50 protein-coding genes and 1 tRNA gene are annotated in these 48,756 nt (G+C 70.3%); 30 read left to right on the top strand and 21 right to left on the bottom strand.

What is annotated here, in order from left to right; translation table 11 throughout:
* Nucleotides 1-150 precede the first annotated feature (150 nt).
* Nucleotides 151-1,302: a hypothetical protein gene (locus QMK28_RS21875; RefSeq protein ID WP_326440585.1), complete on the bottom strand. Its 1,152-nt coding sequence runs from the start codon at nucleotides 1,300-1,302 to the stop codon at nucleotides 151-153.
* A gap of 126 nt (nucleotides 1,303-1,428) precedes the next feature.
* Here QMK28_RS21875 and QMK28_RS21870 point away from each other — a divergent pair, with 126 nt between their 5' ends.
* Nucleotides 1,429-2,091, top strand: coding sequence for an NAD(P)H-binding protein (locus tag QMK28_RS21870; RefSeq protein ID WP_326440583.1), 663 nt, complete (start codon nucleotides 1,429-1,431; stop codon nucleotides 2,089-2,091).
* Nucleotides 2,092-2,377: 286 nt separating this feature from the next.
* Here the strand turns inward: QMK28_RS21870 and QMK28_RS21865 are convergent, their stop codons facing one another.
* Both QMK28_RS21865 and QMK28_RS21860 read right to left on the bottom strand, forming a co-directional pair.
* The gene (locus QMK28_RS21865; RefSeq protein ID WP_326440581.1) at nucleotides 2,378-3,142 is read right to left on the bottom strand and encodes a GntR family transcriptional regulator; all 765 of its coding nucleotides are present in this window, start codon (nucleotides 3,140-3,142) and stop codon (nucleotides 2,378-2,380) included.
* Nucleotides 3,143-3,889: 747 nt separating this feature from the next.
* Nucleotides 3,890-4,693, bottom strand: coding sequence for a class I SAM-dependent methyltransferase (locus QMK28_RS21860; RefSeq protein WP_326440578.1), 804 nt, complete (start codon nucleotides 4,691-4,693; stop codon nucleotides 3,890-3,892).
* Between the two features lie 56 nt (nucleotides 4,694-4,749).
* Here QMK28_RS21860 and QMK28_RS21855 point away from each other — a divergent pair, with 56 nt between their 5' ends.
* The 17 genes from QMK28_RS21855 (at nucleotide 4,750) to QMK28_RS21775 (ending at nucleotide 16,806) form a co-directional block, all read left to right on the top strand.
* Nucleotides 4,750-5,466, top strand: a complete 717-nt coding sequence (locus QMK28_RS21855) for a GntR family transcriptional regulator (RefSeq protein WP_326440576.1) — start codon at nucleotides 4,750-4,752, stop codon at nucleotides 5,464-5,466.
* Between the two features lie 516 nt (nucleotides 5,467-5,982).
* On the top strand, nucleotides 5,983-6,243 hold the full coding sequence (locus QMK28_RS21850; protein ID WP_326440574.1) for a DUF6284 family protein: 261 nt from the start codon (nucleotides 5,983-5,985) through the stop codon (nucleotides 6,241-6,243).
* Nucleotides 6,240-6,443: a hypothetical protein gene (locus QMK28_RS21845; RefSeq protein ID WP_326440572.1), complete on the top strand. Its 204-nt coding sequence runs from the start codon at nucleotides 6,240-6,242 to the stop codon at nucleotides 6,441-6,443. The genes QMK28_RS21850 and QMK28_RS21845 overlap by 4 nt, the downstream gene beginning before the upstream one ends.
* Entirely contained in the window at nucleotides 6,440-7,306 is an 867-nt protein-coding gene (locus QMK28_RS21840) for a DUF2637 domain-containing protein (protein WP_326440570.1), read from the top strand. The genes QMK28_RS21845 and QMK28_RS21840 overlap by 4 nt, the downstream gene beginning before the upstream one ends.
* A complete protein-coding gene (locus tag QMK28_RS21835; RefSeq protein ID WP_326440568.1) occupies nucleotides 7,306-7,689 on the top strand; it encodes an RRQRL motif-containing zinc-binding protein in 384 nt (127 codons plus the stop codon). The genes QMK28_RS21840 and QMK28_RS21835 overlap by 1 nt, the downstream gene beginning before the upstream one ends.
* 38 nt (nucleotides 7,690-7,727) lie before the next feature.
* Entirely contained in the window at nucleotides 7,728-8,093 is a 366-nt protein-coding gene (locus QMK28_RS21830) for a DUF6251 family protein (protein WP_326440566.1), read from the top strand.
* 101 nt (nucleotides 8,094-8,194) lie between these two features.
* A complete protein-coding gene (locus QMK28_RS21825) occupies nucleotides 8,195-8,470 on the top strand; it encodes a hypothetical protein (RefSeq protein WP_326440564.1) in 276 nt (91 codons plus the stop codon).
* 1 nt (nucleotide 8,471) lies between these two features.
* Nucleotides 8,472-8,669 (top strand): hypothetical protein, encoded by a 198-nt coding sequence (locus QMK28_RS21820; protein WP_326440562.1) that lies wholly within the window; start codon nucleotides 8,472-8,474, stop codon nucleotides 8,667-8,669.
* 65 nt (nucleotides 8,670-8,734) lie between these two features.
* Nucleotides 8,735-9,046, top strand: coding sequence for a hypothetical protein (locus tag QMK28_RS21815; RefSeq protein ID WP_326440560.1), 312 nt, complete (start codon nucleotides 8,735-8,737; stop codon nucleotides 9,044-9,046).
* Nucleotides 9,047-9,133: 87 nt separating this feature from the next.
* Nucleotides 9,134-11,335: an FtsK/SpoIIIE domain-containing protein gene (locus QMK28_RS21810; RefSeq protein WP_326440558.1), complete on the top strand. Its 2,202-nt coding sequence runs from the start codon at nucleotides 9,134-9,136 to the stop codon at nucleotides 11,333-11,335.
* 213 nt (nucleotides 11,336-11,548) lie between these two features.
* On the top strand, nucleotides 11,549-11,878 hold the full coding sequence (locus QMK28_RS21805) for a ParB/RepB/Spo0J family partition protein (protein ID WP_326440556.1): 330 nt from the start codon (nucleotides 11,549-11,551) through the stop codon (nucleotides 11,876-11,878).
* A gap of 129 nt (nucleotides 11,879-12,007) precedes the next feature.
* The gene (locus tag QMK28_RS21800; RefSeq protein WP_326440554.1) at nucleotides 12,008-12,487 is read left to right on the top strand and encodes a hypothetical protein; all 480 of its coding nucleotides are present in this window, start codon (nucleotides 12,008-12,010) and stop codon (nucleotides 12,485-12,487) included.
* An 87-nt stretch (nucleotides 12,488-12,574) separates the two neighbouring features.
* A complete protein-coding gene (locus tag QMK28_RS21795) occupies nucleotides 12,575-13,486 on the top strand; it encodes a bifunctional DNA primase/polymerase (protein WP_326440552.1) in 912 nt (303 codons plus the stop codon).
* Nucleotides 13,483-13,836 (top strand): hypothetical protein, encoded by a 354-nt coding sequence (locus QMK28_RS21790; RefSeq protein ID WP_326440550.1) that lies wholly within the window; start codon nucleotides 13,483-13,485, stop codon nucleotides 13,834-13,836. Before QMK28_RS21795 ends, QMK28_RS21790 begins: the two co-directional genes overlap by 4 nt.
* Nucleotides 13,833-14,993 carry a DUF3631 domain-containing protein gene (locus QMK28_RS21785; RefSeq protein ID WP_326440548.1) on the top strand — a complete coding sequence of 387 codons (1,161 nt, stop codon included), beginning with the start codon at nucleotides 13,833-13,835 and terminating at the stop codon, nucleotides 14,991-14,993. The genes QMK28_RS21790 and QMK28_RS21785 overlap by 4 nt, the downstream gene beginning before the upstream one ends.
* A gap of 186 nt (nucleotides 14,994-15,179) precedes the next feature.
* Nucleotides 15,180-15,371 (top strand): helix-turn-helix transcriptional regulator, encoded by a 192-nt coding sequence (locus QMK28_RS21780; protein WP_283470627.1) that lies wholly within the window; start codon nucleotides 15,180-15,182, stop codon nucleotides 15,369-15,371.
* 61 nt (nucleotides 15,372-15,432) lie between these two features.
* Entirely contained in the window at nucleotides 15,433-16,806 is a 1,374-nt protein-coding gene (locus QMK28_RS21775) for a tyrosine-type recombinase/integrase (RefSeq protein WP_326440543.1), read from the top strand.
* Between the two features lie 170 nt (nucleotides 16,807-16,976).
* Here the strand turns inward: QMK28_RS21775 and QMK28_RS21770 are convergent.
* Nucleotides 16,977-17,058: transfer RNA gene (locus QMK28_RS21770), tRNA-Tyr, on the bottom strand.
* Nucleotides 17,059-17,246: 188 nt separating this feature from the next.
* Between QMK28_RS21770 and QMK28_RS21765 the strand changes: the two genes are divergently transcribed.
* On the top strand, nucleotides 17,247-17,735 hold the full coding sequence (locus QMK28_RS21765) for a YajQ family cyclic di-GMP-binding protein (RefSeq protein WP_326440541.1): 489 nt from the start codon (nucleotides 17,247-17,249) through the stop codon (nucleotides 17,733-17,735).
* 250 nt (nucleotides 17,736-17,985) lie between these two features.
* On the opposite strand, the gene QMK28_RS21760 is transcribed toward QMK28_RS21765, so the two are convergent.
* The 12 genes from QMK28_RS21760 to QMK28_RS21705 all read right to left on the bottom strand — a co-directional run bounded on the left by QMK28_RS21760 (nucleotide 17,986) and on the right by QMK28_RS21705 (nucleotide 30,540).
* Nucleotides 17,986-18,378, bottom strand: a complete 393-nt coding sequence (locus tag QMK28_RS21760; RefSeq protein WP_326440538.1) for a YccF domain-containing protein — start codon at nucleotides 18,376-18,378, stop codon at nucleotides 17,986-17,988.
* Nucleotides 18,379-18,380: 2 nt separating this feature from the next.
* Nucleotides 18,381-19,238, bottom strand: coding sequence for a zinc metalloprotease HtpX (gene htpX / locus QMK28_RS21755; protein ID WP_326440536.1), 858 nt, complete (start codon nucleotides 19,236-19,238; stop codon nucleotides 18,381-18,383).
* A 196-nt stretch (nucleotides 19,239-19,434) separates the two neighbouring features.
* Nucleotides 19,435-21,165 carry an NADH-quinone oxidoreductase subunit N gene (locus QMK28_RS21750; RefSeq protein WP_326440534.1) on the bottom strand — a complete coding sequence of 577 codons (1,731 nt, stop codon included), beginning with the start codon at nucleotides 21,163-21,165 and terminating at the stop codon, nucleotides 19,435-19,437.
* Nucleotides 21,165-22,958, bottom strand: coding sequence for a complex I subunit 4 family protein (locus tag QMK28_RS21745; protein WP_326440593.1), 1,794 nt, complete (start codon nucleotides 22,956-22,958; stop codon nucleotides 21,165-21,167). The genes QMK28_RS21750 and QMK28_RS21745 overlap by 1 nt, the downstream gene beginning before the upstream one ends.
* Nucleotides 22,959-23,254: 296 nt before the next feature.
* A complete protein-coding gene (locus QMK28_RS21740; RefSeq protein WP_326440532.1) occupies nucleotides 23,255-25,261 on the bottom strand; it encodes an NADH-quinone oxidoreductase subunit 5 family protein in 2,007 nt (668 codons plus the stop codon).
* Nucleotides 25,258-25,650, bottom strand: a complete 393-nt coding sequence (gene nuoK, locus QMK28_RS21735) for an NADH-quinone oxidoreductase subunit NuoK (RefSeq protein WP_326440530.1) — start codon at nucleotides 25,648-25,650, stop codon at nucleotides 25,258-25,260. The genes QMK28_RS21740 and nuoK overlap by 4 nt, the downstream gene beginning before the upstream one ends.
* A complete protein-coding gene (locus QMK28_RS21730; protein ID WP_326440528.1) occupies nucleotides 25,650-26,255 on the bottom strand; it encodes an NADH-quinone oxidoreductase subunit J family protein in 606 nt (201 codons plus the stop codon). The genes nuoK and QMK28_RS21730 overlap by 1 nt, the downstream gene beginning before the upstream one ends.
* On the bottom strand, nucleotides 26,252-26,866 hold the full coding sequence (locus QMK28_RS21725; protein WP_326440527.1) for a NuoI/complex I 23 kDa subunit family protein: 615 nt from the start codon (nucleotides 26,864-26,866) through the stop codon (nucleotides 26,252-26,254). The genes QMK28_RS21730 and QMK28_RS21725 overlap by 4 nt, the downstream gene beginning before the upstream one ends.
* Nucleotides 26,866-27,831, bottom strand: a complete 966-nt coding sequence (locus QMK28_RS21720) for a complex I subunit 1/NuoH family protein (protein ID WP_326440525.1) — start codon at nucleotides 27,829-27,831, stop codon at nucleotides 26,866-26,868. The genes QMK28_RS21725 and QMK28_RS21720 overlap by 1 nt, the downstream gene beginning before the upstream one ends.
* Entirely contained in the window at nucleotides 27,828-29,330 is a 1,503-nt protein-coding gene (locus QMK28_RS21715) for an NADH-quinone oxidoreductase subunit C (RefSeq protein WP_443050789.1), read from the bottom strand. Before QMK28_RS21715 ends, QMK28_RS21720 begins: the two co-directional genes overlap by 4 nt.
* Nucleotides 29,327-30,139 (bottom strand): NADH-quinone oxidoreductase subunit B, encoded by an 813-nt coding sequence (nuoB, locus tag QMK28_RS21710; protein WP_326440523.1) that lies wholly within the window; start codon nucleotides 30,137-30,139, stop codon nucleotides 29,327-29,329. The genes QMK28_RS21715 and nuoB overlap by 4 nt, the downstream gene beginning before the upstream one ends.
* Nucleotides 30,130-30,540, bottom strand: a complete 411-nt coding sequence (locus tag QMK28_RS21705; RefSeq protein ID WP_326440521.1) for an NADH-quinone oxidoreductase subunit A — start codon at nucleotides 30,538-30,540, stop codon at nucleotides 30,130-30,132. The genes nuoB and QMK28_RS21705 overlap by 10 nt, the downstream gene beginning before the upstream one ends.
* Nucleotides 30,541-30,936: 396 nt before the next feature.
* Between QMK28_RS21705 and QMK28_RS21700 the strand changes: the two genes are divergently transcribed.
* The 9 genes from QMK28_RS21700 (at nucleotide 30,937) to QMK28_RS21660 (ending at nucleotide 42,595) form a co-directional block, all read left to right on the top strand.
* The gene (locus QMK28_RS21700; protein WP_326440519.1) at nucleotides 30,937-32,151 is read left to right on the top strand and encodes a sensor histidine kinase; all 1,215 of its coding nucleotides are present in this window, start codon (nucleotides 30,937-30,939) and stop codon (nucleotides 32,149-32,151) included.
* 403 nt (nucleotides 32,152-32,554) lie between these two features.
* Nucleotides 32,555-33,865 (top strand): sensor histidine kinase, encoded by a 1,311-nt coding sequence (locus QMK28_RS21695; protein ID WP_326440517.1) that lies wholly within the window; start codon nucleotides 32,555-32,557, stop codon nucleotides 33,863-33,865.
* A 207-nt stretch (nucleotides 33,866-34,072) separates the two neighbouring features.
* Entirely contained in the window at nucleotides 34,073-34,732 is a 660-nt protein-coding gene (locus QMK28_RS21690) for a response regulator transcription factor (RefSeq protein ID WP_326440515.1), read from the top strand.
* Between the two features lie 274 nt (nucleotides 34,733-35,006).
* Complete coding sequence (locus tag QMK28_RS21685) at nucleotides 35,007-36,977, top strand: 2-oxoacid:acceptor oxidoreductase subunit alpha (protein ID WP_326440513.1); 1,971 nt, start codon at nucleotides 35,007-35,009, stop codon at nucleotides 36,975-36,977.
* The gene (locus QMK28_RS21680) at nucleotides 36,970-38,061 is read left to right on the top strand and encodes a 2-oxoacid:ferredoxin oxidoreductase subunit beta (RefSeq protein WP_326440511.1); all 1,092 of its coding nucleotides are present in this window, start codon (nucleotides 36,970-36,972) and stop codon (nucleotides 38,059-38,061) included. The genes QMK28_RS21685 and QMK28_RS21680 overlap by 8 nt, the downstream gene beginning before the upstream one ends.
* A gap of 277 nt (nucleotides 38,062-38,338) precedes the next feature.
* Entirely contained in the window at nucleotides 38,339-39,388 is a 1,050-nt protein-coding gene (gene rarD / locus QMK28_RS21675) for an EamA family transporter RarD (protein WP_326440509.1), read from the top strand.
* A gap of 103 nt (nucleotides 39,389-39,491) precedes the next feature.
* Nucleotides 39,492-39,941: a VOC family protein gene (locus tag QMK28_RS21670; protein ID WP_326440507.1), complete on the top strand. Its 450-nt coding sequence runs from the start codon at nucleotides 39,492-39,494 to the stop codon at nucleotides 39,939-39,941.
* A 147-nt stretch (nucleotides 39,942-40,088) separates the two neighbouring features.
* Nucleotides 40,089-40,694 (top strand): HAD family hydrolase, encoded by a 606-nt coding sequence (locus QMK28_RS21665; RefSeq protein WP_326440505.1) that lies wholly within the window; start codon nucleotides 40,089-40,091, stop codon nucleotides 40,692-40,694.
* 524 nt (nucleotides 40,695-41,218) lie between these two features.
* Nucleotides 41,219-42,595 carry a M28 family peptidase gene (locus tag QMK28_RS21660; protein WP_326440589.1) on the top strand — a complete coding sequence of 459 codons (1,377 nt, stop codon included), beginning with the start codon at nucleotides 41,219-41,221 and terminating at the stop codon, nucleotides 42,593-42,595.
* Between the two features lie 109 nt (nucleotides 42,596-42,704).
* Here QMK28_RS21660 and QMK28_RS21655 read toward each other — a convergent pair whose 3' ends face one another.
* Entirely contained in the window at nucleotides 42,705-43,526 is an 822-nt protein-coding gene (locus QMK28_RS21655) for a DUF6415 family natural product biosynthesis protein (RefSeq protein ID WP_326440503.1), read from the bottom strand.
* Nucleotides 43,527-43,854: 328 nt separating this feature from the next.
* On the opposite strand from QMK28_RS21655, the gene QMK28_RS21650 reads away from it, so the two are divergent.
* Nucleotides 43,855-44,745 (top strand): helix-turn-helix domain-containing protein, encoded by an 891-nt coding sequence (locus QMK28_RS21650; RefSeq protein ID WP_326440501.1) that lies wholly within the window; start codon nucleotides 43,855-43,857, stop codon nucleotides 44,743-44,745.
* A 6-nt stretch (nucleotides 44,746-44,751) separates the two neighbouring features.
* Nucleotides 44,752-44,997 carry a DUF397 domain-containing protein gene (locus tag QMK28_RS21645; RefSeq protein ID WP_326440587.1) on the top strand — a complete coding sequence of 82 codons (246 nt, stop codon included), beginning with the start codon at nucleotides 44,752-44,754 and terminating at the stop codon, nucleotides 44,995-44,997.
* Between the two features lie 280 nt (nucleotides 44,998-45,277).
* Here the strand turns inward: QMK28_RS21645 and QMK28_RS21640 are convergent, their stop codons facing one another.
* From QMK28_RS21640 to QMK28_RS21625, 4 genes are all read right to left on the bottom strand, one after another.
* Nucleotides 45,278-45,997, bottom strand: a complete 720-nt coding sequence (locus QMK28_RS21640; RefSeq protein WP_326440499.1) for a cupredoxin domain-containing protein — start codon at nucleotides 45,995-45,997, stop codon at nucleotides 45,278-45,280.
* Between the two features lie 58 nt (nucleotides 45,998-46,055).
* The gene (gene efeU, locus QMK28_RS21635) at nucleotides 46,056-46,901 is read right to left on the bottom strand and encodes an iron uptake transporter permease EfeU (RefSeq protein WP_326440497.1); all 846 of its coding nucleotides are present in this window, start codon (nucleotides 46,899-46,901) and stop codon (nucleotides 46,056-46,058) included.
* Nucleotides 46,902-47,102: 201 nt separating this feature from the next.
* A complete protein-coding gene (locus tag QMK28_RS21630) occupies nucleotides 47,103-48,134 on the bottom strand; it encodes an ABC transporter permease (protein WP_443050790.1) in 1,032 nt (343 codons plus the stop codon).
* A gap of 1 nt (nucleotide 48,135) precedes the next feature.
* The coding region (locus QMK28_RS21625; protein ID WP_326440493.1) for an ABC transporter ATP-binding protein at nucleotides 48,136-48,756 on the bottom strand (621 nt) is incomplete at its 5' end.

Here is a 48,756-nt window from a genome sequence, read left to right as displayed (position 1 = left end):
GGCCCGGAGGCGCGGGCCCCTGGGGCGGGGAGGGGGCAGGGGGGAGGGGATGGGACGGGGGCAAAGGTCAGCCCGTTCCTCATCAGGCCGCCCGGCCCCACCCACCGGCGTCACCCCCACCGGCCCCACCCCAACGTCACTCCCCCGGCGTCACTGCCCGAGGGACGACTCCTCGAAGGACGACTTTCCGGACGACTCCCCGAACGAAGCGTCACCCGCGGTGTCGTCCCCCATGCCTTGGCCCATCATGCCGCCCAGCATCATCGACCCCACGCCCTTCAGCAGTTCCTCGGCGGTGACCTCGGTGGCGCCGGCCGGGGCCGACACCGGCTTCGCGTCGCCGAACTCCAGGCCGAGCAGGACGTTCTTGGTCGCCGGGTCGTCGTCGAGCCGGGCGAGGTCGGTGGAGGCTCCGGCCAGCTTGCCGTCCTTGAGCGCGAAGTCGACCGCGATCTTCTTGTCGGGCGCGTCGGCGAGGTCCTTGGCCTTGGGCAGCTCGGTGCCGGGCGGGAACTCGGCGGCGATCGGGCGCAGCGCGTCGACGACCGAGGTGAGCAGGGTGCGGAAGCGCGCCGTCGCGACGAGGTGGTCGGCGCCGTCGCGGCTGCCGCCGTCCTTGACGGTGACCTCGTCGGCGACCACGCCCTTGATCGCCTCGACGACCCGCTGCTGCGTCTTGGCGCTGAGCGAGGGCTGCGGGGCGGGCTTCGACGCCTTCGCACCCGGGCCGCCGCCCATACCGGGACCGCCGCCCGCACCCGGCGCGCCGAGGCCGGAGGTGAGCTTGCCCATCTCCTTTGTGTCGATCTTGATCCACTCGCCGGCGAGGACCTTCTCCAGGAACTCGGCCCCCTTGGGCGCGTCCCCCTTCATCTCACCGGCTGTCGGGACGGGCACGCCGGACAGCTTTCCGAACCGCTGGAGGTCGGCCCGGTAGTACGCGTCGTCGCCGATGAGGCGGTACTCGGCGAGGTCGCCGTCCTTGGTGCCGATCCGGAACCGGGTACCGGTGACATCCTTCGCGGCCGAGTCCTTCAGCGGCTTCCTCGACTGCACCGAGAGGCTGATCCGGGCCTGCGACAGCAGCTTCGCCGCCTCGGCGGGCATCGGCTCCGACTCGTCCTCGGTCAGCGCGATGAGCTGCTTGGGGGTCGCGTCAAGGCCCAGCTCGACCGAGAGCGACTTGCGCTCGCTCAGTTCCCCGGAGGCGTCGGAGAGCTTCTTGCCCGCCGAGAGCTGCTCCACGGTCCCGCAGCCGGCCGCTCCCGTGACGAGTGCGGCGGTGCAGCCGACGGCTATCAAGGTCTTCCGTATGGCGGTGATGACGAGCTCCCCCTATGCGAACGGGGCGGTGTCCCCGCCCTCGCTGTGATCAGGCAAGAAGACTCTTAAGTGGCGCGCAGGGTTGCACGGCGTACGGTCGGGATCATGCGCATTGTCATCGCTGGTGGACATGGTCAGATCGCGTTGCGACTCGAACGGCTCCTCGCGGAGCGCGGAGACGAGGTCGCGGGCGTCATCCGCAAACCGGAACAGGCGGGCGACTTGGTCGCGGCGGGCGCCGAACCGATCGTCTGCGACCTGGAGTCGGCCTCGGCAACCGACCTCGCGACGCATTTGGCGGGCGCCGACGCGGTGGTCTTCGCGGCCGGCGCGGGCCCGGGCAGCGGGCAGGACCGCAAGCAGTCGGTGGACCACGCGGCGGCCGTCCTCTTCGCGGACGCGGCCGAGCAAGCCGGGGTGCGGCGGTACGTCATCGTGTCCTCCATGGGCGCGGACACCGAGCCCCCCGAGGGCACCGACCCGACCTTCGCCGCCTACCTCCGCGCGAAGGCCGCCGCCGACGCGGACGTACGCGCCCGCTCCGGCCTCGACTGGACGGTCCTGCGCCCCGGCCGCCTCACCGACGACCCGCCCACCGGCCGCGTCCGCCTCGCCGCCCGCACGGGCCGCGGCGCGATCACCCGCCAGGACGTCGCGGCCACCCTGCTGGAACTGCTCGACACCCCGTCGACGGCCGGCCTCACCCTCGAACTGATCAAGGGCGAGAAGCCGGTCCCGGTCGCGGTGCGGGACGTCGCGGGCAACTGACCGCAGACGCGAAGGGCCCTGCCTCGCGGGCCCCGGCCCCGGAATACAAAGGCCCCGGAATACAAATAGCCCCTGAACTGCGTTTCCGCAGTTCAGGGGCTATTTACCGTGGCGGCGCCAGGGTTCGAACCTGGGTAGGCTGAGCCGGCAGATTTACAGACCGCGCGGTCGATTATCGCTGACCAGCCACGATGTCAGGCAGAAGTGCCGCCGCCCCACGCCCGCCCCGCAGCCAGCGTGAGTCAATCTGCGGAAGCGCTCACGACGGCAACGCCGAAGGCGAGCCCTAGTTGGCCACTCGCGCCACAGGTCCTGCGCCTGACGATGTCGGAATGGTCATGCGGTAGTGGAACTCATACCTGTCAGCCGGGAAAACGATGTCGACCGTGGCCACCGGACGATCGCCTGCACGCCACGTCTGACGTATAGCGACAACAGGCACTCCGCCAGTGATCGAGAGACTTCGAATCTCCCCCTGGCTGGGCATGCGGCAGTCCAAAATCTCCTCCACTTCATCCACCTGGTAGCCGATGATGTCGAACCGGTCGATGAGCCCCTTGCCTGCGTGCGGGCCTTCTGCCGGATGGACGATGTCGGTCCCACCCGTCAGTGCCATGGGCTCCCATGTGACTGACATCGAGACGATCTCTCTGTCCATGCTGACAGTCATGCTCGTTCTGGTCACTGGGTCACCCGGGTCGATGCCCAACCGCTCCGCAATGCCTGCTGAAGCTGATTCTTCGGTAGTAACGCGGGGGGCGGCAACGGAACGGCGCGCGCGCTCAGCCTCCAGAACATAAGTCGGTTTGTGCTGCTCACGGAAGTAACGCTGAGGCGCGATGCGAACCAACGGCACCTTGTGGCGCACGAAGGTCCCTTTCCCGCGCGCGCTCTCGACGAGCCCCTCGTTCCTGAGCGCAGAAACTGCAGCACGGGCGGTGATGCTGGAAACCTCCCACTGCTCGCAGATCTGGCGCTCCGAAGGGATCTTTTCACCGGGTCCAAGCTCTCCGTCCTGGATCCTCCGGCGCAGTTCGTCGGCAATCTTCACGTACACAGGTGCGTATGACGGGGACTCCACGGTGCCACCTCATTCAGACGGGTATGGGCCGCTTATGGGGGATCCGAGCTTGCTATTGACAGCCCTAGACCTACTTCGTATGTTCACATACTAAGTTACTCCGAGCTGGCGCCCTGGCAAGCCCTTCCGAGGACTATCAGCCAACTCGCAGCGACAGTGACCTAAAGGATCGCCGACGGCACAACCGCCTGGCGACTCGATCAGGAGGAGCCGGTGAGCCGAGAGGCAGAGCCCCCAGACCCACCACCTACTCGCACAAGTCGTCGGAGGTGGAGCATCTTCGTTGGGGCCCTATTAGCAGCCGTAGCAGCGGTGGCCCTGATGATCACAGGTCACCCCAGTGAAGGCGCCGTCATCACAGCCGCACTCATCGGCGCTGCTGGAACTACGTCTGGGGGGAAACCCTCGGCCGGCACATGAAGGCGTGGGTCGCGGCGGTCGACACCAGCCACCGCCGGTCATGCTGGGACTGCCCCGGACCACGCCGGACCCGGGGCGCGCTGGCACTCGCACCGCTCACCGGCACCTGTGCACCGTCGGCTGATGGTTAGTCACCCAGCTTCTACTCCTTGCGGCTCGCGAGGCAACTAAGGGCCGCAATGCCGAGGACCGGGAAGCCGAGCACCCGAAGACCCTCAGCCCGCGCCGTGATCTAGCTCTGAGCAGGCGTTCGTCGCCCCTGGTGCCGCGCCCCCACTCACCCCACCACGCGCCAACTCACCGCTTGCCGAACGCCAGTAGGTGGGAGCTGGCAGCGAGGAGTTCCGGGTATTTCTCTGCCATGCGCGCTGCCGCCATGGCAGAGGCGATCAGGTCGTCCGTGGGCCCCTCGCCCGGCTGTTGCTCGGCTGCCTTAACAAGCGACCACGCGGGTCCCTCGATGCCGAAGACCTGAACGTCCGTCAGCCCGGAGGCAGCCAACTCAGCCGCCAACTCTTCTGCGCGGTGGAAGTAGGCCAGGGCGAACCCTCGCGCCCCGTCGTAGACGGCCGTCTCCAGAATCCTGGAGACGGAGTCATGCATCCGCTCGGTATGCAGGTGGGCGTACGTGACGTGCTCAAAAAGTGATGCGTAGCGGTTGATGGCCGCTGCGGCTACCAGGCCGCCCGGCTTCACCACGCGGACGGCTTCCGCCAATGCCTTACTGCGATCGCCGGGGTCCGGCAGGTGGTAGAGCGGTCCAAGCAGCTGCACGACGTCGAAGCTGCTGTCCGGCTCCCGCAGATCGCGTGCGTCCCCCAGGAACGCCGGGCACACAGCCGACGCGCTCTCGACATGGCGGGGCACTGGATCTACCAGAGTGACGTCGTAGCCGTCCTTCACCAGCCATTCGGCATGAATCCCTGTCCCCCCGCCCACGTCGAGCACGCGCGCTGGAGCTGGGGGCATGAAGCGTCGGAGGAGTTCCTGAGTCCGGACCAGCTCCATACGTCCGTCTGCCGAGCCACGCAGGCGGCTGTCCTCGTTCGCTGTCTCGCCGTAGTACTGCATCACGGAGGGAGCCAATTCGAGATTCGACATGGTCGCAGTATCGTGTGTACCGGTGGACCAGTCCAGTGCGCGTAGAAGGGAAACCCATGGCCGTTCTGAAGTACGAAGAGATCGCTGAGTCTCTGCGCGCCCGCATCGCCGCTGGTGAGTTCGCTCCTGGGGACAGAATCCCATCCGGCCGCGAACTGGCCGACCAGTGGGACGTATCACGGGCCACCGCCATCAAGGCTGTGGATGTGCTGCGCAATGACGGGGTGGTCGTCGCCAAACAGGGCACCGGCTTCGTCGTCACAGAGACACCCGTGGCACGCCCCGCCGGCGCCCGCCGGGCAGGGTCCGCGCGCATCATGGGCGGGATGCCGTTCGTGCGCGTCGGCACACCCGACTGGGCGGAGCCTCCCCCTCGTGTCGCCGTTGTGCTCGGACTCTCCCCCGGGGTGCAAGCGCTCCGGCGCATCCGCATCCTCCAGCTTCCGGACGGATCTCCGAATAGCTGCGTAGAGGCGTGGTTCCCTCCGGAGATCGCGGAAGCGGCGCCACGCCTCGCAGACACAGCCCCCATCGCCGAAGGCACCACACGCTACGTCCGTCGGCAGACTGGACGGTTGCCGGTCGAGGGAGTGGACGTCACGACGGTGCGCCTCGCTACGGACGCGGAGGCGGACCGCTTGGGGGTAGCCGCATCCGCCCCGGTCGCCGTACTCCTGCATACGGCGTATGACAAGGAGGGTCACCCACTGGTCTGCGAGGAGGGTGTCACGCCCTCCTCACTTTTCGAGCAGGTGGACACCTACGCCATGTAGGTAAGCCGTCGAAGGAAGCTGGACCGGTCCGCCGGTCCAGCTTTTTTGATGCTTCGTCAGGCCGTGTGACCTGCGAATCCTTTCCGCGATGCCTCCCAACTCCAAATTCAGTACTTGACTGGACCGGTCCACCGGTCCAGTCTATTGATGTGGCCACAAGCACCGCCCGGAACCTCGGGTTGGAGCTACTGAGCCACGCCAGGAGCCCCGCGTTGGTCGGGGGGAGGTGCCGGACAGTCGCCACCGGAAGGTGGCGATCCCTTGTCAGTCCGGACGGTTTGTCTCACCTGAGACGGGACCTAGCGACTTGTTCCGTGAAACGGCAGGCGCGTCCCGAACGAGACATCTGCACTACCCAACTCCGCAGCTCGTGCTGCGGCCGGTTGCCTCCGCTGCTCGTCTCGTACGAGCAGCGCTGAGGGGAGCCGGATCGACCGACTTCAACGGCGCGCGGCCCCGGTGCTCGAACACCGGGGCCGCTGTTTTGGGCCGTTCAACCTGGAAGGACCACGACCCATGAGGTACATCGGCACTGTTCAGGCGGCTGTTACCGCCACAGACGTTGAGCGTGAGCCGACGGACGCTGAGCTTGCGGGCATCGAGGTTGAGATGCCCGTGATCCTGGCGGAAGTCGAGTTGCTGGACGCACAGATCACGGTGCTTGACCGGCCCGTGTCCGAGCTGGACGCGCGGCGCATCCGGCGGGCCCGCCGCAAGGTGCTCGCTGCCCGCCGCGACCTGGCCAACCGCGACGCCGCTGCGGGGGAAGCGGCATGACGCGCTCGCGCACTTCCCTGAGTGGCTGGTGGGCGCGGTACGGCGGGCTGCTGATGCTGGCGCTGGTGGCGCTCTCCTGGCTGCCGGCCGTCCCGGCCTGGGCCCGCGTCGCGGTGGCCCTGGCCTCGTTCCTGGCTTGCCTGCACATCAACGCCCTGCGCCGCCGACCGGCTGACGGTCGGGACGGGGGCGCACGGTGAACCGGCCCGCGAAGACGCTCCTCGTCCTGGCCCTGGTGGGTGTGGTCGGCATGGCGTTCCGGGTCTCCTGGAACGCGCTGCGGGATGTGGCCCGCACGGTCGGCGCGGACGCTACGGCGTCCCTGCTCTACCCGTTCGTGGTCGATGGGCTGATGGCCCTGGCGCTGGTGGCGACCCTGGTTCTCACCGGGGAGAAGGACCGGCGGCGCGCGCTGCGGGTGCTCGCCGGATACACCCTCGCGTCGCTGGTCCTCAACTACGTGCACGGGCTCGTACCCGCCATGCACGGCGGCGGGCAGCGCATGCAGCTCGCCGACTGGGACCCGGCGAACTGGCTGCTCGTACTGCTGGCCACCTCGCTGCCGGTCGGGTCGATTTTCTTCGGCTCCGACCTGGTCGCGAAGGTGCTGCACCACCACCCAGCAAACCAGGATGAAAACCCAGACACCATCGTAAATCAGTCGATGGCTGACCTGCGGGAATCGACCCCCGCGACCATGCCCCTGGTGCTCGCCGGATCGGCCGACCCATCGGCCGATCCGGTGCCACTCACGGTGCTCGATCCGGTGCCGGTCCGATCGGCTCCGGTCGCGGTGCTCGCCGCCGCGACGCAGGCACCGCGCCGGGCGACCGGTCGGGTCCCGCAAGCCGCCCGCACCGCCCGACCGAGGCGCACGGCGGACGACCTGCTCACCGAGGCGCGCACGGCTACGGCCGACTGGTCGGATGCCGAGTTGACCGCGGAAGCGATCCGCAAGGTGGTCCGCACCGCACCGGCCAAGGCCCGCGCCCTGCGCGACACGCTGAAGGCTGAACGCGCCGCCGCCGTTGTCGGCGACGGGGACGCGTCCGAGACGGCCTGATGTCCGCCCGGATGCGCTTCTACGATCCGGACGGCACCCGCTACGGCATTCCCACCTTCCCGTTCCGGCTGGCTCCGGACGGGTTGGCGACGCGTCGCCAACTGCGGGCCGAGGGACTGCGGCCGGGCGGGCAGGACATCGCCGCACAGGTGCTCTGGTCCTCCCGCCGCTACGGCCGCACGGTCCGCGCCGCCTACCTCTACCGCACCGACCTCGCCAAGCCGGTCCGCCCGATGACCGAGGCCAAATGGGCCGCTCTCGCCAAAGCGATGACCGCCCGCCGCACCTGCCCCGACTGCCGCACCGACGCCGGGTACTGCATCCCGGTCTCGCTCGGCAGGTGCGTGGCCTGCGCCTACCCCGAAGACCAGCGCGCCGCCTGACCGCGCGCTGCCCGCATCCGCTCTCGAAGGGACAACCGATGGAATCCCTGCCCGCTCCCGCCCGCGTCGTGCAGCTCCCGGACGGCACCTACGTCTACGCCGATGCTTCCCAGCTCCCCGCACAGCAGACCGCTCCTCAGGTCGTGCACCAGCACATCCACCAGGCCGCGCCGGACCGCACGGTGCAGCGCATCGCGCTCGGGTCCGGGATGGGTGCCGGGGCCGTCGCGGCCGGCGTGTACTTCGGGCCGCTGCTCGTCGGTGTGCTGACCGCCATTGCCGCGAACCTCGCGATCCTCGCGTTCCTCGCTGCGGTCATGGCCTGGGGAGTCGTGGCCGTCGTCCGGTCGATCGGCGGGAGCAGCGGGGGCGCAGCCGCGAAACGGCTCGGCCGCAGGGGCTGACGGCCCTTCCGTGCCGACCGGCCTGCGTGGTGCGCCAGACACGCAGACCGGCGGGCGCGGTGGGGCCGGACCGACCGGCCGCCAACCGAAGGAGAACCGCCGTGAAGCACATCGTCGCCCGGCGCGCGGTGACCGCTGCCGTGTCTCTGCTCGCCGTCGTCCTGCTCGCCGGATGCACCGACTTCAAGGCCGGTCCCGCCGGTCTGGTGGTCGACAAGGACCGCACGTACCAGCCGTCGACCAAGACCCAGCGCTATGACCTGACCGTCCGCACCAAGGACGGCAGCGTCCACGCGTTCCGCGTCAGCAGCGGCGACTACGACCACTGCCAGCGCGGTTCCGCCTACCCGAGCTGCACCAACCGGAAGAAGCACTGACATGAGCACCCTCCCCCGCGTCCGCCTGCTGGTGCAGGCCGCTGCTGCCGCCGTCGACAGCCTTGTCACCGCGACCAACGCGCACGGCCTCGGCTCCCGCCAGTGCGCCGACGCTGCCCGACGCGCCAACGACGCCGTCAGGCGGGCGCACGCCGCCGGAGTCACCGACAAAGAGATCGCTGCCGCCCGGCGGCGCTGACCTACCACCCGCCTTCAGCGCCTGGCCCTGCAACTCCACTGACCCCGCCCGATGAAAGGCCCGTCATGACGACATTGCCCGACCGCTCGTACACCCGCAGCGAGAAGGTCCTGCGCGCCCGGCTGCTGATGCAGGGCGCACGCCAGGCCGCCGCCGACGCCGACACCAGCAGCTACGACCGGCGCATCGAGGCCATCGACGCGCGGGCCGAGGCCCGCGCCCAGCTGGTGCGGGCCGAGCGCGAGACGTTCCTGCGCGAGCAGGCGACGGCCAAGGCCCGGCAGAAGTTCGACGAGCAGCGCATCCGCGACGCCGCGAAGAAGCAGGCGCGGGACGACAAGGTCCGCGCCAAGGCCGCCAAGAAGTACGGCCGATAGCGACCCCGGGACGGCCGCCAGAGCTGGCAGGCGAGACGGCCGCCCCGGGTTCCCTGCACCCACCTACGAGCAACAGGAGATCCCAGCATGACGGACGCATTCGTACCCGCGACAGATCCCCCGCCCCGGACACCCGAGGGCGGCATCCGCTGGTTGAAGGCCGTACCCGACACACCCCCCGAGGCCGCCCCCGCACCGACGACCACCCCCGCCCCCGTCCCCGTGCCGGTGTGGACCCGCACCGGCCGGGCCGTGCGCGTCGCGGTCACTCATGAGCGGACCCGCAGCGGCGGGCGTCTGGTGGCCCGCCACGGCATGTATGTCGTGGGTGGGACGAGGATCGTGACCCGCCGGGCGTGGGACGGCCGGTCTGCGGCCCGGTACGAGCGGATGATCCGGACCGCTGAGGCCGCCGGGCAGCCCGATGTCGCCGCTGAGTGGGAGGAGCGGGGGCGGGCGTTTCGTGCCGCGCGTCACCAGCGCCGGATGGACCTGCTCACCGCACCGGGCCGCATCGCCAAGGGCGCGGCCATCGGAGCCGGGCTCACCGGGGGCACTCTGCTGAGTCTGGGGATCGCGATGGCGGTGGCGTCCGGTGACGTCGCCGACGTCGGCGTCCCGGTGATGGGGTTCATCGGCCTGGTCAACTGGGCGATCGTCGTCGCCACCCTCGTGTGGGGTCCGCTGGTCACGGTCGGTCCGTGGCTCGCTCTGCTCGCCCTGTGGGGCGTGGGCCGTCAGCGTCAGGCCGCGCCGCAGTGGGCGCTTCCCGCCGCGCAGCGCGCCACCGACGGCGCTCCGATCACCCCGTCGATCGTCGTGACCGCGATGCGCGACCTCGGTATCGCCGCGCTGCGTACCGCGATCCGCGACATGGGCGACGCCGGGGCCTCGATGCTCGGACCGATCCGGATCGCCGGATGCGGCGTCGAGGCCGACGTGACGCTGCCCTCCGGGGTCTCCACCGAGGAGATCCAGGGCCGCCGGCGCAAGCTCGCGGAGAACCTCAACCGGCACGAGCACGAGGTGTTCATCGCGATCCCGCCGAGCCCGCGCACCGTGCGGCTGTGGATCGCCGACTCGGGCGCGCTCGATGAGCCGATCGGCCCCTCGCCGCTGGTCACCGACCCCGACGTGAGCGCCGACCTCTACCACGGCCGCGCCCCGTGGGGCCAGGACTTGCGCGGGGATGCCGCGCTGATCAGCCTCAAGCAACGGATGATGCTGATCACGGGCCTGTCCAACCAGGGCAAGACCGCGAGCCTGCGGGCGCTCGCCCTGTGGCTCGCGTTCGATGCGACCGTCGAATTCCGGATGGCCGACCTCAAGGGCGTCGGCGACTGGCGGATGTTCGACGGGATCGCCACCACCTTGATCCAGGGACCCACCGACGAGCACGTCATGAACGCCACGCAGATGCTCGAAGGCGGCGTCGAGGAGATGGCGCGTCGCATCGAGCTGGTGGAACAGTCCGGTTCAAACGAGGGCGTCACCCGCGACATGGCCCGCACCGACCGGCGCTTTAGGCCGATCGTGTTCATCGTGGACGAGGCGCAGGTCGCGTACGGGTCCAGCGCCGTCGGGAAGGACAAGCGCCCGTACGGCGGCAGCAAGGCCACCTCCCGCTACTTCCAGGCGGTGAAGAAGATCCACGACCAGGGCCGCGCGGTCAACGTCACCCTCTGGGAAGGCACCCAGGACCCGACGAACGAGAACCTGCCCAAGCGGAGCAGGGAAGGCAACCACATCCGGGCGTCGCTGGTACTGGGCACCGAGTCACAGGCGTACATGGCCCTGGGCGAGCAGGCCGTCAACGGCGGCGCCGCCCCGCACAAGCTCCGCCAGGGCCTCGACAAGGGAACCCTCGTCGTCGCGGGCGACGGCCTCCAACTCGCCCCCGGACAAGCGTCGGTGACCGTGCGCACGCACTTCATCGACGGCAAGGAAGCCGCGCAGATCGCGGACCGCGCCAAGGCCCAGCGCGCCCGCGTCACCACCGCCGGCACTGCGGCCGGGGACGACGGCGAGCGGCTGGACCCGCTCGCCGACATCGCCGCCGTCCTCGCCGACGAGTCCCGGATGCGGACACAGGAGGTGCTGCAACTCCTCGCCGAGCGGAACCCGGGTGAGTACCGCTCGTGGAAGTTCGGCGACCTGGCCACCGTGCTCGACGGCGCGGGCGCGGGCGCTCATAAGTCCGGTGGCGTCATGGTCGTTGGCCGTGATCGCGTCCTGGCCGCGCTCGCCGCACGGCCCGCCGAGGACGCCGGCCAGGCCGACGGCGCGTAGGGGAGGCGGCGGTGAGGGAGGGAGTTCTCCCTCACCGCCTCCCTACCCCCCAAAACCGCCTGTGATCTGCACAAACGCCCCTGGTGAGGGAGGCAGGGAGGCACCCTGCGCACCTCCCTCACACCCCCTCAGGACCGGGTACGCAGACCAGCGCCCTACCTCCCTCCCTCATCCCGGACCACCGGAAGGAACCCAGTGAAGTACTGCGGACAGATGGACACGTCGTTCCTCAACGACCGGCAGATCCGGCCGACCGAGTACCGCAAGTGGGCCGACGCCGTACGCCGCTTCGAGCACCGTGACAAGGACCGGGCGAAGGTCGAAGAGCTGACCCAGTCCATCCGCAAACGCGGACTGCGCGAGCCCATCATCCTCGGCGTCTCCGACCGCCACCCGGACGTGTACGTCGCCGACGGCCACCACCGGGCCGTCGCACTCCTGCAACTGGGGATCGCCTCGTTCCCCTTCCACTGGTACTGGATCAGGGCATTCGGCGTCCACATAGAGCACGAGCCCTTCCCGCACCACCTCCTGAGCCGCTGACCACCCACACCGCCTTCCACTACCGGCAGCCCGGGCCCGGCCTCAGACGCGCCGCCAACTCCGCGCCGCCGGACTACGTCCCGCATCTCACCCGACGCCGCATCGACACGAACCGAGAGGAAATCCACGATGCCGAATCCCAGCCCGAGGGACTTGGCGGATACAGCCGCTGAGACAATCCGCAGCCTCAACCACGCCACCCGGAGCACCAAGGGCGAACTGAGCTACCCCGGCGACGCGTACGAGGTGGTTGCGTCCCTCAAGGTTCTCACCCAGCGTCTGCCACAGAGCTTCGACCAGCTCTCCAACTTCCTGGCAGTGCTCGCCAAGACCGGCGCTGTCACGGCGGACTACGGCGCACCGGATGAGCACCTTGCCGAGGCCCGCTCAGCCCTCGCTTCCGCCGCGCTCATCGCTCAGACCCTCACCGACCACCTGGATCGCGCGCACAGCGCGCTCGCCCCACTCGGCTACGAAGTCGCCACCGACGAAGAGCCGTGCGGTGAGGGCATGTGCATCTGCTACTGCATCGGCGTCCCGCACCCGTGCGGGTGTGACTGCCCGCACGACGAGGACTGCGACTGCCCCGACTGCATGACCGAAGCCTGAATGCGCCCGGGGCGACCGCCCGCTCTCGCCAAAGATGCGCGGTCGCCCCGGTCCCCAACCCGTTCGTGAGAACAGGAGACATCCAGCATGACTCATCAACCCCAGTCCGCGCTGCTCTGCGCAGCGCTGGACGCCGCAGAACGCGGCTGGGCGGTCTTCCCGCTCCGCTCCGCCGACAAGCGCCCGGCCCTGCACGGTGAGGCGTACTGCCCCGGCCTCGGGGACTGCGCGGGCGGTCACCGCAAGTGGGAGCAGCGCGCCACCACCGACCCGGACCGCATCCGCCGGGCGTGGGCCGACATCCCGTTCAACGTCGGAGTGGCCACGGGCCCGTCCGGGCTGGTCGTGATCGACCTCGACATGCCCAAGAGCAAGACCAGGACGAAGAGCAGTGCGGACACGCCTTCCGGCGTGACGACCTTCCAAGCGCTCTGCGAGCGCGCCGGGCAGGCCGTCCCCACCACCTACCGGGTGCGGACTGCGAGCGGCGGGGAGCACCTGTACTTCACCGCCCCGACTGGTGTCCGGCTCGCCAACAGCGCGGGCAAGCTCGGGAAGCTCATCGACACCCGCGCGTGGGGCGGGTACGTCGTCGCGGCCGGCAGCGCCACACCCGCCGGGCCATACACGGTCAACGATCCGGCACCTGTCGCACCCCTGCCGGATTGGCTGTGCGCACTCCTGACGGTCCGTCAAGCATCGCGGGCACTAACGGCCCTCCCGTCGCTTTCCAAGGGCTCTGCGTATGCCACAGCGGCCCTCAGGGCCGAGATCGCGGAAGTGGCGAGCGCCCCGGAGGGGAAGCGCAACTGGACGCTCCTGCGGGCTGCCCGCGCCCTGGGACGGTTCGTCGCATCCGGCGACCTGGACCGTGACGAGGTCCAGGATTCTCTTAATGGAGCAGGTCAGGCCGCTGGCCTGCGGGAGCGCGAGTGCACGCCGGTCATCGCCAGCGCACTGAACTGGTCGATCACCCACAACCCCGGCAAGGCGTCATGACCACGCCCCGCCATCTCTCGATTAAGAGGAATCCCCGCACCACGACCAGCCCGGAAGCCGCCCAACCCGCCGCACCGCTGACGGCCGTGGGCGATCCGAAGGTCGTCGCCGAAGGCGTCCCCACTGCTGTTGGTCCTGACCCGCAGCGTCGTGACGGGCCGTACCCGATCGCGTGGCTGCACGTCGTCATGCCGCGCGACGCGACCTCCACCGCCACCTCGAAGTGCGCCTGCGGTCGCGACCGCAGCGCCATCGGCCAACGGCGCGTTCTCGCGCTGATCGACGACCACACCGCCCACCGGGACCTGTGCCCGCTCCGCACGCATCAGGAAGGCAGGAACGTCGCATGACTGACACGACTGAGCCGCGCATCGACGGAGCGGCACTGCTCAACGAGGTGGAAGCCTTCCACCGGCGCTTCAACATCTTCCCCAGCCAAGCCGCCTACGTGGCGGTGACCTTGTGGGACGCGCACGCGCACTTGCTGGACTGCTTCGACTCCACACCCCGTCTCGCGTTTCTGTCCCCGGAACCGGGGTCGGGGAAGTCACGGGCGCTGGAGATCGTGGAAACTCTGGTGCCGCGTTCCATGGTCGCCGTAAACGCGTCGGCAGCGGCCCTGTTCCGGGCGGTGTCCGGTTCGGACGGGCGGCCCACGATCCTGTTCGACGAGATCGACACCGTGTTTGGTCCTAAGGCGGGCGACAACGAGGAGCTGCGCGGGTTCCTCAACGCCGGTCACCGGCGGACCGGGGTCACCTACCGGTGCGTTGGCGACAGCCAGACCGTCACCGCGTTCCCGTCCTACACCGCCGTCGCGGTCGCCGGGCTGGGCTCGTTGCCGGACACGATCCTGACCCGCTCGGTCATCATCCGCATGCGCCGGCGGGCCAGGAACGAGACCATCGAGCCCTTCCGCGCCCGTCTCCACGAACAAGAGGGTCACGCCCTGCGGGACCGCCTCGCCGACTGGGCCGAGCAGGCGCGCGGCTGGGTGATGGGGGCCTGGCCCGAGATGCCCGAGGGGATCAGTGACCGGCCCGCCGACGTGTGGGAAGGGCTGCTTGCCGTCGCGGACGCCGCCGGGGGCGACTGGCCCGAACGGGCCCGCGACGCCTGCGTGACCCTCGTCAAAGCCTCCCAGGCCAACGACAAAGGCAGCCTCGGTATTCGCCTGCTCACCGATCTGCGAGACCACGTCCTGATCGGCATTGACCGCCTGCCCACCATCGCCATTCTCGACCGGCTCAACGCCCTCGACGACGCCCCCTGGGCGGACCTCAACGGCAAGCCGCTCGACAACCGGCGACTGTCGAAAATGCTCGGCGAGTACATGACCGCCGACAACGACCCCATCGCCTCCCGCAACATCCGCACCAGCGGCGGCGTCCTCAAAGGCTTCTTCGCCAAAGACCTCGACGACGCCTGGACCCGCTACTGCTCTCCCCCCACGGCCGCTACATCCGCTACGCCGCTACAACCCAGGTCAGAGCCCCTAAATCTGTAGCGGCAACAACCGATGTAGCGGCTACGCCCCCGCACCGCCGAACGGGCGTAGCCGCTACATCGGACCCGTCCGCTACAAAAATCATGCCGCTGACCTGCAATGTAGCGGCGTAGCGGATGTAGCGGACCTGAGAGAGAAGGGGAGGGCAACCGCCCGCTCCCGCCGCTTCGCGAAGGAGTCACAGCCATGGCACGCCCCCAGATGCTCAAGCTCCCCGAAGTCCTCGCTGAGATCGACATGAGCCGCGCCGCCTTCTACCGCATGCGCGCCCGTGGGCAGGCACCCCGCCTGCAGAAACTGCCGAATGGCCACCTGCGGGTGAGCCGTGCCGACTTGGACGCGTGGTGGGAGCGCTGCGGACAGCGCGCCGCCGCCTGACCTGCCCAACCAACCACACGGGGCCCGCCGATCCGGCGGGCCCCACTTTCTTGGGAGCTCCATGCCCACGTACGACGTACGGATCTGGTCCGTCCGGCAGCGCAAGGATCGTGGTCAGGCTTCGGCGGAACTCCGCTGGAAGACCGGCCAGACACCACACTCACAGACGTTCCGAACCAAGACCCTGGCCGACGGCCGCCGGGCGGAGCTGCTGAGGGCGATGCACAGCGGTGAACCGTTCGATGAGACGACCGGTGTGCCGGTCACGGAGCTGCGGGAGAGCAAGGAGGTGAGCTGGTACCAGCACGCTCGCGACTACATCGAGATGAAGTGGGAGCACTCCCCCGGCTCCACCCGTAGGACCCTCGCCGAAGCGATGGCGACCATCGCCCCCGCCCTGGTCACGGACACCAAGGGAATGGCCGACGCCAACACCGTGCGCGTCGCGCTCTATAGCTGGGCCTTCAACATGACGCGGCGAACCGAGGAGCCCCCGGCCGACGTCGCCAAAGTGCTCGATTGGTTCGAGCGGAAGTCCCTACTCACGTCGGCCCTGGCCGACCGGATGCACGTTCGGTCGGCGCTGGACGCGCTGACCAGGAAGCTGGACGGCACGACCGCCGCAGCGTCAACGATCCGCAGGAAGCGGGCCATTTTCCACAACGCGCTCGGCTACGCGGTCGATGCCGGGCGCCTGTCGATGAACCCTCTCCCCCAGGTCCAGTGGAAAGCCCCTGAGCAGGTGGCCGAGGAGTTGGACCCGGCTACGGTGCCGGACCCAAGGCAGGCTCTCGCCCTGCTCAATGCGGTACAGACGCAGAGCGCGCGGGGCCGCCGCCTGGTCGCGTTCTTCGGGTGCATGTATTACGCGGCAGCACGTCCGGCAGAAGTGATCGGGCTGCGCATCCAGGACTGCGGCCTTCCCCGTCGCGGGTGGGGGGTCCTGTGGCTGCGCGAGACCCGCCCACGGTCCGGCTCGGCATGGACAGACAGCGGGAAGGCGCACGAGCAGCGCGGACTCAAGCACCGCCCCCGAAAAGCGATGCGCACGGTCCCGATCCCTCCTGACCTGGTCGCCCTACTTCGGTGGCACATCACCGCTTTCGGTACAACCGATGACGGTCGGCTCTTCCAGACCCAGCGCGGCGGGCTCATCCAGGACACCGGCTACGGAGAGGTGTGGGCGGAAGCCCGCTCGCGCGCCCTCACGCCGCTCCAGTGCGCTTCGCCACTGGCGAAGCGGCCTTACGACCTGCGTCACGCGGCTGTTTCGACCTGGCTCAGTTCAGGAGTGGAACCCCAGATGGTGGCGCAACGTGCCGGCCACAGCGTCGCAGTCCTTTTCCGGGTCTACGCCAAGTGCCTGGAGGGTGCCGCCGTGACGGCGAACGCCAGGATTGAAGCGACTCTGCGGGGCGGGAGAGCTGAGAAGTGAGAGACAAGCGTCACTACGATGCCCCACGCCCGCCCCACACGCGCTGGTCAGCACGCGAAGCACGGTGAGACACACTGGGGCAAAGTACCCAATCGCGGCTAAATCTGCTTGACCCATAAAAAACGGCCCCTGGTCTGCGTTTCCGCAGATCAGGGGCCGTTCCAATACCGTGGCGGCGCCAGGGTTCGAACCTGGGTAGGCTGAGCCGGCAGATTTACAGTCTGCTCCCTTTGGCCACTCGGGCACACCGCCAAGGGTTGCCGCCTCGGGTTCCACCTTGCGGCGGCGCTCCGGGGCAACGTCGTAAACCCTACCCGATGGCAGGGGGTGGTCCGCCACTCGGTTCGTCGCGGCTGGATCACGGCGGGGGTGGCTAGGCTGGCGGGGCGGCCCGACGGGCCGTGCCCCTGACGGACCTACCTATGAGGAGCCAACTCACCATGGCCGACTCCAGTTTCGACATCGTCTCGAAGGTCGAGCGGCAGGAAGTCGCCAACGCCATCAACCAGGCGGCCAAGGAGATCTCGCAGCGCTTCGACTTCAAGAACGTCGGAGCCTCGATCGACTGGTCGGGCGAGAAGATCCTGATGCAGGCGAACTCCGAGGAGCGCGTCAACGCGATCCTCGATGTCTTCCAGACCAAGCTCATCAAGCGGGGCATCTCGCTGAAGTCGCTGGACGCGGGCGAGCCGATGCTGTCCGGCAAGGAGTACAAGATCTTCGCCTCGATCGAGGAAGGGATCTCGCAGGACAACGCCAAGAAGGTGGCGAAGGTCATCCGCGACGAGGGCCCCAAGGGCGTCAAGGCGCAGGTCCAGGGCGACGAGCTGCGGGTCACCTCCAAGAGCCGGGATGACCTGCAGACCGTGCAGAACCTCGTCACGGGCAAGGACTTCGACTTCGCGGTGCAGTTCGTCAACTACCGCTAGACAGCTACTGCCAGGAGCGCCCGTACCGCTGGGCGCGCCCGCGCATCGGCCGGGGGGCGGTACGGCGCTCGGCCATACCGCCCCCCGTGGGCACCGCCCCGGCCGACCGCTGAGGGCTTGGGCCGGGGGTAGGACGCCCTGGGGGCGTGCGGGGCCCGGGGTGGGCGTCCTGGCTGTGGCTGGTAAGGCCGGTGGGGCCCTGAGGCCCCATTCTGTGCGGCTTCAGGGCTGCTTCAACGCAGCGGCTGCGTCAGCGGCTCGCGAAAGGCTGGTTCGTCGGGACGATCTCGCGGCCCAGGGGCATCAGCGAGAGCGGGATCAGCTTGAAGTTCGCGATGCCGAAGGGGATGCCGATGATCGTGACGCACAGCGCGATGCCGGTGACGACGTGGCTCAGGGCCAGCCACCAGCCGGCCAGGATCAGCCACAGGACGTTGCCGATGCAGGACGGCGCTCCCGCGTCGCGGCGCTCGACCGAGGTGTAGCCGAAGGGCCACAGGGCGTACACCGCGATGCGGAACGAGGCGATTCCAAACGGGATGCCGATGATCGTGATGCACAGCAGCGCGCCGGCGAGGACGTAGCCGAGGAACAGCCAGAAGCCGCTCAGGAACAGCCAGATGATGTTCAGGATTGTCTTCATGGTCAGTGACCCGCCATCTGCTCAAGTCGCGCGATGCGTTCCGCCATCGGCGGATGGGTGGAGAAAAGCTTGGACATGCCCACTCCGGGGCGGAACGGGTTGGCGATCATCATGTGGCTCGCGGTCTCCAGGCGGGGCTCGGGGGGCAGCGGAAGCTGCTTGGTTCCGGCATCGAGCTTACGGAGTGCGCTGGCCAGCGCGAGCGGGTCGCCGGTGAGTTGGGCGCCGGAGGCGTCCGCCTCGTACTCGCGGGAGCGGCTGACGGCGAGTTGGATGACCGAGGCCGCGATCGGGCCGAGCAGCATCACCATGAGCATGCCTATGAGCCCCGGGCCCTCGTCGTCGTTGGAACGGCCGATCGGGATCAGCCAGGCGAAGTTCACCAGGAACATCACGACGGAGGCCAGCGCACCGGCGATCGACGAGATCAGGATGTCGCGGTTGTAGACGTGACTCAGCTCATGGCCGAGGACGCCGCGCAGCTCCCGCTCGTCCAGGATGCGCAGGATGCCGTCCGTGCAGCAGACGGCGGCGTTACGCGGGTTGCGGCCGGTCGCGAAGGCGTTGGGGGCCTCGGTCGGCGAGATGTACAGGCTCGGCATCGGCTGGCGCGCGGTCGTCGAGAGTTCGCGGACGATCCGGTAGAGCTCCGGGGCCTCGAACTCGCTCACCGGGCGGGCCCGCATCGCGCGCAGCGCCAGTTTGTCGCTGTTCCAGTAGGCGTAGGCGTTGGTGCCCAGGGCCACGAAAACGGCGATGATCAGTCCCGTACGGCCGAAGAGGCCGCCGATGACGATGATGAGTGCGGACAGGCCGCCGAGGAGTACGGCGGTCTTGAGCCCGTTGTGCCGGCGGTGCACGGTACGCCCTCCAAGTGGTGCCGCGGGGGAACCTCTCGCGTGGTGTCTCCACCTTCCAGTGGACCCTCCCGTACTGGTCAACGCCAGGCGGAGGACGCTAGTTCCCTTGTGCACACCGGGACGGCGCTGGGCCGTACGGGTGTCCCGTACGGCCTGGTGAAGCTGCTCGCGGCGGAGCCGCCGGTCGGGGCTCCGGTCAGAGGAGGGTGCCGGCGGCGAAGCGCAGGACGAGCTGCGGGGCGCCGGAGAGCGCGATGCCCAGGACGGCCGCCAGGCCGATCGCGGCGGCGAGCGGGGCCGGAATCCGGAGGCGGGGGGCGGCGGTGGACGGGCCCGCCCCTTCCGCGCCGGCCGATGCGGGTTCCGCGGCCGGCTCCGGCGCGCGGAACAGCAGGGCCGTCCACTGGAGGTAGTAGTAGAGCGCGATCACGACGTTCACCGCCATCACGGCGGCCAGCCAGCCCAGCCCCGCGTCCACGGCCGCCGAGAAGACCGTCACCTTGGCGAAGAGGCCGATGATGCCCGGCGGCAGTCCGGCCAGGCAGAGCAGGAAGAAGCCCAGCGCGAGGGCCGCGAGCGGCCGGGTGGCGTAGAGGCCCCGGTAGTCGCTGAGCCGGTTGGCCGCGTTCGTACGGCCCACCAGAGCGGCGACGGCGAACGCGCCGAGGTTCACCGCCGCGTACATCAGGGCGTACGCGACGGTCGAGCCGATGGCGTGCGAGGGGTCACTCGCGTAGCCGGCGGCGGCGATGGGGACCAGCAGGTAGCCCGCCTGGCCGACCGACGACCAGGCCAGCAGCCGCACCGCGCTGTGCGCCCGCTCGGGGCGCTGGCGCAGGGCGGCGGCGTTGCCCAGGGTCATGGTGAGGGCCGCGAGCACGGCCAGCGCCGGGCCCCACACGTCGGCGTACGACGGGAAGGCCAGGACCGTGACCAGGATCAGGCCGGTGAAGCCGACCGCCTTGCCGACGACCGAGAGGTAGGCGGCGATGGGCAGCGGCGCGCCGACATAGGTGTCCGGCACCCAGAAATGGAAGGGGACGGCGGCGGTCTTGAAGGCGAAGCCGACCAGGGTGAGCGCGACGCCCGCCGTCGCGAGCGTGCCGAGCTGTCCCGGGACGTGTTCGAGGCCCTCGGCGACCCGGGACAGGTGCATGCTGCCGGTGGCCGCGTAGACGAAGCTGACGCCGAGCAGCATGACCGCGGTCGCGGCGACCGAGGACAGGAAGAACTTGAGGGCCGCTTCGGAGGAGCGGCGGTCGCCGCGCTTGAGGCCGACGAGCGCGAAGGCGGGCAGCGAGGCGACTTCGAGGGCGACGACGAGGGTCGCGAGGTCGCGCGAGGCGGGCAGCAGGGCGGCGCCCGCCGCCGAGGAGAGCAGCAGGAACCAGTACTCGCCCGCCGGGAGCTTGGTGTGCTCGACGATGTCGATCGAGAGCAGCGCCGTCAGGAACGCGCCGCCGAGCACCAGGAACTGCACGGCCAGCGTGAAGTGGTCCGCCGTGTAGCTGCACACGGCCGCGTCGGAGTTGAGGCAGAAGGTGCTCCGGTCGCCGTCGAGCAGCGGCAGCAGCGAGAGCCCGGCGAGCGCGAGGCCCCCGGTGGCGATCCAGCCCAGCAGCGGCTTGCGCCGGTCCGGCATGAAGAGGTCGGCGACCAGCACGATCAGCCCGACGAGGGCGGTGATGACGGGCGGCGCGATCGCGAGCCAGTCGACGGACTGGACCAGGTTCCCGAGGTCCCCGACCGGGCCCGCGGCGAGGTGCGCGGGGGCGAGGTGCGCGGGGGCGTTCGCGGCCAGGTGAGCGAGGGGCTGCGCCGCCGAGTGTGCTGCCGACTGTGCCGCGTGGCCGGCCGTCCCGGCGTGCTCGGTGAGGGTGCTGCCGAGGGTGTGCGCCGCGTTGACGGCGTGAGCGAGGGAGGTCATCAGCTGCCTCCTCCGAGGAGGTTCTGCACGGCCGGGTCGGTGAGCCCGAGCAGGACCGCGGGCCAGAGTCCGGCGAGGACGGTGAGGGCGACCAGAGGGGTCCAGGCGGCGAGTTCAAAGCCTTGGACGTCGGCCATGAAGGGCGGGGCGGCTGTGAGGGGACGGGCTGCCGTGGAGGGCGGCAGGTCACCGGACGGGTGGGACGGCTGGTCCCCCGCCAGGACGGGCCGCGCCGGATGGCCGGTGGTCCGTACGGGCTGCGCGGGAGGGCTCGCGCCGGCGGGCTGCGCCGGATGGCTCGCGTCCGACGGCCGGGCCGGCTGCCCGGCCGCGACCGGTTCCCCGAGCCGCTGTTCCTCCCCCGCCGCGGGCCGCTCTGCGTAACCCGCCGCCGGCGGCTCGCCCATGCAGACGCGGCGGACGACGATGAGCATGTACGCGGCGGTGAGCAGCGTGCCGAAGGCTGCGATGGCCGTGAAGGTGAGGTAGGCGGGGCGGCTGAGGCCCTCGGCGGGGCGGAACGCGCCGAACATCGCGAGCATCTCGCCCCAGAATCCGGCCAGTCCCGGCAGTCCGAGCGAGGCGACCGCGCCGAAGGCGAGCAGCGCGCCGAGGCGTGGCGTGCGGCCGTAGAGGGCCGCGCCGGTGGCTCCGGCGAGCTGGTCGAGGTCGCTGCTGCCGAAGCGGTCCTTGACCGCGCCGACCAGGAAGAAGAGCAGGCCGGTGATCAGCCCGTGGGCGATGTTGGCGAACAGCGCGCCGTTCACGCCGGTGGGGGTGAGGGTCGAGATGCCGAGCAGGACGAAGCCCATGTGGCCGACGGAGGAGTACGCGATCAGCCGCTTGAGGTCGCCCTTCGCGCCGCGCCGGGCCAGCGCAAGGCAGGCCAGCGACCCGTAGATGATGCCGATGACGGCGAGCGCCGCGAGGTAGGGCGCGAAGGTGTGCATGCCGTCGGGGGCGATGGGCAGCGCGATCCGTACGAAGCCGTACGTGCCCATCTTGAGCAGCACGCCGGCCAGCAGCACCGAGCCGACGGTGGGCGCGGAGGTGTGCGCGTCCGGGAGCCAGCTGTGCAGCGGCCACATCGGGGTTTTGACGGCCAGTCCGATGCCGATGGCGAGGACGCCGAGGAGCTGGGTGGTGTGGCTCAGTTTCGACCCGTTGTCAGAGGCGAGTGCCACCATGTCGAAGGTGCCGCCCTTGAGCCCGATGAGGAGGAGACCCAGCAGCATGACGACGGAGCCGAGCAGCGTGAAGAGGATGAACTTCCAGGCGGCGCGCTCGTGGTCGGCGCCTCCCCATCGGTTGATGAGGAAGTACATCGGGATGAGCACCATCTCGAAAGCCAGGAAGAACAGCAGCAGGTCGAGGACGGCGAAGCTGGCGAGGGTGCCCGCTTCGAGGACCAGGATCAGCGCTACGAAGGCCTTCGGGCTGGTTCCGCGCCCGAGCGGCGGCGAGTGGTAGCTGTAGAGCGCGCAGAGGAAGGTGAGCAGCGCGGTCAGCACGAGGAGCGGGAGCGAGACCCCGTCGGTGCCCAGGTGCAGCCGGACGCCGAGGGCGGGGATCCAGCTGAGGTCGGTGGTCGCCTGCATCGTCGCCGGGTGGTCGCGGTCGAAACCGACGGCCAGCGCGATGGCGAGGGCGAGTACGGCGCCGGTGACGACGACGCCGTGCCGGAGCACGGCCTGATCGGGGCTGCGGCCCTTGAGTCCGGGCGGGGCCGGGAGCAGGGCGGCTACCGCGCCGAGCAGCGGGAGGACGACGACGGCCGCGAGGAGGAATTGCATGACGGTCTGATTCACCTCGGGCTCTCCTCAGGGTGTCGGTTCGGGGTGGTGTTGGGGGTGCCGGTGGTGGCGGTACGGGGCTGGTTCGTGACGGGACCGGCCAGGGGGTGCCGGCGCCGGTTCGTGACGGGACCGGCCACGACGCGACAGGGTCGGCGCCGGTTCGTGATGGGACCGGCGCCGAGGCACCGGAGCCGGCTCCGGTTCGTGACGGGACCGGGAGCCGGTTTCGGCGCGGGCGGCGCGAGGGCCTCCCCGTCGGGACCGTCGGGACATCGCTGCGGCAGGGGCACGGGTCAGCCTCCCCCGATGAGGACGGCGGCGACCGCCAGGACCACGGAGCCGGCGAGCAGCGCGCTGAGGTAGCTCTGCACGTTGCCGGTCTGGGCGCGCCGGACCAGCGTGCCGAGCAGCCGGGTCGCGCCGCCCGCGCCGCGTACGTAGGTGTCGATGACCTCGCGGTCCAGGAAGCGCACCAGTTCGGCGGCGGCCCGGACGGGGCGTACGAACAGGGCGGTGTAGACGGCGTCCAGGTGGAAGCCGGTGACCGCGTGCCGGTGCAGGGGGCCGAGCAGCAGCCGGCCGGGATCGGTGATGCGGCCGTCGAACACGGTCCTGGCCGAGGCGATGCCGCCGTAGGCGGCCTCGTGGCTCGCGATGGCCTCGATCTCGGCGGCGGCGGGTTCGGCGTCCGGGTGGGCGGCGACCGCGCCGAGCGGGGTGCGGGCGGCGGCGGCCGAGGTGTGCCGCCAGGCCCCGTACGTCACGAGTACGCCCGCGAGGGCGAGGCCGGTGCCGATGACGGAGGTGGTGAGGGTCGGGTCGAGGGACCGGTCGTCGAACCAGTCGGGGAGCACGCCGACGCTGAGGCCGAGCGCGGCGGTGGGGAGGAACAGCACCCACAGCACGGCGTTCATGCTCATCGGCTGCTTGCCGTGGTCGGGGACCGGCGCGCCCTTGCCGTGGAAGGCCAGCAGCCAGAGGCGGGCCGCGTAGCCGGCGGTGAGCAGGGCGGTGAGCAGCCCGGCGACCAGGACGGTCCAGCCGGCCGCGCCGGGGATGCCGTGCGCATGGCCGGTGGCGGCGTGTTCGGCCGCGCCGAGTACGGCTTCCTTGGAGAAGAAGCCGGCGAAGGGCGGGATGGCGGCGAGCGCGAGGAGTGCGACCGTCATCGTCCAGTAGGCGTCGGGGATGCGCTTGGCCAGGCCGCTCATCCGGGACATCGCGGCGAGGGAGTTGGTGCCCGCCGCGTGGATGATCACGCCCGCGCCGAGGAAGAGCAGCGCCTTGAACGCGCCGTGCGAGAGCAGGTGGAAGACGGCCGCGCCGCGGTCGCCGACGGCGAGGGCGCCGGTCATGTAGCCGAGCTGGCCGATGGTCGAGTAGGCCAGCACGCGTTTGATGTCGTCCTGGGCGAACGCGGCCAGCGCCGAGCCGATCATGGTGATCGCGGCCATCACGGCCAGCACCATCAGGGCGGCGGCCGAGGCGGCGAAGACGGGCAGCAGCCGGGCGACGAAGTAGACGCCCGCGGTGACCATCGTCGCCGCGTGGATGAGCGCGGAGACCGGGGTCGGTCCTGCCATCGCGTCGGGCAGCCAGGTGTGCAGCGGGAACTGCGCGGACTTGCCCGCGACTCCGGCGAGCAGCAGCAGCGCGATCAGGGTGGGGTGGCCGATGCCGTCGCCGGAGACCGCGGCCGTCAGGATGCCGTTGATCCGGAAGGTGCCGGCGTCGGCGGCGAGCGCGAAGATACCGATCAGGAACGGGACGTCGCCGAGCTTGGTGACCAGGAACGCCTTGAGCGAGGCGGAGCGCGCGGCGGCCGTCTCCCAGTAGTGGCCGACCAGGAAGTACGAGCAGATGCCCATGATCTCCCAGCCGACCAGCAGCACCATCAGGTCGCCGGAGTAGACGACCAGCAGCATCGCGGCGGTGAACAGGGAGACGAGCGCGGCGTACGACGGGTAGCGCGGGTCGCCGCGCAGGTAGCCCGTGGAGTAGATCTGCACGCAGGTCGCGACGACGCCGACGAGCACCGCCACGAGTACGGCGAAGCCGTCGAGGTGCAGCGCGAGGTCGATCGGCACCGAGCCGGTCGGGGTGAGCCGGGTCGCCGCGTCGAGCGCGTCCCCGCCGCCCTGCCGCAGCGCCACCACGACCGCGAGCGCCAGCGCGGCGACGGTCGGCAGGATCGCCAGCGGCCGTACGAAGCCGGGGGCCCGGCGGCCGAGCAGCAGTCCCGCGACGGCGCCGAGGAAGGGCAGCAGCGGGACGAGGACGGCGAGGGTCGTGGTGGTCACGCGGCGGCCTCCGCCTTCTGGGGCTGCGCGGTGTCGGCCGCCGGTCCGGCCCCGCCGGCGTCCGGACCGTCCGGGTCGGTGTCGGACTCGGCCAGGTCGCGCAGCAGGTCCACGTCGGAGCTGCCCCGGTTGCGGTACACGAGCAGGACGATGGCCAGGCCGATGCCGATCTCGGCGGCGGCGATGGCGATGACGAACAGGGTCAGCGCCTGGCCCGCGTGCAGCGTGTCGCGGAGCCAGACGTCGAAGGCGACGAGGTTGAGGTTGACGGCGTTGAGCATCAGCTCGACGGACATCAGCACCAGGATCGCGTTCCTGCGGGCCAGCACGCCGTAGATCCCGGTGCAGAAGAGCAGCACGGCGAGTACGGCGGGATAGGCGAGGTGCATCAGCGCGTTACCTCCCTGTCGCGGCGGGACAGCACGACCGCGCCGACGAGCGCGGCGAGCAGCAGCACGGAGAGCGCCTCGAAGGGCAGCACCCAGTGCTGGAAGAGCATCTCGCCGGAGATCTCGGTGGACCCCTTGGCCGCTCCGTCGCCCCGGGGGGCGACCGGCTCCAGGTTGATCCAGGTCGCGCGGAAGGCGTCCACGACCACCCACACCAGGGTCACGGCGGCGGCGACGGCCACCCCGAGCGCGACCCAGCGGTTGCCCGAGTCGGCGTCCGGCGAACGGCCGATGGGGGCCCGGGTGAGCATCAGCCCGAAGAGCAGCAGCACGACGACCGAGCCGACGTAGATCAGCACCTGCACCCAGGCGATGAACTCCGCCGTGAGCAGCAGGTACTCGACGGCGAGCCCGCCGAGCGCCACGACCAGCCACAGGGCGGCGTGCACCAGCTGCTTGCTGGAGACGGCCAGCACGGCGCCGCCGAGGGTGACCAGGCCGACGAGGACGAAGACGATCTCGACACCGCTCGGGGAGAGGAAGCCCTGGGTCCGCGCGACGGCGTCGCCGGCCGCGTCCGCGGCGAGCGCGGCTGCGGGGGTCACGCGTCGCCCTCGGGGCGCGGGTCGGGCTGCTCGGTCTGGGCGGCCCGCGCCGCCTGTTCGGCTTGGGCTGCCTGCTCGGCTGCCTGCTCCGCTGCCAGCAGCTTGTCCTCGGTCTTGCGGGCCGCGGCGATCTCCTTGGGCTCCTCGGCCGCCGGGTCGAGCGCGGGCGGCTCGGGCACGGTCCACATCCAGTCGCGGAGCTTGTCCCGCTCATGGGTCAGATTGAGGATGTCGGTCTCCGCGTACTCGAACTCCGGCGACCAGAACAGCGCGTCGAAGGGGCACACCTCGATGCAGATGCCGCAGTACATGCAGAGCGCGAAGTCGATGGCGAAACGGTCCAGCACATTGCGGCTGCGCTCGCGCCCGCCCTCGGCGGCGGCGGGCACCGTCTCCTTGTGCGAGTCGATGTAGATGCACCAGTCCGGGCACTCGCGTGCGCAGAGCATGCAGACCGTGCAGTTCTCCTCGAACAGCGCGATCACGCCGCGGCTGCGCGGCGGAAGCTCGGGCTGCACATTCGGATACTGCGCCGTGACGGTGCGCTTGGTCATCGTGCGCAGGGTGACAGCGAGGCCCTTGGCCAGGCCGCTGCCGGGAAGGGGAGCCACTAGGAGATCACCACCTTGACGACGCCGGTGAGGGCGATCTGGGCCAGAGCGAGCGGGATGAGGACGGTCCAGGCGAGCTTCTGCAACTGGTCCTCACGCAGCCGCGGATAGCTGACGCGCAGCCAGATGACGACGAACGCGAGCAGCGCCGTCTTGAGCACCGTCCACAGCCAGCCGAGGCCGTCGGCGCCGAACGGGCCGTGCCAGCCGCCGAGGAAGAGGACCGTGGTGAGCGCGCTGAGCACGACGATGCCCGCGTATTCGGACAGCAGGAACAGCGCGAAGCGCAGCCCGGTGTACTCGGTGTACGCGCCGAAGATGATCTCCGAGTCGGCGACCGGCATGTCGAACGGCGGCCGCTGGAGTTCGGCGAGACCCGCGATGAAGAAGATCAGCGCGCCGACGATCTGCCACGGCACCCACCACCACTCGAACGCGTCGAGCATCCCGGGCAGCGAGACCGTGCCGGCGGCCATCGCGACGGAGGCGGCGGCGAGCAGCATCGGCAGCTCGTACGCCAACAGCTGCGCGGCCGTACGGAGCCCGCCCAGCAGCGAGAACTTATTGGCCGAGGCCCAGCCCGCCATCAGCGAACCGAGCACCCCCACGCCCATCACGGCGAGCACGAAGAAGATGCCCGCGTCGATGGTCTGGCCGACGGCGCCGCCCGGACCGATCGGGATCGCGATGAGCACGAGCAGGTACGGGAGCAGCGCGACGGCGGGCGCGATCTGGAAGATACGGCGGTCGGCGTTGGCCGGGACGATGTCTTCCTTCTGCGCGAACTTCACGCCGTCCGCGACGAGCTGCGCCCAGCCGTGGAACCCGCCCGCGTACATCGGGCCGAGCCGGCCCTGCATATGGGCCATGACCTTGTGCTCGGTCTGGCCGACGACGAGCGGCAGCACGAGAAAGGCCACGAAGACGGCGATCAGGCGCCAGGCGACGTCGAGGACGTCGGTCACCGGGACTCGCCTCCTTCGGGGGTCTCGGGGGCGTCGGGAGTCGAGGGGGTGTCAGGGGCCGAGGGGGTCTCGGGCTGGGGGAGCGCAGAGTCGGGTTTGGACCCGGCTGCGGGGGTGGACCCCGGGCCGGATTTCCGCTCCAGGCCGGGTACGGGCTCCGGGCCGGGCGCTGCGCCGGGCTCGGGCGCTGCGTCGGACTCCGGCTTCGGCGCGGGTGCCACGTCGGACTCCGGCTTCGGCGCGGGTGCCACGTCGGACTCCGGCTGCTCAGCCTCGTCCGTTGCGGGGATCGGGTTGTGCCACGGGGCGTCAGAGGCCGGTTTGCGGGGTGCCGGTCGCTCCGCAGGGACGGCGGACGAAGGCCGGGTGTCGCTCGCGGGCTCACCGGTGGCGGCCTCGGCCTGCTGCGGGCTCGCCGGGCTTTCGCCGGCACCGGGCTCGCTGCGTACGGGGCGCTCCGCAGCCGGGGCAGTGGGTGCGGCTGGGGCGGTGGGCGCCGCCGGAGCCGTGGGCGCCGCCGTCGCATCCGGAGCAGCCGGTGCCGTCTCGCCACCCGTCGGTGCGGTGGTCGCCTCCTGCTGGCTCGCCGAGCCCGAGCCCGCGCTCCGGTCGCGCCGGGGCGCGCGCTCCCCCGGGACTGCCGCGCCCGCCGCGCCCGCCGTACGACCCGCGCGCGCCGCGCCGGCCGCGCCCGCCGCACGCGCCCCGCGCGCCGGGCGTGCTGGGGCCGGGGGCAGTTGGCCCTTGAGCGGGCCCCATTCGTTCGGGTCCGGGACGCCGGGCGGCAGCATCTGGCGGCGCTTGGGGCCGCCGTGCTCGGGCTCGCCCGGCTCCTTGGCCCCCGGCCACGCCTTGGCCACCCGCGCCGCGAGGACGAAGTCCTTGCGCAGCGGACGCCCCTCGAAGCCTTCGGGGAGCAGTAGCGGTACGAGGTTGGGGTGGTCGGTGAAGTCGACGCCGAACATCTCGTGCGTCTCGCGCTCGTGCCAGCCCGCGCCGGCGTACACGCCGATCGCGGTCGGCAGCACGGGGGCGTCGTGCGGCACGGTCGTCCGTACGAGCAGCCGGCGCAGCGGCTTGCCCTCGGCGGCGTGGCCGAGAGCGACGACGTGCGCGAGCACCTGGAAGCCCACGGCGGGTTCGTCCACCGCGCTCAACCAGTCGAAGTAGGTGCAGCCGAGCGTGTCCCGCGCGGTCTCCAGCGCGGTGAGCCAGGCGGCCGGCGGGACGTCGACCGTGAGCAGCGCGTACGCCTCTTCGGCGCTCGCCCCCTCGCCGAACAACTCCTCGGCGCCGCCCGGCAGCCATCCCACGGGCGGCTGCGGAGCGGCAGCCGGAGCAAGCTCGGGGGCGGGCTCCAGCGCCTCGGCCGCCGCCGGGGCTTCGCTCGTCCCGGGCGCGGCGGCGGGGTCCGGCTTCGCGGCGGCGGAGCCCGCCGCCGACGCGGCCGAGGGCTCCGACGGCTCCGTCGGGGGCTTCGGCTCGGTGGGCTCGGTCACCGGTCGCCTTCCTGTGCGGTCGGACGAGCGGAGGGCTCAGCGGAAGTCTCAGCGGTGGGCCCGGCAGCGGGCCCGGACGGCTCAGCGGACTCGGACGGCAGCGCCGCAGCCGGGCCGCCCGGTGTCGGCGGAGCCGCGACCAGCCCGCTGCGCAGCGCGCCGACGGACGGACGCCCGGCGCTGTCGCCCACCGCTCCGGCCGCATCCCCCGTACGGACCGGCTCCGGCCCGTACCGCTCGGCCAGCGACTCGCGGGCGATCTTCTCCTGGAGCTTCAGAATCCCCTGGAGCAGCGCTTCGGGCCGGGGCGGGCAGCCGGGTACGTAGACGTCGACGGGGATGATCTGGTCGACGCCCTTGGTGACCGAGTAGGAGTCCCAGTACGGGCCGCCGCAGTTGGAGCAGGCACCGAACGATATGACGTACTTCGGCTCGGGCATCTGCTCGTACAGCCGCTTGACCGCGGGCGCCATCTTGTCCGTGACCGTCCCGGAGACGATCATCAGGTCGGCCTGGCGCGGGCCGGGCGCGAAGGGGATGACGCCGAGCCGGATGAAGTCGTGCCGCGCCATGGACGCGGCGATGAACTCGATCGCGCAGCAGGCGAGTCCGAAGTTGAAGACCCACAGGCTGTAGCGGCGGCCCCAGTTGAGGATCACCTTCATGGGCTCGGGCGCGAGCCGGGACAGCACGCCGAGGCGCTGGGGCGCCGGCAGGTCCACGGGGCTCGCGACCGCCGGGGCGGCGCCCGCCGCGTTCGCGTCGGCGGAAATATCGGGCACATTCTCGTCCACAGGGGTCACGTCCATTCGAGGACGCCCTTCTTCCAGGCGTACAGCAGGCCGATGGCGAGGAAGCCGAGGAAGATGAACATCTCCACCAGCGTCGTTGCGCCATAGCCGGGCGCGGCGAAGACCGTCGCCCACGGAAAGAGGAAGATCGAGTCCACCGCGAAGATGACGTACAGGAACGCGTAGACGTAGTAGCGGACCTGGGTGTGCGCCCAGCCCTCGCCGACCGGGTCCACGCCGCACTCGTACGTCAGCAGCTTCTCCGGTGTCGGCACCACCGGCCGCAGCAGCCGCCCGGCCCCGAAGGCCACGGCGACGAAGAGCACGCCGACGATCGCGAGCAGGCCGACGACCGAATAGCTCTGGAAGTAGTCGGCCGCGAGTTGCGTACTGGTGGTCCGTACGGTCGTCTCCGGCACGTCCGTCCCTCGCTCCCTGGCCCGCTGGCAGTCGACACCGTGTGTTCGACGATCTGTACGCACGGGAGTCTAGGCCCTGCCCACACGCATTTGGGCAGCCGTCCCGCGTACTGCTCACGCGTACAGCTTGCGCACAGGCCACTCGCGCACCGCTCTCGTCCGCTCTCGTCCCCTCTCATCCAGCGGCGAGCGCACGGACAACCGCACCGACAACCACACCGACGAGCGCGCCGTGCCCACCCGCTTCCGCCCGCTTCCCTCCGCTCCGAACCGCTTTCGTCCCCCTTCGGTCCTGCCCGGAGTGCCGCGCGCCCATCGTGAGGTGGGGATATCCCTACTCCCTCCCACCCACGTACCCCATGGCGCGGCGGTCCGCGGCCCGGCAGGCTGGCCGGTATGACCGAGAGCACCTTGACCGCGAGCCCTGCGGACAGCACCGGCCCTGGCGATCCCCGCGGCCACGACGACAGGCTGCCGCCGCCGCGCGCGCCGCTCAGCGCGCAGACCTGGCGGGAGATCTCGCATCTGCTCGCCAACCTTCCGGTGGGCGTCATCGGCTTCGCCTACATCTCGCTGTGGATCTACGCGGGCGTGCTGCTCTCGGTCACTGTCGTGGGGCTGCCGCTGCTCGCGCTCGGGCTGCTCGGCAGCCGGCTGATCGGCCGGCTGGAGCGGGCCCGCGCCCGTGGGCTGCTGGGCGTACGGATCGAGGAGCCCAGCCCGATCCGGCGGCGGGCGGGCCGCGGCTTCTTCCCCTGGCTGTGGACAGCGCTCAAGGACCCGGTCGGCTGGCGGAGCACGCTGTACTGCTTCATCCGGCTGCCCTGGGGCGTGCTGACCTTCGCCGTCGCCCTCGTCTCGCTCTTCGTGGGCTGGCCGGCGCTGCCGTGGGTCGCGCGCGGGCTGACCAACGCCGACCGGGCGATGGTGCGCGGGCTGCTCTCGCCGTCCGACGAGCTGGAGTACCGCGTCGCCGAGCTGGAGTCGGACCGCGGCACGGTCGTCGACACCGCCGCCGCCGACCTGCGCCGCATCGAGCGCGACCTGCACGACGGCGCGCAGGCCCGGCTGGTCGCGCTGGCGATGGGGCTCGGGATGGCCAAGGAGAAGCTGCTGGAGGACCCGGAGGTGGCGTCCCGGATGGTCGACGAGGCGCACGGCGAGGTGAAGTTGGCGCTCCAGGAGCTGCGCGACCTGGCCCGCGGGATTCACCCCGCGGTGCTCACCGACCGCGGCCTCAACGCCGCGCTGTCCTCGATCGCCGCCCGCTGCACGGTGCCGGTCAGGGTCTCCGTCGAGCTGCCGGCCCGCCCGGCCCCGGCCATCGAGGGCATCGCGTACTTCACCGTCTCCGAGCTGCTCCAGAACATCAGCAAGCACAGCGGGGCGCGCAGCGCGTCCGTCGAGCTGTGGCGGGTGGGGAACCGGCTGCTGATCCGGGTGTGCGACGACGGGCACGGCGGCGCGACCCTGACGAGCGGCGGCACCGGCCTGTCGGGGCTCTCCGAGCGACTCGGCTCGGTGGACGGGCTGTTCGTGCTCAGCTCACCCGCCGACGGCCCGACCGAGATCACGGCCGAGCTGCCGTGGCGCGACCGTACGGACGGCTGACGGAGCGTAGGGCGGTCGCGCCGCGCGGCTTGCCGGCAGCAGACTGCCCGTAGGCCCCGCACCGTACGGGCCACCGCCGACGGACCGTGCGGCCCACAGCTCCGTCCGACCACAGCGCCGCACGACCACAGCGCCGCACGACCGCAGCGCCGTCCGACCGCAGCGCCGCACGACCCCGCACCCACCCCCGGGGTAGGGAAAACCCCCCGCCCAAGAGGCCGACCGGCTTCATGGTCCGGCGGCCCCCGTTCCAGCAGGCTGTGGGTACGGAGCACCAGACCCGCGCCGGGGCTCGGGCGGCAACCCCACCAGGGCACGTCTGATCAGGGCGCCCCCCGATCAGCGCACGCCCGCCGAGACTCGGCGCAAGCGGACCGCGGCTTACCGCAGAACGGACGACACGATGGCCACCGCATACGGACCGGAGACCCGCACTCACCGGGTGCCCGCGGCACTGCGTGCGCCGTTCGAAGGCCGCGCTTGGCGCGAGTTCCTCTATCTCTTCCTCAGCCTGCCGATGGCGATCGTGATGTTCACCTTCGCCATCACGACCGTCTCGGTCAGCGCCGGTCTGCTGGTGACCTTCCTCGGTGTGCCGCTGCTGGCGCTGGGGCTGGCCGGCTGCCGGGGGCTGGGCGCCGTGGAGCGGAGCCGGGCGCGCGCGCTGCTGGGGCTGGACGTCGGCGCGCCGCAGCCGGTGCGGCCCAAGGGCGGCGGCCCGATGGCCTGGGTCGGCGCGATGCTCAAGAGCGGGGCGTCCTGGCGGCACCTGCTCTACTGCGTGCTGCACTTCCCGTGGGCGGTGTTCGCGTTCACCTTCTCGGTGACGTTCTGGTCCGTCGGCTGGGCGCTGCTGTCCTATCCGCTGTGGAAGTGGACCTTCCCGATGTACCTCGGCCAGTCGGGCATCCAGCTCTACGGCGACGACAACCACGCCTTCCATCTGGACACCCCGTTCGAGATCGCCCTGACCAGCGGCATCGGCCTGGTGCTGGTGATGGCCGGTCCGTGGGTGATCCGCGGTCTGACGCAGGTGGACCGGGCGCTGGTGTCCGGGCTGCTCGGCCCGTCGAAACTGGCCAGCCGGGTGTGGGAGCTGGAGTCGGACCGCGGCACGGTCGTCGACACCGCCGCCGCCGACCTGCGCCGCATCGAACGCGACCTGCACGACGGCGCACAGGCCCGGCTGGTCGCGCTGGCGATGGGGCTCGGGATGGCCAAGGAGAAGCTGCTGGAGGACCCGGAGGCGGCGGCGAAGATGGTCGACGAGGCGCACGGCGAGGTCAAGATCGCCCTCCAGGAGCTGCGCGACCTGGCCCGCGGCATCCACCCGGCGATCCTCACCGACCGCGGCCTCAGCCCGGCCCTGTCCGCCCTGGCCGCGCGCTGCACGGTTCCGGTGCAGGCCATCGTGGACCTGCCGGCCCGCCCGGCGCCGGCCATCGAGGGCATCGCGTACTTCACCGTCTCCGAGCTGCTGCAGAACATCAGCAAGCACGCGCAGGCCCGGCACGCGACGGTCGACGTGTGGCGCTCCGAGAACCGGATCATGGTCCAGGTGACGGACGACGGGCGCGGCGGCGCGGACGCCACGTCGGGCAGCGGCCTGGCGGGGCTGGCCGAACGGCTGGACGCGGTCGACGGAATCCTGGTGGTCGACTCGCCCGTGGGCGGGCCCACCGCGATCACCGCCGAGTTCCCCTGGCGCGGCTGAACGGCCGACGGGACCAGTTGACGGCACGTCGGTCGCACGGCCGGCGGGAACGGACGGTGATCAACCACCGCCCGTTCGCGCCGAATGTCTTCCTCCACCACACCCCTAGCCCGCTGCCCGACGCTGTGGGCGACGCGGGCATCCCAATGCTGGGATGCTGATGGCCTCACATCGCAAACTGGGGGGCCAGAAATCGTGGAGGACAGGGTGCGAGTGGTCATCGCCGAAGATTCGGTGCTGCTTCGGGAGGGGTTGACCCGACTGTTGACCGACCGGGGACACGACGTCGTGGCGGGCGTCGGGGACGCGGAGGCGTTGATCAAGGTCATCCGCGAGATGGCCGACGAAGGCGCGTTGCCGGACGTGGTGGTCGCGGACGTACGGATGCCGCCGACGCACACCGACGAGGGCGTGCGAGCGGCTGTGCAGTTGCGCGGGAGCTACCCGGAACTAGGGGTGCTCGTGCTGTCGCAGTACGTCGAGGAGCAGTACGCGACGGAACTGCTGGCCGGATCCAGCCGTGGGGTCGGCTACCTGCTCAAGGACCGGGTAGCCGATGTGCGTGAGTTCGTGGACGCGGTGGTGCGGGTCGCCGGCGGCGGCACCGCGCTGGACCCCGAGGTCGTGGCGCAGCTGCTGGGCCGGAGCCGGAAGCAGGACGTGCTGGCCGGGCTCACCCCGCGCGAGCGGGAGGTGCTGGGCCTGATGGCCGAGGGGCGGACGAACTCAGCTGTCGCGCGGCAACTCGTGGTCAGCGACGGGGCGGTGGAGAAGCATGTGAGCAATATCTTTCTGAAGCTCGGCCTGTCGCAGAGTGACGGGGATCACAGGCGGGTGCTGGCCGTGCTCACCTACCTCAACACCTAGCACGCTGACACTTTGTCAGATCCGGGACGAATGACCGGGTCGGGGCCGTGGTCGTAGAACCAGTCGTAGAACCAAAGGATGAGCGGGCAGCGTCTGCGAAGAAGGGGCCGGGGGGCGAATGAACCATGCCAAGCCGTGACATAAAGCCGTCTCAGCGGGGTGACCATTCTGTGATCCATCCAGGGAAGGCGACCCTTGCCCACGTAGCATGGCCGGTGGGTCAAGTGGCCGGCACGCCAGTTCCGAGCCGACGCCTCGAGGGAGGTCCGAAGCAGTGACCAGCCAGGTCAGTAGCCCGGCCGAACAGGCCGATTCCGCCGCGTCAGCCGAGCAGGGCGAGACGTCAGCCGTCGGGGAGCAGCGTAAACCCGGTGGCGTCAAGGAAGTCCGCCGCCTCGACCGGGTGATCATCCGGTTCGCCGGCGACTCGGGTGACGGCATGCAGCTCACCGGGGACCGCTTCACCTCCGAGACGGCCTCCTTCGGCAATGACCTGTCCACGCTGCCGAACTTCCCCGCTGAGATCCGGGCGCCCGCGGGCACCCTGCCGGGCGTGTCGAGTTTCCAGCTGCATTTCGCGGACCACGACATCCTCACCCCCGGCGACGCGCCCAATGTGCTGGTCGCGATGAACCCGGCCGCGCTCAAGGCCAACCTGGCCGATGTGCCGCGCGGCGCGGAGATCATCGTCAACACCGACGAGTTCACCAAGCGCGCGATGGCGAAGGTCGGCTACGAGGCCAGCCCGATGGACGACGGCACCCTGGAGGCGTACAGCGTCCACCCGGTGCCGCTCACCACGCTCACCGTCGAGGCGCTCAAGGGGTACGGGCTCTCCCGCAAGGAGGCCGAGCGCTCGAAGAACATGTTCTCGCTCGGCCTGCTGTCCTGGATGTACCACCGGCCCACCGACGGCACCGAGACGTTCCTGCGCAAGAAGTTCGCGAAGAAGCCGCTGATCGCCGAGGCCAACGTCGCGGCCTTCCGGGCCGGCTGGAACTTCGGCGAGACCACTGAGGACTTCGCGGTCTCCTACGAGGTGCAGCCCGCGACCTCGGCCTTCCCGGCCGGCACCTACCGCAACATCTCCGGGAACCTCGCGCTGTCCTACGGCCTGGTGGCCGCCGGCGCGCAGGCCGATCTGCCGCTCTACCTCGGCTCGTACCCGATCACCCCGGCCTCGGACATCCTGCACGAGCTGTCCAAGCACAAGAACTTCGGCGTCCGCACCTTCCAGGCCGAGGACGAGATCGCGGCCATCGGCGCGGCGCTCGGCGCGGCCTTCGGCGGCCAGCTCGCGGTCACCACCACCTCGGGCCCCGGCGTCGCGCTCAAGTCCGAGACGATCGGGCTCGCGGTCTCGCTGGAACTGCCGCTGCTGGTCGTCGCGATCCAGCGCGGCGGGCCTTCGACCGGCCTGCCGACCAAGACCGAGCAGGCCGACCTGCTCCAGGCGATGTACGGCCGCAACGGCGAGGCCCCGGTGCCGATCGTGGCCCCGCAGACGCCCGCCGACTGCTTCGACGCGGCGCTGGAGGCGGCCAGGATCGCGCTCACCTACCGCACCCCGGTCTTCCTGCTCTCCGACGGCTACCTGGCCAACGGCTCGGAGCCGTGGCGCATCCCGGAGGTCGACGAACTCCCCGACCTGCGCGTGCAGTTCGCCACCGGCCCGAACCACACGGACCCGGACGGCACCGAGGTCTTCCGGCCGTACAAACGCGACCCGAAGACCCTCGCCCGCCCGTGGGCCATCCCCGGCACACCGGGCCTCGAACACCGCATCGGCGGCATCGAGAAGCAGGACGGCACGGGCAACATCTCCTACGACCCGGCCAACCACGACTTCATGGTCCGCACCCGGCAGGCCAAGATCGACGGCATCGAGGTGCCCGACCTGGTCGTCGACGACCCGGCGGGACCGGACGGGGCGGGCGCCGACACCCTGGTGCTCGGCTGGGGCTCCACCTACGGCCCCATCACCGCGGCCGTCCGCCGCACCCGCGTCGCCGGCGAGCGGATCGCCCAGGCGCATCTACGCCATATCAACCCCTTCCCGCGGAATCTCGGCGAGGTGCTGCGGCGTTACGACAAGGTGGTCGTACCCGAGATGAACCTCGGTCAGCTCGCTCACCTGCTGCGCGCGAAATACCTGGTCGACACCCGTTCCTTCACCCAGGTGACGGGTCTGCCGTTCAAGGCCGAGCAGCTCGCAGATGCGCTCAAGGAGGCCATCGATGCCTGAGATGACGACGGAGAAGCCCAGCATTGAGGCACTTTCACTGGTGCCCAAGGCTGACGCCAAGCAGTCCATGAAGGACTTCAAGTCCGACCAGGAAGTGCGTTGGTGCCCCGGCTGCGGTGACTACGCGGTCCTCGCCGCCGTGCAGGGCTTCATGCCCGAGCTCGGTCTCGCGCGGGAGAACGTTGTCTTCGTCTCCGGGATCGGCTGCTCCTCCCGCTTCCCGTACTACATGAACACGTACGGGATGCACTCCATCCACGGCCGCGCCCCCGCCATCGCGACCGGTCTGGCCTCCTCGCGCCGCGACCTGAGCGTCTGGGTGGTCACCGGCGACGGCGACGCGCTGTCCATCGGCGGCAACCACCTCATCCACGCGCTGCGGCGCAATGTGAACCTCAAGATCCTGCTGTTCAACAACCGGATCTACGGCCTCACCAAGGGCCAGTACAGCCCCACGTCCGAGGTCGGCAAGATCACCAAGTCGACCCCGATGGGCTCGCTGGACGCGCCCTTCAACCCGGTCTCGCTCGCCATCGGCGCCGAGGCCAGCTTTGTGGCCCGCACCGTCGACTCGGACCGCAAGCACCTCACCTCGGTGCTGCGGGAGGCCGCCGCGCACCCCGGCACCGCGCTCGTCGAGATCTACCAGAACTGCAACATCTTCAACGACGGCGCGTTCGACGTGCTCAAGGACAAGGACAAGGCCGAGGAGGCCGTCATCCGTCTGGAGCACGGCGAGCCGATCCGCTTCGGCGCGCCGCTCGCGGACGGCCTCGGCTCCAAGGGCGTCATCCGCGACCAGGCCACCGGCGACCTCAAGGTCATCGACGTCGCGGCCGAGGGCGCCGGCTCGGTGCTGGTGCACGACGCGCACGCCACCTCGCCGACCACCGCCTTCGCGCTCTCCCGGCTGGCCGACCCCGACACCCTGCACCACACCCCCATCGGGGTGCTGCGCAGCATCCACCGGCCGGTCTACGACACGGACATGGCCGACCAGTTGGAGCGGGCCGTCGAGCAGAACGGCAAGGGCGACCTGGCGTCGCTGCTCGCGGGCAGCGACACGTGGACGGTGGTGGGCTGACCCGGCGTCGCCGTCTGTACGACCCGTACGACCCGTACGACCCGTACGACCCGTACCGCCTGCACGACCTGCACGCATGACGCGGCCCGGACCTGAGCGGCTATCGGGTCCGGGCCGCGTCGTCGGGTCCGCGCTGAAGGCCTGAACCGACTCGGGCCCTCCCCAGGGCTTCACCCGCTCCCTCCCCGCCTGTCAGGACCGTATGGCGATACGGAAATGACAGGCGGGGCCGTGCGGCGATACTTTCATCGGGCCGTCGTACACCGGGGAGGGTCCGTTGAATTCGCCCAGCGAACACCGCACAGGCCTGGCCTACGGATTCACCGCCTACGGTCTGTGGGGCCTCTTCCCGCTCTACTGGCCGCTGTTGGAGCCGACCGGCGCGATCGAGATCCTCGCCCACCGGATGGTCTGGTCCCTCGCGGCGGTCGTGCTGGTTCTGATCGTCATGCGCCGCTGGTCCTGGATAGGCCCGCTGCTCCGGCAGCCCAAGCGCCTCGCGCTGATCGCCCTCGGCGCCGCCGTCATCTCGGTCAACTGGGCCATGTACATCTGGAGCGTCAACTCCGGACATGTGGTCGAAGCCGCCCTCGGCTACTTCATCAACCCGCTGGTCAGCATCGCGTTCGGGGTGCTGGTGCTGCGCGAGCGGCTGCGGCCCCTTCAGTGGACGGCCGTCGGCGTCGGAGTGGCCGCCGTGCTCGTGCTGGCCATCGGCTACGGCCGGCCGCCGTGGATCGCGCTCACCCTCGCCTTCTCCTTCGGCTCGTACGGCCTGATCAAGAAGCGGGTCGGCCTCGACGGCCTGGAGTCGCTCGCCGCCGAGACCGCGCTGCAATTCCTGCCCGCGCTCGGCTTCCTCATCTTCCTGGGCGCCCGAGGCGGCTCCACCTTCACCGACACCGGCCCCGTACACGCCCTGCTCCTCGCGGGCACGGGCGTCATCACCGCCCTGCCCCTGATCGCCTTCGGCGCGTCGGCGGTACGGCTGCCGCTCTCCACGATCGGCCTGATGCAGTACCTCGCGCCGACCTTCCAGTTCGTGCTCGGCCTGGTCGTCTTCCACGAGGAGATGCCGCCCGAACGCTGGGCGGGCTTCTCGCTGGTCTGGCTCGCGCTGGCGCTGCTCACCTGGGACGCGCTGCACAACGCGCACCGGTCGCGGGCGGCGTTGCGGGTTGCGACGTCGGCGGCGGTCGCGGGGGCGGTTCCGGAGGTGGTTCCGGAGGTGGTTCCGGAGGTGGTTCCGGAGGTGGTTCCGGAGGCAGCGGTTCCTGACGCCGCCCCGTCGGGATCAGCACCCGAACCGGAAGCGCTGCGCGGCTGAACGCGGCAGGTCAGCCGTCCTCCGCCACCTCGCGTGTCAGACCGGTCCGCTATAACTGGCTGCACCAGCGCGGACTCGGCCGCGCCGACGACGGGAGTCAGCCATGGCAGTGCACTGGAAACTCGTGATCGACGCCGCCGACCCGCACCGGCAGGCCGACTTCTGGGCCGCCGCGATGGGCTACGAGGTCGAGGACCACAGCGCGCTGATCGCACGACTCCTCGGCTTCGGCGCGGTCGACGAATCCGCCGTCACCGAACACGCGGGCCGCCGCTCCTGGCTCGACCTGGTCGCCGTACGGCACCCCGACGACCCGTACGACCACGACACGGGCGTCGGCGCGGGCCGCCGGCTGCTCTTCCAACGCGTGCCGGAGCCGAAGACCGTGAAGAACCGGCTGCACATCGACCTGCACCCCGAGCCGGGCACGCGGGAGGACGAGACGACACGGCTGGAGGGCCTGGGCGCGACGGTCCTGCGCCGGGTCAAGGAGCCGGCCGGCGCGTGGACGATCATGTCGGACCCTGAGGGCAACGAGTTTTGCGTGCATTGAGGAGTGGCGGGCGCGGGGAGTCAACTGCCGTTCCACCAAAGGGTGATACGGCGACGACCGGACCGAAGGGATTTTTCGCGTACACCCGCACGACACGCAAATGACGCCTATACGCTCTGGTGCCTCCAACGGAAAAGGCACCCCCACATGACGCAGACCTCCGCTCGGAAACTCACCTGCCGCATGCTGCTCGCCCTGGCCGGCGCGGCGGCCATGACCGTGCCGGCCGCAGCCACCACCGCGAGCGCCGCCGAGGCCGCCCCGCGCCGCGGCTGCGTGGTCGTGTACTTCGACCTCGGCGAGACGCTGGTGCACACGGCCGACGACAACAGCGTGCGCTACGTGCCGCGAGCCGCCGAGCACCTGCGCGCGCTGCGCGCCCGCCACATCCCCGTCGGCCTGATCACCAACGTTCCGTCCGCCTGGGGCGCGACCGACGCGGCGCGGGCGGCGGAGCTGAAGAAGGTGATCGGCAAGGACTGGAAGGGCTCCGGCCCGTTCGCCTGGGCCGACTTCGGCGACCGCATCTTCACCCCCCGGACCGAGGCGGAGCGCAAGCCGGCACCCGCGTTGTGGGACCGCGCCAGGCAGGCCGCCGGGCGCTGCCGGGTGGTGTACGAGGCGGAGACGACCGGGGAAGTGCGGACGGCCCGCTCCCTCGGGTACGTCGCCTACCAGGTGAACCGGCCGTCCTGGCCCGCGTACATGCCGGTCCCGCTGATCGCGGCGCTCGCACACATCCCCCATCGGTAGCTGACGCCCGACCGCCGCCCGCTGCCTGGAGCACGTGCGCCGGGCAGCGGGCGGCGCGTGTCGAACCTCGGGCTCCGGCGGCGGGCGGCGCGTGTCGAGCCTCGGGCTCCGGGCGGCGGGCGGCGAACCCCCGGCGTCGGGCCCCCGGCGTCGAACCCCGGGCGTCGAGCCTCTCGATCCGCCGCTCCCAACGACCGCCCAGCGGACACCGCCCCACCCCGCTACGGCTGAAAACCGTCATCCTGCGCGAGCCGCCTCCCCCGCAGCCGCAGCGCCCCCGACGCCCTCCGCCCACACCCCCGCGCCGGGCCCGTCATCGCTCTCACCAGCGATATCGCGCCCCCGACGCGACATCCCGCGCTCAGCGGCGAACGCTCGTGCGGCGCTCTGATGGTCGATATTCGGCGGACCGTGTCCGATTCTCGCCTTGACGAAGAGTCAACTTCAGCCCCAACATCAGCCTCGCGTCACACAGCTCGTTCCGTCCTGACCCCGTTCGGAAGCCGGAGCCCCACATGTCATCCATGTCGTACGTGTCATCGCGCACCGTCGGACGCACCCCCCGAAGATCCTGGCCCCGCAAGGTCGCGACCGCGACCGCCGCGGCCGGAGCGATCGTCGGGCTGCTGGTCTCGGGAAGTGGCCCAGCCTCCGCCGCGCAGCCCCACGCACCGTCCGCCGCGCCGCCCGCGACCACCCTCGCGGCGCCGGACATACCGCTCGCCAACGTCAAGGCGCATCTGACCCAGCTCCAGTCGATAGCCACCGCCAACAGCGGCAACCGCGCGCACGGCCGGGCCGGCTACAAGGCGTCGATCGACTACGTCAAGGCCAAGCTGGACGCCGCCGGGTTCACCACCACGCTCCAGCAGTTCACCTCCAGCGGCGCCACCGGCTGGAACCTGATCGCGGACTGGCCGGGCGGCGACCCGAACCATGTGGTGTTCGCCGGGTCGCACCTCGACTCGGTCACCGCCGGCGCCGGGATCAACGACAACGGCTCCGGGTCCGCGGGGGTGCTGGAGACGGCGCTCGCGGTGTCCCGTGAGGGGCTGCAGCCGACGAAGCACCTGCGGTTCGGCTGGTGGGGCGCGGAGGAGCTGGGCCTCGTCGGGTCGAAGTACTACGTCAACAACCTGCCGAGCACCGAGCGCGCCAAGATCGACGCGTATCTGAACTTCGACATGATCGGCTCGCCGAACCCCGGCTACTTCGTCTACGACGACGACCCCCAGGTCGAGACGTTGTTCAAGGACTTCTTCGCCGCGAAAGGCGTGCCGACCGAGATCGAGACCGAGGGCGACGGCCGCTCGGACCACGCTCCGTTCAAGAACGTCGGCGTCCCCGTCGGCGGCCTGTTCAGCGGAGCGGACTACACCAAGACCGCCGCCCAGGCGCAGAAGTGGGGCGGCACCTCGGGCCAGCCGTTCGACCGCTGCTACCACTCCTCGTGCGACACCACGGCGAACATCAACGACACCGCCCTGGACCGCAACAGCGACGCCATCGCGCACGCGATCTGGACGCTGGGCACCGGAACCACCCCGCCGCCCGGCACCAGCTTCGAGAACACCGACAACGTCAATGTGCCCGACGTCGGCGCAGCCGTGGAGTCCCCGATCGCGGTCACCGGGCGTACCGGCAACGCGCCCAGCGCGCTGAAGGTGGGCGTGGACATCAAGCACACCTACCGAGGTGACCTCGTCGTCGACCTGGTCGCGCCGGACGGGACCGCCTTCCGGCTGAAGAACTCCAGCTCGTCGGACTCGGCGGACAACGTCATCGCCACCTACACCGTCAACGCCTCCGCCGAGGTCGCCAACGGGACCTGGAAGCTGCGCGTACGCGATGTGGCCGCGCAGGACATCGGCTTCATCGACAGCTGGAAGCTCACCTTCTAACCGGCCCACCATCCTGCGGAACGCTCCACGCCGGCATACGCCTCGATGACGTGGCGTGGCCTGTTCCCCCCTCTGCTTCGCCGTTGGTGACGCGGAGGGGGGAATCTGGCTACGCGTCAGCGACGTGACGCTCCGCCTCCTGCCGGGAGTCCTCAGCGATGCCCAGAAGCTCGTGCACCACATGCCTGAGTGCGCGCACATGGGCGTTGGCCGCGACGAGCCCTCCCCGGGGGCCGACGGCCTGCCTCCACTGCGCGCTGAGGACAGCGTCCTGGCACCACTTCCGGGTGGGAGAACCATCCCCGAACCGCTCCGCGCGCGCTTCGGCGTAGGGCAGCAGAGTCGTGACGTACTCGTTGAGCTTCCACGCCATCCGCGTGAGATCGCTCTCCCGCGCCAGCGGTCCGAGAGTCAACTCCTGCGCGGCGGCAATGGTCTCCCGTACCTTCTCGGCGTCGTAGCCGGACTCACTGATCACGACTCGGTGGGGAGCGATCGTCTGCCCGTCGGGGACCGCGATGGTGCACCACGTGCGGGTGCCGTCGTCGCTGATACCCCACCGGTCGGCGAGCGTCGCCACGAGGAGCATGCCCCGGCCGCTTTCGTCGTCGGGTGTCGGCATGCGGACGTGCGGCCGTGTCGGCGATCCGTCGTCCACCTCGATTCGTACCTCCTGGGCGCTGTAGGAAAGCCGGACGCCGACGGTTGCGCTCTGCCCGTACCGGAAGGCGTTGGTGACCAGTTCGGTCAGTAGCAAACCGGCGGTGTCCGTGAGGTGGGGCAGACCCCATATGCGCAGTCGCGCGTGGCTGATGCGTCGGATCCGGCCGGGCCACAGCATCTCGTCACGGGTCATTTCCGTGCCGGGTTTGGACGTGCGTTCGAGGCTCACTTCTACCCCGTCGAACGCCGATGCTCGGCTGGCGTCCATGCCCCCATCGCCGCATCGTTCCGCAATGATCATCTCGCTCGGTGCAGTGCGAGTCATAGCTCATTCCTCCGCAGCTCAGGGGGTGCCGATGCGCGCGCCTCTCACTTTCAGAGGCCGGATCGCATACAACGCTCTCCACGTTTACGTCGGCTCAACTACCGTGATGGCAATGCCGGTTCGACTGCAATCGAAACCTCACTGAAATTTCTGCGAGAGCCACATTGGACTATGCAGAGACCTGTGCAAAAGGCTGCGGAGCAAGCACAGGAGTGCAACACTCAGCGCAGGGTGGTACTCGACCTGCACAGAGGCATGGAGTGGTGCACAGGTGGCAGCGAAACGTGGAATGACCGGAAGGCGACTGGAGCTCGGCATCCAACTGCGGCAGTTGCGCGAGAACTGCCCGCCCGTCGAGGAGTCCAGGTCCCGAGGCATGACCCGCAGGGCAGCGGTAAAGGGGCTCAAAGCACTATCGGAAGCCTCGCTCCTGCGAGTCGAGACCGGCGAACTCAACTTCCGGCGCAACGTGGGTGACCTACGTACTCTCTTGAAGCGGTACGGCGTCACCGACGAAGCACTGATCAGCCAGCTGGTGGAGCTCAACCGCGACACCGGCAACGAGGATTGGCTGACCCAGTACCGCAGTTCCATGCCGACAGGCATGCCGCACTACGTGGGCCTTGAGGCAGAGGCCACCCTGATCAGCGCTTATCACCCGACCGTGGTCTACGGGCTGCTCCAGACGGAGCGGTACGCGAAGGCGCTCTTCGAGGTGCAGCGGCCCGTCGAGGACAACACCAGCGAGTTCATCACGCGCAATGTGGACCTTCGCATGGAGCGGAAGAAGAGAGTGCTGACGCGCGAGGAGCCCGTGCAACTCCGCGTCATCCTCGGCGAGGCAGCCCTTCGGATCCCTGTAGGCGACGCCGACGTGATGGTTGAGCAGTACAACGAGATCGTCAGGTTGGCGAAAGCAGACCACATAAAGATCCAGGTACTGCCCTTCAAACGTGGGTATCGGGCGAGCAACGACTTCGCCATTCTCAACCTCGGTGAGCTGGGAGCCCGTGTGCAGACCGACAACGCTTGGGGTGCTGTCTCCACCTCGGACAAGTCCCGAGAAGTGGACCGGTTCACTCGGCGGTTCGACACGATGGTGGGTTTGTCCCTCGGCATCGAAGACACCATCGAATTCCTGGAACAACTAGCGCGAAGGTAGACAGTCATCAACACTCACATCGCAGCCAACGAACTCGCGCCTGAGGGCGCCTGGAGCAAGTCGTCGTACAGCGACGGCACCGGCAACAGTTGCGTCGAAATCGCGGACCTCATCGCTCAGCGCAACGCAGTGGCAATCCGGGACTCGAAGGACAAGTCGGGACCAGCCCTGACCGTGTCGCCCGCAGCCTGGTCAGCGTTCGTGGGCTTCGCCCGATCCGGTCACGCTGACTTCGGCACGGTCGACAACTGATCCCGCACCACTCAAACCAAACGGCCCTCCTCAGCCAAATCGAGGAGGGCCGTTCCGTGTTGCCGCTCTACCCTGCCGGTGGCCCGATCCATGCCCGGCGACATCACGGCCGTGCCTCAGACCGTGGCCGTTGGTGACGCGGAGGTGGGGAAGGTGGCTTTCGCCGAGCGGTTGGTGAGCGTGGGAGTCGACTTGACCAACAGCGCCGGTATCACCGGCGGGGCCTGGTAGCTGGTGGAGCGACTTTCGGAGTGAGGAGCGGGGCCGGCGGCCCGCGGCGTCAGCGGACGGTGAAGGTGCCCTTCATGCCCTGGTCGGCATGGCCGCCGATGCCGCACTTGAAGGTATAGGTGCCGGGCTTGGCCAGGGTGAGGACGGCCTCGCCGGTCGCGTCGGGCTTGACCGGGGCGACTTCCCCGACCTCGGTGCCGTCAGGGCCGAAGACCTCCAGCTCGTGCTCGGTCTTGCCCTTGTTCTCCAGCTTGAACTCGATCTTCTCGCCAGCCTTGGCGGTGAAGCCCTTGAGGCCTTCGAGGGCGAAGTCGCTCGCTTCGACCTCGACCTCGCGGTCGTAGGCGGCCTCGTCCTTCTTGTCCTCGTCGCTCTTCGTGCCGCCGGCGACGGTGAGCTTGCTGCGGATGCCGTCGCCGCGCTGGCCGGGCTTGCAGGCGATCTCGTAGGTGCCGCCGCTCAGGTCGACCTGCAGGTCGCGGGAGGTGCTGGGGCCGATGTTCTCCACCTCGCCGACGACCTTGGTGTAGGCGCCGTCGTGCTCGCCGTAGACGTAGACCTCGGTGGTCTGGTCGCCCTTGTTGGTGACGGCGAAGGTTGCCTTGCCGGCGGGCAGGTCGGCCTTGGCAACGTCACAGGTGGTGTCGGTCGCGGTGATGGCGATCTTCGCGGCGCCGTCCTTGGCGTCGGTGTCGCCGCCGCAGGCGGCCAGCAGCGGAAGGGCCAAGGCAGCGGCGCCGGCGAGAATGAGCGAGCGGGAGGAAGGCATGCGGAATCTCCGAACGTACGAACAAGGGGGACGTGAGAAAGCGGGGAACTGCGAGCGGTTACTGCTGTGCGGCCGGCGCGGTGCTGTCCGCAGGCGATGCGGCCTCGGCGCGGCTGGGCAGGAAAAACAGCGTCATGACGGGGAGGATGTAGATCAGCCAGGCGGCGACCTCCAGCCAGGTGGAGGCAGGGCTGAAGTTGACGGTGCCCTTCAGGACAGTGCCGTACCAACTGCTGGGCGGGATCGCGCTGGAGACGTCAAAGGCCAGGGCGTCGACACCGGGGAGGATGTCGGCTTCCTGCAGATCGTGGACGCCGTAGGAGAACACGCCGGCGGCGACGACGACCAGGGCGGCGCCGGTCCAGGTGAAGAACTTGGCGAGGTTGACCTTGATCGCGCCGCGGTAGAAGAGGTAGCCCAGGATGACGGAGCTGACCAGGCCCAGAGCCGCACCGAGAACGGGGTCGGCGCTCTGACCGGCGGCCTGCACCGCGGTCCAGATGAACAGTGCGGTCTCCAGCCCTTCGCGGCCGACCGCGATGAACGCGGTCAGAGCCAGGGCCGCGGCGCCCATGGCGAGCGCGGCGTCGAGCCTGCCGTGCAGTTCGGCCTTCAGGGACCGGGCCGTGCGGCGCATCCAGAAGATCATCCAGGTGACGAAACCGACCACGACGATGGACAGGGTGCCGCCGAACGCTTCCTGGGCCTTGAAGGACAGGTGAGAGGAAGTGAAGGTCAGGACCGCGCCGAAGGCGAGGCTGAGGGTCACGGCGATGGCGACTCCGGCCCAGATGGGGCGGAGCCGGTCGCGGTGACCGCTCTTGACCAGGTAAGCGATGAGGATCCCGACGACGAGGGAAGCTTCCAGGCCCTCGCGCAGGCCGATGAGGTAGTTGGCGAACACGGCTGAACTCTAACCGTGAATTAGGTGAGCCTTGCCTAACGGAACGGCGGCGATTGGGTCACCGTACGGATGGCCGCGGCGCAGCCGATTCGCGAAGAGCCTCGGCCTGCGGATCGACCCGCAGTGGGTCGAGTCGACTGATGCGGATGGACCGGGACGGCTCGGGGCCCGATCCATGCCCCGCGACATCACGGCCGTGCCTCAGACCGTGATGTCGCGGGTCGTGAACCGCGCCCAGGCCGCCGAGCCGAAGACCGCCACGTACAGCGCCTGGAGCCCCAGGTTCCTCATCAGCTCGTCCCAGTAGACCGGCTCGCGCAGCAGGTCCGCGAAGCTCAGCCAGTAGTGCGAGAAGAGATACGGCTGGACCGCGTGCAGCTGCGGGATCACGTCCAGGATCTGCACGGTGATCAGCAGCCCGATGGTGGTCGCCATGGCCGCGATGCCGCTGTTGGTGAGCGTGGAGATGAAGATGCCGAGCGCCGCGATGCCGGTCAGCGAGGCGGCTACGACGAGCGCGATGGCCACGGACCGCAGCAGCCCCTCGGAGAACGGGACCGTGACGCCGGAGATGAGCGTGACATCGCCCAGCGGGAACAGCAGCGCGCCGGTCAGCAGCGCGGAGAGCGCCACGACGAGCGTCGCGACCAGGCAGAAGGTCATCGTCGTCGCGTACTTGGCGAGCAGCAGCCGACTGCGGCCCGCCGGGGCGACCAGCAGATAGCGCAGGGTTCCGGCGCCGGCCTCGCCCGCGACGGCGTCCCCGGCGATCACCCCGATGACCATCGGCAGGAAGAACGGCAGCGTCGCCGCCAGCGAGGTGAAGACCAGGAACAGTCCGTTGTTGGTCACCTGCGCGATGAAGGCCGGACCCTCGCCGCCTCCGCCGCCGGCCGAACCGCCGTCGCTGGTCTCGATCTTGACCGCGAGGCCGACCAGCACCGGCACGGCCGCGAGCACCCCGAGCAGCGCGAGCGTCCGCCAGCGCCGGAAGGTCGTGCCCAGCTCACTGCGGAAGAGGGCCAGCGCCCAGAGCGGGCTGGGGCGGCGGGGCGCGGCGGGGAGCGGGGGGAGCGCGGCCCGCCGTACGGGCTTCGGCGGGCCGGGAGCGACCACGTCGGGTGCGCTTGCGCCGGGTGCGCCCGCGCCGGGTGGTGCACTTGCGCCTGGCACCCCCGCGCCGGGCACGCCGGCCACCGCCCCGTCCTCCCCCGTCCCCGCCGCCCGTGACATCTCAGCCCGCGACATCGAAGCCCTCCCCCGTCAGCGCGACGAACGCGTCCTCCAGCGAGGCGCGTTCGGTGCCGAAGGCGCGGACCCGTACGTCGGCCCGCACCAGTGCGGCGTTGAGATCGGCGAGGTCGGGCGGGTCCACTGCCGGCAGTTCGCCGGTGATCCGGTCGTCGAGGACGACGAGGTCCGTCACTCCGTACTCCTTGAGGATCCGCAGCGCCTCCGCCGGGTCGGGGGTGGTGACGGCCAGCCGGCCGCGCACCCCCGCCGCGAGGTCGGCGACCGAGCCCTGGGGGATGAGGCGGCCCTGAGCCATCACGGCCACATGCGAGCACACCTGCTCGATCTCGTCGAGGAGGTGCGAGGAGAGGAAGACGGTGCTGCCGCCGGCGGCCAACTCCCTTACCAGGGAGCGGATTTCGCGCATGCCCTGCGGGTCGAGGCCGGTCGTCGGCTCGTCGAGTACGAGGAGTTCGCGCGGCTGGAGCAGCGCTGCGGCGAGGCCGAGCCGCTGTTTCATGCCGAGCGAGTAGGCGCGCGCCTTCTTGCCCGCCGCGGCGGCCATCCCGACCCGGTCGAGGGCCTGCCCGACGCGGGCGGCGCGGGTGCGCGGGTCGGCGGT

Origin of the sequence: Streptomyces sp. H27-D2, assembly GCF_035828615.1 — a bacterium.
Lineage (GTDB): Bacteria > Actinomycetota > Actinomycetes > Streptomycetales > Streptomycetaceae > Streptomyces.
This window is presented reverse-complemented; position numbering and strand designations above follow the sequence as displayed.

Excerpts from the sequence above, each read along its gene's own strand:
- QMK28_RS21765 (WP_326440541.1), top strand. The coding sequence starts at position 17,247 with ATGGCCGACTCCAGTTTCGACATCGTCTCGAAGGTCGAGCGGCAGGAA.
- QMK28_RS21805 (WP_326440556.1), top strand. The coding sequence starts at position 11,549 with ATGGACACGTCGTTCCTCAACGACCGGCAGATCCGGCCGACCGAGTAC.
- QMK28_RS21845 (WP_326440572.1), top strand. The coding sequence starts at position 6,240 with ATGACGCGCTCGCGCACTTCCCTGAGTGGCTGGTGGGCGCGGTACGGC.
- QMK28_RS21680 (WP_326440511.1), top strand. The coding sequence starts at position 36,970 with ATGCCTGAGATGACGACGGAGAAGCCCAGCATTGAGGCACTTTCACTG.
- QMK28_RS21810 (WP_326440558.1), top strand. The coding sequence starts at position 9,134 with ATGACGGACGCATTCGTACCCGCGACAGATCCCCCGCCCCGGACACCC.
- QMK28_RS21785 (WP_326440548.1), top strand. The coding sequence starts at position 13,833 with ATGACTGACACGACTGAGCCGCGCATCGACGGAGCGGCACTGCTCAAC.
- QMK28_RS21800 (WP_326440554.1), top strand. The coding sequence starts at position 12,008 with ATGCCGAATCCCAGCCCGAGGGACTTGGCGGATACAGCCGCTGAGACA.
- QMK28_RS21835 (WP_326440568.1), top strand. The coding sequence starts at position 7,306 with ATGTCCGCCCGGATGCGCTTCTACGATCCGGACGGCACCCGCTACGGC.
- QMK28_RS21670 (WP_326440507.1), top strand. The coding sequence starts at position 39,492 with ATGGCAGTGCACTGGAAACTCGTGATCGACGCCGCCGACCCGCACCGG.
- QMK28_RS21750 (WP_326440534.1), bottom strand. The coding sequence starts at position 21,165 with ATGACCTCCCTCGCTCACGCCGTCAACGCGGCGCACACCCTCGGCAGC.
- QMK28_RS21790 (WP_326440550.1), top strand. The coding sequence starts at position 13,483 with ATGACCACGCCCCGCCATCTCTCGATTAAGAGGAATCCCCGCACCACG.
- QMK28_RS21655 (WP_326440503.1), bottom strand. The coding sequence starts at position 43,526 with ATGGACGCCAGCCGAGCATCGGCGTTCGACGGGGTAGAAGTGAGCCTC.
- QMK28_RS21815 (WP_326440560.1), top strand. The coding sequence starts at position 8,735 with ATGACGACATTGCCCGACCGCTCGTACACCCGCAGCGAGAAGGTCCTG.
- QMK28_RS21630 (WP_443050790.1), bottom strand. The coding sequence starts at position 48,134 with ATGTCACGGGCGGCGGGGACGGGGGAGGACGGGGCGGTGGCCGGCGTG.
- QMK28_RS21860 (WP_326440578.1), bottom strand. The coding sequence starts at position 4,693 with ATGTCGAATCTCGAATTGGCTCCCTCCGTGATGCAGTACTACGGCGAG.
- QMK28_RS21870 (WP_326440583.1), top strand. The coding sequence starts at position 1,429 with ATGCGCATTGTCATCGCTGGTGGACATGGTCAGATCGCGTTGCGACTC.
- QMK28_RS21780 (WP_283470627.1), top strand. The coding sequence starts at position 15,180 with ATGGCACGCCCCCAGATGCTCAAGCTCCCCGAAGTCCTCGCTGAGATC.
- nuoK (WP_326440530.1), bottom strand. The coding sequence starts at position 25,650 with ATGCACCTCGCCTATCCCGCCGTACTCGCCGTGCTGCTCTTCTGCACC.
- QMK28_RS21820 (WP_326440562.1), top strand. The coding sequence starts at position 8,472 with ATGAGCACCCTCCCCCGCGTCCGCCTGCTGGTGCAGGCCGCTGCTGCC.
- QMK28_RS21695 (WP_326440517.1), top strand. The coding sequence starts at position 32,555 with ATGGCCACCGCATACGGACCGGAGACCCGCACTCACCGGGTGCCCGCG.
- QMK28_RS21760 (WP_326440538.1), bottom strand. The coding sequence starts at position 18,378 with ATGAAGACAATCCTGAACATCATCTGGCTGTTCCTGAGCGGCTTCTGG.
- QMK28_RS21775 (WP_326440543.1), top strand. The coding sequence starts at position 15,433 with ATGCCCACGTACGACGTACGGATCTGGTCCGTCCGGCAGCGCAAGGAT.
- QMK28_RS21700 (WP_326440519.1), top strand. The coding sequence starts at position 30,937 with ATGACCGAGAGCACCTTGACCGCGAGCCCTGCGGACAGCACCGGCCCT.
- QMK28_RS21855 (WP_326440576.1), top strand. The coding sequence starts at position 4,750 with ATGGCCGTTCTGAAGTACGAAGAGATCGCTGAGTCTCTGCGCGCCCGC.
- QMK28_RS21795 (WP_326440552.1), top strand. The coding sequence starts at position 12,575 with ATGACTCATCAACCCCAGTCCGCGCTGCTCTGCGCAGCGCTGGACGCC.
- QMK28_RS21830 (WP_326440566.1), top strand. The coding sequence starts at position 7,728 with ATGGAATCCCTGCCCGCTCCCGCCCGCGTCGTGCAGCTCCCGGACGGC.
- nuoB (WP_326440523.1), bottom strand. The coding sequence starts at position 30,139 with ATGGACGTGACCCCTGTGGACGAGAATGTGCCCGATATTTCCGCCGAC.
- QMK28_RS21665 (WP_326440505.1), top strand. The coding sequence starts at position 40,089 with ATGACGCAGACCTCCGCTCGGAAACTCACCTGCCGCATGCTGCTCGCC.
- QMK28_RS21660 (WP_326440589.1), top strand. The coding sequence starts at position 41,219 with ATGTCGTACGTGTCATCGCGCACCGTCGGACGCACCCCCCGAAGATCC.
- QMK28_RS21640 (WP_326440499.1), bottom strand. The coding sequence starts at position 45,997 with ATGCCTTCCTCCCGCTCGCTCATTCTCGCCGGCGCCGCTGCCTTGGCC.
- QMK28_RS21850 (WP_326440574.1), top strand. The coding sequence starts at position 5,983 with ATGAGGTACATCGGCACTGTTCAGGCGGCTGTTACCGCCACAGACGTT.
- QMK28_RS21745 (WP_326440593.1), bottom strand. The coding sequence starts at position 22,958 with ATGCAATTCCTCCTCGCGGCCGTCGTCGTCCTCCCGCTGCTCGGCGCG.